This window comes from Anaerotignum faecicola (assembly GCA_024460105.1).
Lineage (GTDB): Bacteria > Bacillota > Clostridia > Lachnospirales > Anaerotignaceae > JANFXS01.
The window spans coordinates 230,686-288,356 of the sequence record JANFXS010000003.1; the positions used below are offsets into that span (position 1 = coordinate 230,686).

53 protein-coding genes and 1 pseudogene (2 of these 54 only partly in view) are annotated in these 57,671 nt (G+C 38.6%); 16 read left to right on the forward strand and 38 right to left on the reverse strand.

The features are described 5' to 3' along the window. The 3 genes in view from pgsA to NE664_06030 are tightly spaced (at most 19 nt apart) and all read right to left on the reverse strand, a layout consistent with a single transcriptional unit that may run on beyond the window. Positions 1-369, reverse strand: the 5' portion of a protein-coding gene (gene pgsA, locus NE664_06020) for a CDP-diacylglycerol--glycerol-3-phosphate 3-phosphatidyltransferase (GenBank protein ID MCQ4726219.1). Its footprint begins 165 nt before the window's first position; 369 of the gene's 534 nt are visible here — the first part of the coding sequence; its start codon is at positions 367-369; its stop codon lies beyond the left edge, outside the window. A gap of 5 nt (positions 370-374) precedes the next feature. Further along, a complete protein-coding gene (rimO, locus tag NE664_06025) occupies positions 375-1,709 on the reverse strand; it encodes a 30S ribosomal protein S12 methylthiotransferase RimO (protein ID MCQ4726220.1) in 1,335 nt (444 codons plus the stop codon). A 19-nt stretch (positions 1,710-1,728) separates the two neighbouring features. Next, positions 1,729-4,590, reverse strand: coding sequence for an FtsK/SpoIIIE domain-containing protein (locus NE664_06030; protein ID MCQ4726221.1), 2,862 nt, complete (start codon positions 4,588-4,590; stop codon positions 1,729-1,731). A 142-nt stretch (positions 4,591-4,732) separates the two neighbouring features. Here NE664_06030 and NE664_06035 point away from each other — a divergent pair, with 142 nt between their 5' ends. Further along, positions 4,733-5,767: an acyltransferase gene (locus tag NE664_06035; GenBank protein ID MCQ4726222.1), complete on the forward strand. Its 1,035-nt coding sequence runs from the start codon at positions 4,733-4,735 to the stop codon at positions 5,765-5,767. Positions 5,768-5,782: 15 nt separating this feature from the next. Continuing rightward, positions 5,783-6,946 (forward strand): 5-(carboxyamino)imidazole ribonucleotide synthase, encoded by a 1,164-nt coding sequence (locus NE664_06040; protein MCQ4726223.1) that lies wholly within the window; start codon positions 5,783-5,785, stop codon positions 6,944-6,946. Positions 6,947-7,432: 486 nt separating this feature from the next. On the opposite strand, the gene NE664_06045 is transcribed toward NE664_06040, so the two are convergent. From NE664_06045 to NE664_06100, 12 genes are all read right to left on the reverse strand, one after another. Next, positions 7,433-8,482 carry a cysteine protease StiP family protein gene (locus tag NE664_06045; protein MCQ4726224.1) on the reverse strand — a complete coding sequence of 350 codons (1,050 nt, stop codon included), beginning with the start codon at positions 8,480-8,482 and terminating at the stop codon, positions 7,433-7,435. Continuing rightward, positions 8,483-9,613 carry a phosphoribosyltransferase family protein gene (locus NE664_06050; protein ID MCQ4726225.1) on the reverse strand — a complete coding sequence of 377 codons (1,131 nt, stop codon included), beginning with the start codon at positions 9,611-9,613 and terminating at the stop codon, positions 8,483-8,485. Continuing rightward, positions 9,600-10,628: an HpcH/HpaI aldolase/citrate lyase family protein gene (locus NE664_06055; GenBank protein ID MCQ4726226.1), complete on the reverse strand. Its 1,029-nt coding sequence runs from the start codon at positions 10,626-10,628 to the stop codon at positions 9,600-9,602. The genes NE664_06050 and NE664_06055 overlap by 14 nt, the downstream gene beginning before the upstream one ends. Positions 10,629-10,648: 20 nt before the next feature. Then, entirely contained in the window at positions 10,649-11,410 is a 762-nt protein-coding gene (locus NE664_06060) for an HAD hydrolase family protein (GenBank protein MCQ4726227.1), read from the reverse strand. 72 nt (positions 11,411-11,482) lie between these two features. Next, positions 11,483-14,134: a calcium-translocating P-type ATPase, PMCA-type gene (locus NE664_06065; protein MCQ4726228.1), complete on the reverse strand. Its 2,652-nt coding sequence runs from the start codon at positions 14,132-14,134 to the stop codon at positions 11,483-11,485. A gap of 233 nt (positions 14,135-14,367) precedes the next feature. After that, positions 14,368-14,973 (reverse strand): TerD family protein, encoded by a 606-nt coding sequence (locus NE664_06070; protein ID MCQ4726229.1) that lies wholly within the window; start codon positions 14,971-14,973, stop codon positions 14,368-14,370. Between the two features lie 20 nt (positions 14,974-14,993). After that, positions 14,994-15,575, reverse strand: a complete 582-nt coding sequence (locus NE664_06075; protein MCQ4726230.1) for a TerD family protein — start codon at positions 15,573-15,575, stop codon at positions 14,994-14,996. A 15-nt stretch (positions 15,576-15,590) separates the two neighbouring features. Next, positions 15,591-16,172: a TerD family protein gene (locus NE664_06080; protein ID MCQ4726231.1), complete on the reverse strand. Its 582-nt coding sequence runs from the start codon at positions 16,170-16,172 to the stop codon at positions 15,591-15,593. A 23-nt stretch (positions 16,173-16,195) separates the two neighbouring features. Further along, positions 16,196-17,329 (reverse strand): toxic anion resistance protein, encoded by a 1,134-nt coding sequence (locus NE664_06085; GenBank protein ID MCQ4726232.1) that lies wholly within the window; start codon positions 17,327-17,329, stop codon positions 16,196-16,198. Positions 17,330-17,333: 4 nt separating this feature from the next. Further along, on the reverse strand, positions 17,334-19,670 hold the full coding sequence (locus NE664_06090) for a YceG family protein (protein ID MCQ4726233.1): 2,337 nt from the start codon (positions 19,668-19,670) through the stop codon (positions 17,334-17,336). 28 nt (positions 19,671-19,698) lie between these two features. After that, positions 19,699-20,277 (reverse strand): rhomboid family intramembrane serine protease, encoded by a 579-nt coding sequence (locus tag NE664_06095; protein MCQ4726234.1) that lies wholly within the window; start codon positions 20,275-20,277, stop codon positions 19,699-19,701. A 212-nt stretch (positions 20,278-20,489) separates the two neighbouring features. Continuing rightward, positions 20,490-21,035 carry a carbonic anhydrase gene (locus tag NE664_06100; protein MCQ4726235.1) on the reverse strand — a complete coding sequence of 182 codons (546 nt, stop codon included), beginning with the start codon at positions 21,033-21,035 and terminating at the stop codon, positions 20,490-20,492. A gap of 486 nt (positions 21,036-21,521) precedes the next feature. On the opposite strand from NE664_06100, the gene NE664_06105 reads away from it, so the two are divergent. Together NE664_06105 and NE664_06110 are read left to right on the forward strand one after the other, a co-directional pair. Beyond that, the gene (locus NE664_06105; GenBank protein ID MCQ4726236.1) at positions 21,522-21,815 is read left to right on the forward strand and encodes a hypothetical protein; all 294 of its coding nucleotides are present in this window, start codon (positions 21,522-21,524) and stop codon (positions 21,813-21,815) included. 375 nt (positions 21,816-22,190) lie between these two features. Further along, a complete protein-coding gene (locus NE664_06110; protein ID MCQ4726237.1) occupies positions 22,191-23,411 on the forward strand; it encodes an MFS transporter in 1,221 nt (406 codons plus the stop codon). 80 nt (positions 23,412-23,491) lie between these two features. On the opposite strand, the gene NE664_06115 is transcribed toward NE664_06110, so the two are convergent. Both NE664_06115 and NE664_06120 read right to left on the reverse strand, forming a co-directional pair. Next, on the reverse strand, positions 23,492-24,292 hold the full coding sequence (locus tag NE664_06115; GenBank protein ID MCQ4726238.1) for a helix-turn-helix domain-containing protein: 801 nt from the start codon (positions 24,290-24,292) through the stop codon (positions 23,492-23,494). Positions 24,293-24,370: 78 nt separating this feature from the next. Next, entirely contained in the window at positions 24,371-24,634 is a 264-nt protein-coding gene (locus NE664_06120; protein ID MCQ4726239.1) for a hypothetical protein, read from the reverse strand. Positions 24,635-24,862: 228 nt separating this feature from the next. Here NE664_06120 and NE664_06125 point away from each other — a divergent pair, with 228 nt between their 5' ends. From NE664_06125 to NE664_06145, 5 genes are all read left to right on the forward strand, one after another. After that, positions 24,863-25,276 (forward strand): cysteine-rich VLP domain-containing protein, encoded by a 414-nt coding sequence (locus NE664_06125; GenBank protein MCQ4726240.1) that lies wholly within the window; start codon positions 24,863-24,865, stop codon positions 25,274-25,276. 111 nt (positions 25,277-25,387) lie between these two features. After that, on the forward strand, positions 25,388-25,783 hold the full coding sequence (locus NE664_06130; GenBank protein ID MCQ4726241.1) for a replication initiator protein A: 396 nt from the start codon (positions 25,388-25,390) through the stop codon (positions 25,781-25,783). 173 nt (positions 25,784-25,956) lie between these two features. Beyond that, a complete protein-coding gene (locus NE664_06135; protein ID MCQ4726242.1) occupies positions 25,957-26,901 on the forward strand; it encodes a plasmid recombination protein in 945 nt (314 codons plus the stop codon). Continuing rightward, positions 26,885-27,097 carry a hypothetical protein gene (locus NE664_06140; protein ID MCQ4726243.1) on the forward strand — a complete coding sequence of 71 codons (213 nt, stop codon included), beginning with the start codon at positions 26,885-26,887 and terminating at the stop codon, positions 27,095-27,097. Before NE664_06135 ends, NE664_06140 begins: the two co-directional genes overlap by 17 nt. 94 nt (positions 27,098-27,191) lie before the next feature. Beyond that, complete coding sequence (locus NE664_06145) at positions 27,192-28,703, forward strand: recombinase family protein (GenBank protein ID MCQ4726244.1); 1,512 nt, start codon at positions 27,192-27,194, stop codon at positions 28,701-28,703. A 423-nt stretch (positions 28,704-29,126) separates the two neighbouring features. Here the strand turns inward: NE664_06145 and NE664_06150 are convergent, their stop codons facing one another. The 5 genes from NE664_06150 to NE664_06170 form a co-directional block, all read right to left on the reverse strand. Further along, the gene (locus tag NE664_06150; GenBank protein ID MCQ4726245.1) at positions 29,127-30,527 is read right to left on the reverse strand and encodes a glutamate synthase-related protein; all 1,401 of its coding nucleotides are present in this window, start codon (positions 30,525-30,527) and stop codon (positions 29,127-29,129) included. A gap of 459 nt (positions 30,528-30,986) precedes the next feature. Continuing rightward, complete coding sequence (locus tag NE664_06155; protein MCQ4726246.1) at positions 30,987-31,892, reverse strand: hypothetical protein; 906 nt, start codon at positions 31,890-31,892, stop codon at positions 30,987-30,989. Positions 31,893-31,903: 11 nt separating this feature from the next. After that, positions 31,904-34,186: a penicillin-binding transpeptidase domain-containing protein gene (locus NE664_06160; protein MCQ4726247.1), complete on the reverse strand. Its 2,283-nt coding sequence runs from the start codon at positions 34,184-34,186 to the stop codon at positions 31,904-31,906. Between the two features lie 119 nt (positions 34,187-34,305). Beyond that, entirely contained in the window at positions 34,306-36,081 is a 1,776-nt protein-coding gene (locus NE664_06165) for a BlaR1 family beta-lactam sensor/signal transducer (protein ID MCQ4726248.1), read from the reverse strand. 1 nt (position 36,082) lies between these two features. Continuing rightward, positions 36,083-36,466 (reverse strand): BlaI/MecI/CopY family transcriptional regulator, encoded by a 384-nt coding sequence (locus NE664_06170; protein MCQ4726249.1) that lies wholly within the window; start codon positions 36,464-36,466, stop codon positions 36,083-36,085. A 144-nt stretch (positions 36,467-36,610) separates the two neighbouring features. On the opposite strand from NE664_06170, the gene NE664_06175 reads away from it, so the two are divergent. Continuing rightward, positions 36,611-38,554, forward strand: coding sequence for a penicillin-binding transpeptidase domain-containing protein (locus NE664_06175; protein MCQ4726250.1), 1,944 nt, complete (start codon positions 36,611-36,613; stop codon positions 38,552-38,554). A 150-nt stretch (positions 38,555-38,704) separates the two neighbouring features. Here the strand turns inward: NE664_06175 and NE664_06180 are convergent, their stop codons facing one another. The 5 genes from NE664_06180 to NE664_06200 all read right to left on the reverse strand — a co-directional run bounded on the left by NE664_06180 (position 38,705) and on the right by NE664_06200 (position 42,652). Next, positions 38,705-39,580 (reverse strand): TIGR02452 family protein, encoded by an 876-nt coding sequence (locus tag NE664_06180; protein ID MCQ4726251.1) that lies wholly within the window; start codon positions 39,578-39,580, stop codon positions 38,705-38,707. Positions 39,581-39,658: 78 nt separating this feature from the next. Then, a complete protein-coding gene (locus tag NE664_06185; GenBank protein MCQ4726252.1) occupies positions 39,659-40,084 on the reverse strand; it encodes a hypothetical protein in 426 nt (141 codons plus the stop codon). Positions 40,085-40,227: 143 nt separating this feature from the next. Beyond that, positions 40,228-40,950 (reverse strand): DUF4367 domain-containing protein, encoded by a 723-nt coding sequence (locus NE664_06190; GenBank protein ID MCQ4726253.1) that lies wholly within the window; start codon positions 40,948-40,950, stop codon positions 40,228-40,230. Positions 40,951-40,960: 10 nt separating this feature from the next. Next, positions 40,961-41,482, reverse strand: a complete 522-nt coding sequence (locus NE664_06195) for a sigma-70 family RNA polymerase sigma factor (protein MCQ4726254.1) — start codon at positions 41,480-41,482, stop codon at positions 40,961-40,963. Positions 41,483-41,815: 333 nt separating this feature from the next. Beyond that, on the reverse strand, positions 41,816-42,652 hold the full coding sequence (locus NE664_06200) for an AIM24 family protein (protein MCQ4726255.1): 837 nt from the start codon (positions 42,650-42,652) through the stop codon (positions 41,816-41,818). A 264-nt stretch (positions 42,653-42,916) separates the two neighbouring features. Here NE664_06200 and dinB point away from each other — a divergent pair, with 264 nt between their 5' ends. The 3 genes from dinB to NE664_06215 all read left to right on the forward strand — a co-directional run bounded on the left by dinB (position 42,917) and on the right by NE664_06215 (position 45,377). After that, positions 42,917-44,155, forward strand: a complete 1,239-nt coding sequence (gene dinB, locus NE664_06205; GenBank protein MCQ4726256.1) for a DNA polymerase IV — start codon at positions 42,917-42,919, stop codon at positions 44,153-44,155. 17 nt (positions 44,156-44,172) lie between these two features. Beyond that, a complete protein-coding gene (locus NE664_06210) occupies positions 44,173-44,430 on the forward strand; it encodes a hypothetical protein (protein MCQ4726257.1) in 258 nt (85 codons plus the stop codon). A 443-nt stretch (positions 44,431-44,873) separates the two neighbouring features. Further along, positions 44,874-45,377 (forward strand): hypothetical protein, encoded by a 504-nt coding sequence (locus tag NE664_06215; GenBank protein MCQ4726258.1) that lies wholly within the window; start codon positions 44,874-44,876, stop codon positions 45,375-45,377. A 655-nt stretch (positions 45,378-46,032) separates the two neighbouring features. Here the strand turns inward: NE664_06215 and NE664_06220 are convergent. Then, positions 46,033-46,887 (reverse strand): nitroreductase, encoded by an 855-nt coding sequence (locus NE664_06220; GenBank protein MCQ4726259.1) that lies wholly within the window; start codon positions 46,885-46,887, stop codon positions 46,033-46,035. A 217-nt stretch (positions 46,888-47,104) separates the two neighbouring features. On the opposite strand from NE664_06220, the gene NE664_06225 reads away from it, so the two are divergent. Beyond that, positions 47,105-47,617 carry a ferritin gene (locus NE664_06225; GenBank protein MCQ4726260.1) on the forward strand — a complete coding sequence of 171 codons (513 nt, stop codon included), beginning with the start codon at positions 47,105-47,107 and terminating at the stop codon, positions 47,615-47,617. Positions 47,618-47,926: 309 nt separating this feature from the next. Here the strand turns inward: NE664_06225 and NE664_06230 are convergent. After that, positions 47,927-48,115, reverse strand: a pseudogene (locus NE664_06230) (hydroxylamine reductase). A gap of 309 nt (positions 48,116-48,424) precedes the next feature. After that, on the reverse strand, positions 48,425-49,783 hold the full coding sequence (rlmD, locus tag NE664_06235; protein ID MCQ4726261.1) for a 23S rRNA (uracil(1939)-C(5))-methyltransferase RlmD: 1,359 nt from the start codon (positions 49,781-49,783) through the stop codon (positions 48,425-48,427). A 94-nt stretch (positions 49,784-49,877) separates the two neighbouring features. Between rlmD and NE664_06240 the strand changes: the two genes are divergently transcribed. After that, positions 49,878-50,315 carry a S1 RNA-binding domain-containing protein gene (locus NE664_06240; GenBank protein ID MCQ4726262.1) on the forward strand — a complete coding sequence of 146 codons (438 nt, stop codon included), beginning with the start codon at positions 49,878-49,880 and terminating at the stop codon, positions 50,313-50,315. Positions 50,316-50,658: 343 nt separating this feature from the next. Here the strand turns inward: NE664_06240 and rsfS are convergent, their stop codons facing one another. From rsfS to NE664_06260, 4 genes are read right to left on the reverse strand one after another with little or no spacing between them, the layout of a single operon-like run. Beyond that, positions 50,659-50,997: a ribosome silencing factor gene (gene rsfS / locus NE664_06245; protein ID MCQ4726263.1), complete on the reverse strand. Its 339-nt coding sequence runs from the start codon at positions 50,995-50,997 to the stop codon at positions 50,659-50,661. Position 50,998: 1 nt separating this feature from the next. Continuing rightward, positions 50,999-51,571, reverse strand: a complete 573-nt coding sequence (gene yqeK / locus NE664_06250) for a bis(5'-nucleosyl)-tetraphosphatase (symmetrical) YqeK (GenBank protein ID MCQ4726264.1) — start codon at positions 51,569-51,571, stop codon at positions 50,999-51,001. 32 nt (positions 51,572-51,603) lie between these two features. Further along, positions 51,604-52,236 carry a nicotinate-nucleotide adenylyltransferase gene (gene nadD / locus NE664_06255; GenBank protein ID MCQ4726265.1) on the reverse strand — a complete coding sequence of 211 codons (633 nt, stop codon included), beginning with the start codon at positions 52,234-52,236 and terminating at the stop codon, positions 51,604-51,606. A 37-nt stretch (positions 52,237-52,273) separates the two neighbouring features. Then, the gene (locus tag NE664_06260; protein ID MCQ4726266.1) at positions 52,274-52,570 is read right to left on the reverse strand and encodes a YhbY family RNA-binding protein; all 297 of its coding nucleotides are present in this window, start codon (positions 52,568-52,570) and stop codon (positions 52,274-52,276) included. 437 nt (positions 52,571-53,007) lie between these two features. Here NE664_06260 and NE664_06265 point away from each other — a divergent pair, with 437 nt between their 5' ends. Next, on the forward strand, positions 53,008-53,430 hold the full coding sequence (locus NE664_06265; GenBank protein MCQ4726267.1) for an EamA family transporter: 423 nt from the start codon (positions 53,008-53,010) through the stop codon (positions 53,428-53,430). 305 nt (positions 53,431-53,735) lie between these two features. Here the strand turns inward: NE664_06265 and NE664_06270 are convergent, their stop codons facing one another. The 4 genes from NE664_06270 to NE664_06285 form a co-directional block, all read right to left on the reverse strand. Continuing rightward, complete coding sequence (locus NE664_06270; GenBank protein MCQ4726268.1) at positions 53,736-55,046, reverse strand: DUF362 domain-containing protein; 1,311 nt, start codon at positions 55,044-55,046, stop codon at positions 53,736-53,738. Between the two features lie 201 nt (positions 55,047-55,247). Then, positions 55,248-56,270, reverse strand: a complete 1,023-nt coding sequence (locus NE664_06275; protein ID MCQ4726269.1) for a flippase-like domain-containing protein — start codon at positions 56,268-56,270, stop codon at positions 55,248-55,250. An 83-nt stretch (positions 56,271-56,353) separates the two neighbouring features. After that, positions 56,354-57,211 carry a pyridoxamine kinase gene (locus tag NE664_06280; GenBank protein ID MCQ4726270.1) on the reverse strand — a complete coding sequence of 286 codons (858 nt, stop codon included), beginning with the start codon at positions 57,209-57,211 and terminating at the stop codon, positions 56,354-56,356. Positions 57,212-57,236: 25 nt separating this feature from the next. Next, positions 57,237-57,671 carry the end of a DUF1887 family CARF protein gene (locus tag NE664_06285; protein MCQ4726271.1) on the reverse strand. 759 nt of this gene lie beyond the right edge of the window, so only the last 435 of its 1,194 coding nucleotides appear in the window; its start codon lies beyond the right edge, outside the window; it ends in the stop codon at positions 57,237-57,239.

Below are 57,671 nucleotides of genomic sequence, written 5' to 3' on the forward strand. Positions count from 1 at the left end.
CCACATGCTTGCCGCAATAACGACTCCCGTTTCCACAGCTATAAGCCTGAAGCCCGTTATTATAAATTCACGGCTGATTATAACAATAACTATCCACGCCGCAATATCCTCAAGTTCAACCATAGAAATAAGCGCCGCGGCAACAAGAAGCTTATCGGCAAGCGGATCCATAAATTTTCCGAAATTTGTAACAAGATTGTATTTTCTTGCTAAATGTCCGTCAAGGTAGTCAGTAAACGACGCTATGATAAATATAACAACCGCAATATACCTGTTCAACGGTTCAGCGGCAATCCCGCTTAAAAGCACGACGAGGAAAACGGGAATCATTATAACTCTCGCCAGTGTCAGTTTATTTGGCAAATTCATATCCATTAAATAACCGCCTCCCCATATACGTCATAATCGCCCGCTTTATTTATTAAAACGTCCGTAAAGTCGCCTGTTAAAAGCTCTTCGTCGCTTTTTACAAATACAAGCCCGTCAATATCCGGCGCATCCTTGTAGCTTCTGCCGCAGTATACGTTTTCATGCGGCAATTTGCCTTCAATTATAACCCTGATTCTTTCGCCTACAAGTTTTTCACATTTTTGCGCCGATATGCTTTTTTGAATATCCAATATTGTTTCTTTGCGTTCAAGCTTAACTTCTTCGTCAATCTGGCCTTTAAGTTTCGCCGCCGGCGTTCCTTCCTCTTGAGAATATGTAAATACTCCGAGGCGGTCAAAGCGAAGCTCCTTTATAAAATTAACCGTTTCGTCAAATTCCTGTTCGCTTTCATCCGGAAATCCGGTAATAACAGTAGTCCTAAGAGTTATATCAGGCATAGCCTGTCTCAGTTTGGACACCTTTTCGGAAATTATGCCGGCCGTATTTCGGCGTCCCATCCTTTTAAGTACGGTATCACAGCCTGACTGTATCGGCATATCAAGGTAATGGCATATCTTCTTTTCCCTTGCCATAATCTCTATAGTTTCATCGGTAATATGTTCTGGATAGCAATACAATATCCTGATCCATTCTATGCCTTCAACTTTGCAAAGCTTTTCAAGCAAAGTATGAAGACACTTTTCCCCATATATATCTTTTCCGTAAAGCGCCGTATCCTGCGCAACAAGTATAAGTTCTTTAATGCCTTTTTCGGCAAGCATTTCGGCTTCTTTTACAAGGCTTTCCAAAGAACGGCTCCTGTATTTTCCCCTAAGCGAAGGTATAACACAGTATGTGCATCGGTTGTCGCATCCTTCCGCTATTTTAAGGTATGCATAGTGTCCTGCCGTCGATACTAGCCTTAAAAGAGAATTATTTTCATTTTCCATAGGCAGATTAATATCCGTAAGCTCCGTAACTTTTTCTCCGTTATATACCCTTTTTGCCACGTCGATTATTTTTTCATATGCCGTTGTGCCTATAATTGCGTCAACTTCGGGCAGTTCTTTAAATATTTCGCTTTGATACCTTTGCCCCAGGCATCCTGCAACTATAATTCCCCGGCACGACCCCCCCCTTTTATACTCGCCCATTTCAATTATAGTTTCAATGCTTTCTTCAAGAGCGTCCTGTATGAAACAGCATGTATTTATAACAATTATATCGGCCGCGCCTTCGTCGCTTACAACAGTAAATCCCTCTTCTGCACATATTCCGAGCATAACTTCGCTGTCTACAAGGTTTTTATCACATCCGAGCGAAACAAAAGCTATTTTAATTTTCATCTGCAAATTCTCCTTATTCTTCTTCGTTGGTTGGATATCTCATTTCATTAAGCTGAATTTTTGTTATAAGAACTTTACGCGGCTTGCTTCCTTCTTCCGGGCCGACAATACCGCGTTCTTCAAGTTCGTCCATAAGTCTTGCCGCCCTGTTATAGCCTATCCTAAACTGGCGCTGAAGCATCGATACGGACGCTTTCTGCTTTTCCACTACAAGATCGCATGCCTCGTCATAATGTTCGTCGGACGGCTCCCCTTTTTCTCCTGACTGTCCGGCGGCCGTAATAGTGTCTATCATTGATTGGTCATATTTTGTGTTCTTTCCTTTTTTTACAAACTCAACGATATTCTCAACTTCCTTATCAGTTACAAACGCCCCCTGTATCCTAACCGGCTTGCTCATTCCAACGGGATAAAAAAGCATGTCCCCTTTTCCGAGCAGCTTTTCGGCGCCTACGCTGTCAAGTATCGTTCTTGAATCTATACCGCTTGAAACGGCAAACGCAAGTCTTGACGGTATGTTTGCCTTTATAACCCCAGTTATAACGTCAACCGACGGTCTTTGCGTTGCAATTATAAGATGCATGCCAGCCGCCCTTGCCATCTGAGCAAGTCGGCATATGGCGTCCTCAACGTCGCCCGGAGCAGCCATCATAAGATCTGCAAGTTCATCTATAACTATTACAATCTGCGGCATAAGATCCGTTTCGTCCTTATCGTTTTTCATACGGTTATAACCTTTAATGTCACGCACATTATGTTCGGCAAAACATTGATAGCGGTTAAGCATTTCCCTTACGGCCCAATTTAAAGCTCCCGCCGCTTTTTTAGGATCCGTAACAACAGGTATAAGCAAATGAGGTATTCCGTTATATACGCTTAATTCAACAACCTTCGGATCAATAAGCAGAAGTTTTACCTCTTGAGGAGTTGATTTATAAAGAAGACTTGTAATCAAAGTATTTATGCATACGCTTTTGCCGCTTCCGGTTGCCCCCGCAATCAGAAGGTGGGGCATTTTTGCAATATCCGTAACAATCGCGCTTCCCGCAATGTCTTCTCCAAGCGCAAAAGCAAGTTTTGATGGGAAATTCTTAAATTCTTCGCTCTCAATCACGCTTCTCAGATAAACGGACTGAGGTTCCCTGTTCGGCACTTCAATTCCAACGGCGGCTTTTCCCGGAATAGGCGCTTCAATCCTGATGCCTGTCGCCGCAAGGTTAAGCGCAATGTCATCTGCTAGGTTTACAATTTTGCTTACTTTAACTCCTTGTTTAGGAGTAAGTTCATATCTTGTTACAGTAGGCCCTTTATTTATTTGTATAACTTTAGCTTCAACGCCGAAACTTCCGAGGGTTTCTTCAAGCTTTTTAGCGTTCGCTATCATATCGGTTTTCGTATCGCCGCCGGACTGCGGAGGTTTCCTGCCCAAAAGGTCTATAGGCGGAAATTCATATTCTTCTTCGATTTCTTCATCTTCGTCAAGCATATCTTCAAAATCATCGTTATTTTTAATATTTTCGTTTTCTTTAACTTCTCTTTTTTCATTTTCGCCTGTAATTATTTCATTCATTTCCGGCGTTTCTTCCGCAGAACCGCTGTTTTCTTCTCCTGACTGCTCCTTCTCATTTTCAGGATATGAAAATTCCTCGGAAGTTTCCGCAAATTCTTCTTGATTATCAACTTCCGTTAAATCCTCTTCATCTGCCGTGCGGGATTCCTCAATCTCCTCCTCCGGTTCTTCATTTATTATATTATCAATATTTTGGCCCGCTATATTAATTATAGGTTCTTCAAAATCATCTTCTTCGGCAACAGGCTCGGCGCTGTTTTCATCATACATTTTAAGAACCGCGACAGGCTCCTCATCTACATCTTCCGCAAAACCGAGTACTTCAATAAGTTTTTGCGTTTTTTCTTTTATACCAAGGCTGATTGGCTTATAAGCAGGCTTGTCCTCAACATAATCGGCTTTGGCAATCTCCTTTTCTTTTTGTTTATCTTCATATTCAATTTCTTTAATCTGCCCTGAATCCGCCTCGTCAATGGGGAAATTAAAGTTTCTGTTTTTAGTGTTCTTTTCATGCGCCGATCTGTAGTCGCCATATACGTCATAGTCCTCGTAATCATCATAATCTTCATAGTCGGCATATTTAGAACGCCTTTTTTCTTCTCTTTCACGGATATTTTCCGCTTTGGCTTTAATTTTGGCTTCTCTGACTTTCATATGCCCGCTGACTGCGTCCGCAATACTTTCAATCCCCGTAAACAACGACTTTCCGGTGCTCAGCATAAGTCCTATTATTATAATCGCCGTTAATACAATATAACTTCCCCATCCTATTGAGCTTTTAAGCCCCAAAGCAATAAGGCCGCCGAAAAGGCCGCCGTTAAGGCCGGAACCTTCTTTATAAAATAAGGAAACCGTTTCCATGAAACCGTAATTTGACAAATTAAGGTTTTCGCTGTCAAATATCATTTGGAACATAGCCGCAATGCCCAGAATAAACATAGCAAGCCCGATGATTTTCACCCATGCAAAATCATGTTCCCTTTTTAGTATAATCCAAATACAAAAGCCAATTGAAGCTATGGGAAGAAGAAATGCGCCCGTACCCAACAAGCCTTTGAAAAGGCCGCCTACGGCTCCTCCGATAACTCCGAATTTGCTTGTACACAGACTTAAAAATACGAGAAATGAAACAATCATAATTATAAGAAGTATTATTTCATCATAAATTGTATCTCCAAATCTCTTTTTCTGCTGCTTAACACTTCTTTTTGATGTATTTTTTTTTGCAGTGGCCGCTTTCTTTCCGCCCGCCGTTTTTTTTCGCGTTGAAGTTGTTTTTCTTGTCCTACCGGAATTCTCTGCCATTAACATATACCCCTAACATTTTACATAATTTCCTAACAGCTAATTATACCACTAAAAAAAGCAATTTGCATTTAAATTAAAAAAATATTTTCTAAAATTATATATCTATGGTATAATTAACTTCAAATGAGGTGTTATATTTATGGATACGGCAAAAAAAGAAATCATAACGGCAAACGCCTTGTTATGCTTAATGGTAATATTCATACATGTATCTTCCATACCGATTACAACCCTTCCTAAAGACGGTTTGTCTTATTTAATTATATTTATTCCATGGCGGCTTTCAGCTTTTGTTGTACAGGGATTTATATTTCTGTCAGGGCTTAAAATGTTTTTGAAAGACAATAAAAATATCAGTTATAAAAAATATTATATTTCAAGATTTAAAAAAATAGTTGTTCCGTATATAATATGGGTTGTTGTCTATTACTTATATTTCTGCTTCATTGCGCAGTATTACCCGTTTGATGTTAAACATCTCCTAACGCATATGTTCCGCGGAACGCTTGTAAGCCCTTTTTATTTTATAATTGTAATAATACAATTTTACGCGCTCGCCCCTTTATGGCAGAAACTTTACAGGAATATACGGCCTTCGATTACATTTATATTATCGCTTGCAGTAACAATCATATTAGGCATGTATCTACCGGCCATTATAGAATATATAACAAACGGATACATATTTAATTACAACGACAGGGTTTTTACAAAATATCTCGTTTACTGGTCAATGGGCGCCATAGCCGGCCTTAACTATGATAGATTTATAGAGATGATAAAAAATAAAGCTGTAATCATATCGGTCTTATTTATATCTTTGTCCGCGGCGGATCTATATTTCAGCTATAAATCATTCGCACTTTCATACAGCGTGGCTTTTCTGGAAAACATGCATGTTTTTTATTGCATTTCAGCAATACTCTTTATAATGCTTTTAAGTACAAAAATAAGGCCAAACAAAGCAATTTCATCTGTAAGCAGCGTAAGTTACAGTATTTTCTTAAGCCACTGTTTAGTTATCTACATAATAAACAGGTGCTTTGAAATATACGGAACCCATGGTATACTTATTGACTTTATAATAAGATTTATATTTACATATGCCATAACTTTATCGTTCTGCCTTTTGTATAAGCATATAATATATTATTTAAAAAGAATACATAATTAATACGGAGGAAATATAATGGAAAATATACATAAAAAAATAGGGATAATAGGCGGCGGCCAATTAGGCCAAATGATGATTTTGGAAGCAAAAAAGATGGGATTTTATATAACCGTTTTAGATCCTACCCTTCACTGCCCTGCCAACACATTAGTTGACGAACATATAGTTGCGGATTTTGAAGATGAAAAAGCAATACGTCGGCTTGCAGAAAAAAGCGACGTTATTACATATGAATTTGAACATATAAATTCAAAGGTTCTTAAAGAGTTGGAAAAAGAAGGTAAAAAAGTTTATCCTACTGCTTCCAGTCTTGAAATAATACAAAATAAATATTCACAGAAATGCCTTTTAAAAGAAAACGGAATTCCCGTACCAGACTTTATTGAAATCAGGAATGTTGAAGATATACTTACGTCCGGAAAAAAATTCGGTTATCCTATGTTATTAAAAGCGGCTACAGGCGGATATGACGGCAAAGGAAACTATGTTGTTAAAAATGCCGACGACGCCGAAAACGGATACAAATTCCTCGGCAACGGCTCACTGCCGTTAATGGCAGAAAAATTCTTTCCATTTACTATGGAAATTTCAGTTCTTGCCTGTCGTTCGATAGACGGCGACATTAAAGTATACCCAGTGGCCGAAAACATACATTTCGACAATATACTGGATAAAACAAAAGTTCCTGCCGGAATAGATGACGCAACAACAAAGAAGGCTATGGAGCTTGCAAAACGTGTTATGGAAGTTTTTAACGGTGTCGGAATGTTCTGCACGGAAATGTTTGTTGACAGTTCAGGAAACGTAGCCGTAAATGAGGTTGCGCCACGCCCTCACAACAGCGGCCATTATACAATAGAAGCATGCGTTACAAGCCAATTTGAACAGCATATAAGGGCCGTAAGCGGTCTGCCCCTAGGCGACGCATCTCTTATACGCCCGGCAGTTATGCGCAACATCCTCGGGGAAAACGGATTTAAAGGAAAAGCCGTTGTAAAAGGCGCCGACAACTGCCTCAAAGTTCCCGGAGTAACCCTTCACATTTACGGAAAAGAAGAAAGCAAAGGAAAACGCAAAATGGGACATCTGACTGCAACTGCCAACAGACTGGAAGATGCGGAAAAAAATGCCGACAATGCTTTTAAAAGCATTATTATTACAGGGAGTGAGAAAATATAATCATTCTCATAATCACTACGATATATTATCCCATAAGTAAAGTACAATACAATCATATGATTTGAAACCAAACTCATGAAATAAAAATTAGTTTTTTAATTAAATGTAAAGCTTTGAATTATAAATCTGTCCGCTTAATTTAAAAAAACTTATAAAATAAAAAACATCCTGAAGAAATTGAAACTCTTTTCAAGATGTTTTTTTATTGTTCAGACTCATAAACTATTACATATAAATACAATATTTATTTTTATTATTTATGATTCGCAAATTGAATTAGAAAACTATAAATTAAAACGCTTAACTAAAAATCAACTTATTCTTATTATATTTTTAAACCATAATTATCAGAAAAATATTATTAAAAACAAAAATTTCCATACTGATATTTTCTTTTGATTTCAAGCGGAAAATATCATAGTAAAACAAGACTGCCTATTTAATACTATATTTGATTCATAAGCGTTTTATGTAACTCCTTTTAAATTAAATATCGCCGTACTCCTTGATTATGCCGCATGCCCTGTAATTTTCCAAAGGATATAATACAACTTCAACATTTTTCTCTTCTGCAAGCTGAAATATATGTTTTAAAGAAATATCATCGGCATATTTTTCGTTTATGAGTATTTTCCATGGAACACGCCTTAAAAGCACTCTCGTAGTTTCCCCTATTCCGGGTTTAATCAAATTTACATCGTTTATTTTAAAGTTTGCGGCAATCTCCTCAACTTCACTGTATCCGCTGCGGCATTTTTTTGTATCATTAAATTCAATATTATCTTTAAAATTTTTTTCAACACATTCTATAAAATCATAAGTTAAATCCTCTTTCAAAAGCTCCCCATAATAAACGGCGCCGTGAAAATCACTGCCTTTTATTATATCGTTTCTTAAAAAAGTCCTGCTTATAAGCCCTGAAACAGTGCAGTTCAAACATGAACTCGGAATTAAAATATCCTCATGCGTACCGCACAACTCCGTCATATTGGCAGGATCTGCAAGCACAGCCAATTCAGGTGAAACGCCTCCGTATGGAGCAACCGCCTCTTTCAGCACATTCAAAATAGCCCCTTTTCCAATCCAACCGTCAACAAACTGTATAAGTTCGGCCGGGTATCTTTTAAGCAGATAGTCGATTGCATTTTTGTCAATTCCCCGTCCGCGTATAATCGAAATTGTATAATGCGGTATTTCAATATTCCATATATCTTTAAAATATCTTTTTATAAGCACGCCTATTGAGGTTCCTGCCCTCGCAAGCGAAACAAGGACAACTTTTTCCCCTTTTTTATTTAATATTTTTTGGGACACAACGGCAACTGCATTTGCCGTATCCTCAGAAAATATATTTAATGCATTCCTGTAAACTTCCATATATTTTTCCGTAGGTTTATATTCAACAGGAAGCATTTCACTGTAATGGGTTCCGCTTTGAATCAGCTTTTCCCTCTCTTCGGTAGCTATCGGATTAACAATTCCCGTTATATCTTTCAAGAGTATCGTAACGTCTTCATTTTTATATGTGCTCCGCAATTATTCTCCCCACCTTACTGCATAAATATTTTTACAGCCGCAGCCTTCCAACGCGCCGCACATGGATTCTATCCCTTCATCGTTTCCTATACAATCATAAATCCAAATAACAGCGTCATAGCTTTCAAGGTTATAAATAAATGTTTTCCGCTCATTTTCGTATACGCTTTTAAGGCCATGCCTTGTTTTAATAGGGTATCCGTCGCTGCTGCTCGGAAGTATGGGGCTTCTCGTGCTTGCATGAAACTTTATGTCCGCACCAAGTTTATTAGCTAATTCATACGCAAATAAAAGCGGCGGAAACATAAATTCCTCCGTACCTAAAACAAGTATTTTCTTCCATATTTGATTTTTATTATCAATAAAATTAACCAGCTCTTTCGATAACTTTTCACATGATTTTAAATACCTTTGCACACATACCCCCATCCTGGGATCTTCCATTCCTGAAATATATAATCTCTGTAAATTCGGTTTCGCAAAGGATACTTCTTTTTTAAGCCTTTCATCAAATTTATATTTCTTCAGCCCGTTTATAATCTTACTGTTATCAATCCTTTCGATGAACATACATGAAATACCGTTTTTTTCAAAATCACTAATCGCTTTATCACTCATGCTGTTTAATATTGATAAAATTCCAAAATTAAGCTTTTTTAAACTGCCGTACCTGCTTTGTAATGCAGAAATTAAATTCAGTATAGTATTTCCTGTTGTAACCTCGTCTTCAACAAAAATAATACGATCTGTATTCTTTATAAAATATTCAAGGTTGTTTAAAACAAGTTTTTGTTCCGATGCATGGCTGTGTACCTCAGAAAAATTTAAATATCCATGCGCCCCATTGACATTTTCCCTTGTAGTATGGATATAGTACAATACGTTTTCACATGAAACAGATACAGATGCGCCTATAGCGGTTGCAGTTTCGGCAAATCCTATAAGAAAAAGTTTTTCTTCCCTATATCTGTCACAAAGAAGTTTTGCAAGCATATTAAACATGTTTAAAGCAGTTTCGGGGGCAACCGGCATATGTTTTCCTTGAAGAGGATTTACCAAAAGATACGGCCTAAGCTTATTATTATCCCTCATTGCAAATCTAACGAGGCTGTCTTTATCAAAATTCATCATCTTTGGACACCCCATAAAATTCTGCAAGGCATAAAATTTTTTCAGCCCATGCCAAATGCGTCTTAAGTTCATTCATCCTTTCACCGTTTCCGCTTTTAGAAACTCCAAGAGATCCGCAATTCCATCCCGAAATATCGCACGCATCATTGTAATCAGCCCTGCTTACCGCAAGACAACTGTTTACAGGCGCAATTTGCAACGGATGAATAACAGTTTTGCCAACAAACCCATTTAATATATCAAGGCGCGTTTCTCTTTTTAATCCTTCTTCCCACGCCATGCCTTTTCCTGCGAAATATTCCCATACAGGCCCTGAAACAACGTATTCACGTGAAAAAACAGTTAAAATATCCGCCAAGGCTGAACTGACTGTTTTTATATCATAAATAGTTTCTTCTAAATTTCTTCTAATTCCAAATTCCTTACAAAAATCGTTGCCCCCAACGCGAATATTTAAAACAAAATCCTTAACACAGTCAAGTTTTTCCTTAATTAAATAAAGTATATTATGTCTTGTCCTCAAGTCAATAATATCGCCGCTTTCTAATATCGGCATCATATAAATCCTTTCTTTTGAAACGCCGTTTATTTCTTTGATAGTTTCTATATAATCATCTGCACATCCTAAAGAAAATTTCGGAAACACATATCCGGCAATAATACGATAATACTCTTTAAGAAATCCGTTAATCTTTTTAAGCTGTGCGGCATTTCTCACCCTAACAAATATCAAAGGTATATCGATGTCTGAGATTCCTCCGCTTTTCCATTCGCCGTATATCTTCTTTACTGTATTTTCCAATTCCGCTTCAGCCTTTTCAACAGAATTATCACTTATAGAATCTTCAAGACACAGCGTTAGTGAATACGGCATACTCAAAGATTTGTTTATAACGCTGTCAGCTATAGAAGTATTTAAGGCCGGCGTATACAGCATGGCCCCTACAGCGTATTGAAGTTTATCCCTGTTCCAGTTTCTTTTTATGCCGCTTTTAATTTTATCAAACTGTTCCATTTTATCTCCATTCTCTTCGTTCAAACCATATCAAGTACAAATTTTAAAACCGCATCTGATAAAAATTCATTATCGCTTACCACATGTGCATTTTTAAAACTTGCCGCACACCAGCGCCTAAGCTTCTGAGGAAAAACAGCTATATCCGCTTCGTACAGCATCGGCAGATCCAAAACGCTGTCTCCGCCGGCAATAATACAATCCGCCCCCATAGCCTTTCCAAAACGTCTCACAGCCTCGCCTTTATTAACCGTCTTGGGTATAATATAAATTTTTTCATTGTTCGATTCTATAACAACCTTATTTAAGTCAAGTAAATCCGACAGCGAATTAATACAACTTTTTACATCATGGCATTTAGTATATATAAATACGTTGTCAACAAGGCGCACTTCTTCAAAGCTCACGCCTTCCTCCTCCAAAAACTTACGGCCCTTTTGAAGTTCATCTAAAACCTCATTAACAAGATCTGCTGTTAACTTTTCCCACAAAGGTTCCTTATTCCCGTTATGGAGCAATACGCCTCCGTTGCTGACAATAGCAAATTCAGGAACAAAACCATGCGGAAACTCAATCCTTTTATATTGCTCCTCCGAACGTGTGGTAACCGGAACAAACATAATATTTTCCTGCAAAAATAAATGTTTTAACGCCGTATATGTATACTCTGTTATGTATGATAATTCCTTGTCGCCCTTTTTTTCCACAAGGTATCTTTTTCCTATATCATGTTTATATGAGTATATCAGCGTATTATCTAAATCAGAAAAAAATAAAATCACATTAACGCCCTTTCCAAATCTTTTTAAAGTTAAGTTCATGCCGAAAAATACGGCATGAACCCAAAGGAAATACTAGCTGTTTTTAAATTTTAAAACCAATTTTCTTATTAAATCGACAGGAATAATTGTAAATGCCAGCACAGTAACTGCCGCCCACTCTGTCAAAGTAAGACCGTAACATCTTAAAATATCCCCTCCGAAGTCAGCCATGATTATCTGGATAACAACAATTAGAAGTATTACTTTCCAAAAACCATGATTAAGGTTTATATTGTCAAACAAATTTATCTTTTCCGTTCTTGCGTTAAATGCATTGAAAACAGCCGTAAAAATATAAAATGTGAAATAGCCTGTCATTAAATATTTGGAGTTTGCATCGCCCCTAAAAAACGAATCAAATACAGGAGTCAGCAAAAACAACATGCTCATTGCAAATGTCCATAAACTTCCTGTTAAAATTTCCGACTTCATATAGCCGCTTATAATATTTTCGTCCCTGCGTTTCGGTTTTTCTTTCATAAAACGCCTTAAAGCCGGCTCTCCGCCAAACGCAAGGGCTGCCAATGTATCCATTACAAGGTTAATCCACAATATCTGCACGATTGAAAGCGGATTTTCCATACCCAAAAGCGGAGATATGAAAGAAATCATAACAGCGCTGACATTTATTGTAAGCTGGAAAATAATAAACTTCCTTATACTGTTAAAAATTGTACGCCCGTATAATATAGCGTTTTCAATCGAGCTGAAATTATCATCCAAAATAACAATATCGCTTGCTTCTTTTGCAACTTCGGTTCCTCCGCCCATTGCAAAACCAACGTCAGCCTTTTTAAGGGCCGGCGAATCGTTAACGCCGTCGCCTGTCATCCCTACAACAAGATCCAAATCCTGGGCTATTGTTACAAGCCTGCTCTTATCGCTTGGAAGGGCTCTTGCAACAACTCTTATATTTTTAATTATTCCTTTTATTTCGTCATCAGTCATATTGGCAAGCTCGTCGGAAGTCATTACGAGATCCGTTTCGTCGCGCAAAATTCCGGCTTCTTTCGCAATAGCGACAGCCGTATCTTTTCTGTCGCCCGTAATCATAACAACCTGTATACCGGCATTTTGAACTTCTTTAATAGCAGTAACCGATTCAGGACGTACTTCGTCCCTTATCCCAATTATGCCGACAAGCGCCCAATCGTCGGCAGGAAGTGTGTCACCGCTAATTTTACCTGTTGACGTTGCAAAAGCCAAAACCCTGATTGCACGTCCTGCAAGCTGGTTAATCTTTTCGTCAAGCTCTTTGCTTTTCTCAAAAGGAACAATCTCTCCTGATTTATTGTAACAGCTTTTACACTTTTCAATAATTTTTTCAGGCGCGCCTTTAAGTAATGTTATATTACATTCGCCTTCAATAGAAGACGCCGAATATTTGTTTGTACTGTTAAAAGGTATTGCGCCTACCTTCGACGCGTTTACATTGCTTTTTGAATTTGCAGCATACGCCAAAACAGCGCGTTCAGTGGCGTTACCGCCTATGACTTTTATATCTTTTCCTTCTCCCGAAATTATTGCGTCGGTATTATGGAAAATACTCAAAGAAAGTATATTCCCTATATCTCCCGTAACGTCATTGAAACTTCCGTATTCATTTAAAAATCCGTCTACAAACGTTACAACTTCAAGCTGGCCTTTTGTTATCGTTCCCGTTTTATCGCTGAATAAAATATTAAGGCTTCCTGCCGTTTCAATGCCGACAATTTTACGCACTAATACATTATCTTTAAGCATCTTGCCCATGTTAAGAGCCGAAACAAGAGCAATCATAAGCGGCAGACCTTCCGGAACAGCCATAACGATTATTATCACGGCCAGCATTACCGCTTCAACTAAATCGTTTATAACAACCATCCAGTTTGAAAAATATCCCATCATTAACTGTACGTCGAATTGATTATGTATAACAATCTTTTGGAACATAAATGCAACCGCTATTGCAATACCGCCTATATATCCGAATTTGCTTATTGAATCCGCAAGTTTTCCGAGTTTTACTTTAAGCGGAGATTCACGTTCGTCATTGTACTGAAGTTCGCTTGCAATCTGTCCATAAACAGATTTGTCGCCTACAGTCGTAATTTCCATAACGGCATTTCCAGAACAAACAACCGATCCCCTGAAAACTTTATACTTATTCAAAAAGTCCATGGATGTTTCTTCATCTATATATCCTTCTGGCATCACCTCTTTTGAAGCCTCTTTGCTTTCGCCGTTTAAAACAGACTGGTCGACTTTCAAATTTCCTGATATAAGTTTTCCGTCTGCCGGTATTTTATCTCCGCTTTGCAAAAGCACACAGTCGCCTACAACCAAATCGTTTATAGGAAGTTCTATAATATCGCCGTTCCTGTAGACTTTACAGTATATCCTAGACGCTTCTTCCTGCAATTTCTGAAACGCATTTTCATTATTATACTCTGAAAATGTCGAAACAAATGTTGCAAGTATTACGGCTATGGCAATGCCGACCGATTCATACCATTCTGTCTGCCCTAAAAAGGCAAATACAATATTTATTATTAACGCAACACATAAAATTTTAATCATTGGATCGCCAAAGTTGCCTTTAAGCTTGCTCCAAAAACTCTCCCCTTCGACTTCAGTCATGCTGTTGTCGCCGTATTGTTCTTTTGAAATCCTTACTTGCTCGTCTGTTAATCCGGTAATTTTCATAGTTCCCTCTCATTCTGCCATATACGGCAAAAATAAAACATGATATAATAAATAACGATAATTCCTTTGGCAAAATGGCAATTATATATTTTCTTAAATTATTGCCGGAAATATAAAATTATTTCGGCTTATATTTTTATTCAAAAATTGCATAAGATCCTATAATTAAAGCATGCGCTAAATTTTGCCAACATTGCAGAAGGGACGGCATGCGCCCCTTCTTACAGTTAATCTTATATGTATCTTTTTATTAATTCGCCTAGTCCCGGATCATCCGTTCCCTGTCCCATAGCATTAAATTTCCATTCGCCGTTATTTCTGTAGACTTCGCCGAAAATCATAGCCGTCATGCCGTCATAGTTTTCCGATAAATTATACCTGCACATTTCATTATTTGATTTTGCATCGATTATTCGTATATAAGCATTTTCTATCATTCCGAAATCTTGTTTTCTCTGTACTGCCTGATAAATATTTACGACAACAACAATCCTGTCATATTCCTGAGGCACATCGGACAACTCGACTATTATCTGTTCATCGTCGCCATCCCCGGCCCCGGTAAGGTTATCCCCCATATGCTGTACCGATCCCGTACAATGTTTTAAATTGCCGAAATATACAATATCTTCTTTTCCTGCCAATTTTCCGCTCTTTAAAAGCAGCGCCGACGCATCGCAATCAATATCGGCAGGCTTTGATGCAAATATAGAACCAAGAAGCCCTCCGCTTTTTGCTTTCTTAACCTGATCCCATCCTAAACCGATTATAACTTTATTAAGCGAACTGTTGTCCTTAGTTAAACTAACTTTCTGTCCCTTTTGCAAACTGATTGACATATTAAACCAACTCCTCTTTGTTATTCGGCGTCCACACCATATGTTGCACACAACGCTGAAAGTCCTCCGTTAAACCCGCTTCCGATAGCGTTGAACTTCCATTCGTTGTTATTTTTATAAAGCTCCCCAAAAACAACGCTTGTTTCTATAGAAAAATCCTCTCCCAAATCATATCTTAAAATTTCTTCATTATTCGCCATATTAACAATCCTTATAAAAGCATTGTTAACTTGTCCAAAATTCTGGTTTCTTGCTTCAGCTTCATATATTGTCGCCGTGAAAACAATCCTCGATATATTCGGCGGAACCGACTGCAAATTAATTAAAACCTGCTCGTCGTCGCCGTCGCCTTCTCCAGTTCTGTTATCTCCCATATGCTGCACGCTTCCGCTTGGATGTTTTAAATTCCCATAGAATATAAAATCCGCGTCGCTTCCAACTTTTCCGCTGTCGCCAAGCATAAATGCCGCGCTGTCGAGGTCGAAAGAACCTCCCGTATCGAACTTATTTATATCCCATCCTAAACCGACCATCAACTGGCTCAGTCCCGGATTGTCCTTTGTAAGACTAACTTTTTGTCCCTTCTTTAAATTTACTGGCATATATATTCCTCCCTTTTATGCAACTTCTATACCGTAATTAGCGCACAGCGCCGCAAGGCCTCCGTTAAATCCGCTACCGATAGCATTAAATTTCCACTCGCCGTTATATCTGTAGATTTCACCTACGACAACGGCAGTTTCAATAGAAAAGTCCTCTCCCAAATCATAATGCAAAAATTCCGTGTTTTTGTCTTCATCAACAATTCTGATAAACGCGTTTGAAACTTGTCCAAAATTTTGCCTGCGCACATCCGAATCATAAATCGTAACAGTGAAAACCACTTTCATCACATCATCCGGTATTAAGGACAAATCAACCTGAATCTGCTCGTCATCGCCGTCGCCCTCTCCGGTAAGATTATCTCCCATGTGTTTAACAGCGCCGCTTTCATGCTGAAGGTTGCCGTAAAAAACAAAGTCTTCCTGCTTGCGCACTTTGCCGTTGGCGCCTATCAAAAACGCGGAGGCGTCAAGATCAAAATCCATCCCGCCGTCGTACTTGTTAACATCCCATCCAAGGCCGACCATCAAATGTTTCAAAGCCGGGTTTCCCTTTGTTAAATCAATTTTTTGTCCCTTTCTTAGATTGATAGGCATGTAATCCTCTCCTTTTGTAAAAATTACTGTATCTTATTGCCCTTAGAATACATTTTTTCAAATTCTTCCTTAATTGCATTCAAGCGCACACAGTCCTCCTCGCGTTTCTTTTTTGCATTTTCCTGTATTTGTTTCGTTTCTTCAATTCCGTTTACAATCGTTCGCCAAGTAGTTTCAAGAGTTTCGATTTTTACAGAACTTCCGGACGCAAGCTGAGCTGTCATTTTAGACTGTAAAACTGTATTCTGCGCATTTTTAATAAGCATTTCATTAGTTTTTTCATCAAGGGCGCTCATTGCTTCCGCCTGGATTCTTTGTCGCTTCAAAAGTATAGCCTGTGAAAGGGCCTGCTTAAAAACAGGAAGAGTTATGATAAAAGCGGAATTTATTTTTCTTACAAGATTCATATTGCTGAATTGCATTGTTTTTATCATCGGTATTGATTGAAGCGCCACATTTTCTGCAATGCGTAAATCCTGCACTCTCTGTTCAAGCATAAGTTTAGCCTGCTCCAGGCTTGTAAGTTCAAATTGAATCGAATTGTCGTCGCTTTGTTCATATTCACCCGTTCTTTGAGCTATATATGCCTCAAGTTCGCGCACGCCTTGTTCACCGGCCATAATGTAGCGTACAAGGCTATGGTAATAATTCACATTTGTCTGAAACATATTTTCAAGATTTCGGTTTGAAGATTTTATTTCGCTTTCATATTGTTTAAGCTTTACATATATTTTGTCTACTTCTTCGCCCATAGTATGATATTTGGCCAATATTTGATCCAACTGTTTTTTCATATTATTGAAAAGCCGTCCGAAAAGTCCTGGCTTCTCCTCAATTTCTTTAATATCGAATTTATCCATAATTTCGCCTAAAAGCTTGAGCATTTCTCCGCTGTCGTTTATCTGCTGCATATTCATGCTGTTTAAAACAACGTCAGAACTTTTTGCTATTTCTTCCGCCACTTCACTGCCAAAAGACACTATTGTTTCGGGATCGTCAACAACTATGGTGCTTACCAGATCGTCAACTTCTTTAGAATTCAAAAGTTCAGTCCTCATTTTTTCTCTGTCCGCCTGAATGTTGTAATCTTCAACAACCAATTCGTTTTGGCTTTGAACCGCGTCGGAAGTTTTTTTAGTTCCAAAATCAATTCCCATAGTCTTATCTCCTTTTAAATATTTTATTTATAAATCCCAGCTTATTCATGCTGTCGGACGTTTTTTCAAGATCAGGCACTTCCATGTCATAAATATATTCTCCGGCCTGATGTTCAACAAAAAACGGTTTATTGTAAAATCTTTCCACGCCCTGATAACCTGTCGGAGCAAACATAAGTATATCAAACCCAAGCATCGACAAATACGCTGCTAATATACTGTCCTCAAGACTGAAAAGCGCTTCTGTTGTATTAATAATTAAAAGCTTCGGTATTTCTTTTGTAAAATCAAATTTCTGTACCGCCCTCAATATGTTCATATCAAGATTAAGCGCAACCGAAACAATCGTATATTCCGTCCCGTTTTCAAACGTACCTTTAATCAGCTTGGAATCTAAAAGTTTTGTCAGCTTGTCAAACATGTAATCCTGCATATCTTCCCTTATAAATCCATATTTATATACAGGGTGAAGCTTAATTTTTTCAATCTGAAGAACTCCATTTTTTAAAAATGAAGCCGAATGCATTTTAATCGGGTTCGGGGAATTATGCTTAATAAAAGGAGCTTTTTTTATTACTGTTGTTTCGTCGTCAATAAGACCGGCTATATACGTCCAATATTTATCTCTGTCGCCGTTAGGCACACCTGAAACCTTTGAACATATAACGGGCACGATAACCTTATCGTCAAGCGTTTCAAAATCCGGCCTGTACTTAGCTTCCTGAGGCCACAAAATGCCTATTTCTTCATATGTAGTTTGTATTTTTACGGGTATCGCCCTTTTAAACTGCCGGTTCCTATACAAGCCGGTTCCGTTATACATCAGCGTATCCAAATCTCTTTCGGCATTGTAAGCCGCGGTTTTGAAAGATATTTCATCCACGCTTTTAGGGAACTCTCCAAGAGGCGCTGATTCATCGTAAACTTTATCAAATAAAAATTTATCCTCAAGGACGCATTGCATATTCAAGTCTGGGCATATCACGAAAATATCAACAGGAGTTTTTGAAAGCATTTTTAAAAACAAAGCCTCGTTTTCACTCGTACACCCTCCATACAAAACAAATACGGGATATTCATATATTTTCCAGCTTACAAACAGCTTAGGCACATACCTTTTAATCCAGCAAAGAAGGCAAACCGCTTTATTTGTGAGTATATTAAGCGGCTCGTTAATATTTAAAAACAACTCAAGAAATGATTTACGCAAAAGTTTCTCAAGCTCGCCGCACTTTGGAAAATTTATATTTTCAACCATAAACGCAAGCATCTGCCTTGGCGAAGAATACGTTCCTCTTTTTATAGAATTAACTTCGGATACTTCCGGCATCGGCATCTTTTTTTCAACAATAACTACATTTCGGCTTAATCCTTCGAGTTTCATCTTCCATTTAAGCAGATTTTTCATATACTGTTCTTTGTCTTCAACGCCGCGTATTCTTACAAACATATTGTATATATAAGTTTTTTCCGTTCCCCTATCGGACTGGATTTTATATGAATTCTCCCATATATCTCCAGAAAGCCATATATTTGTTGCCATAACATAGTTTGTTTCTATCATAATTTTATGGTCTTCAATACTGCCGATCTGCTGTTTCGCCTCCGGCTGTATATTTGGAGAATACGTTTTCTGCGGCCTTTGTGTCTGAATTTTTACTGTATTTTTCCGATTATTTATTTGTTTGGCCAAAGAATACTCCGCCGGGAAAAATTTCCCACCCGAAATACTCACAAGCTGAACGTCCGAAGAATACGGTTTATAATTGCTTTTATTTGCAGAAATCGGTATTTCCACAATCATTATATCGCATCCGCTTTTTGAAAGTATATCGAGCGCTTTTATTTCATAATCCGAGATACTTCCTTCATATAAAATTTTAGGCGGCTCGTTCTTTCCGAGATTTGAAATCGTTTGTTCAAATTTATAGTAAAACCAGCACATGTATTTCATATATGCATTTTTAAGCATATTTAAGTTTTTCCCGTTTTTCATCATGCCGTCCAAAACGGCAAATAAAGCTTCAGAAATGTCTTTATTTTGAATTGCGCTTATACGCGGAAGCCACTTTTTAATGGAATTGCTTATAAACGCTTTATCCATAACAAAATCTGTCCCTACAATCTCCTCAAAAAACGCAAGCTGACGTTCATCAGGGTTATTTATTTTTCCGGATATATATCCGTTGCACTTCCTCGCCTCTTCAAAATAATGCATAAGGAACTCTTCAACTTCGGGATTGTATGAAACAATACGGCAAAAATAAACGCCTTTGCCGCTCCTTTGCTGATAGCTGCTGAAATAATCGTTTAGACTGTTTAATTTCTCCCTAACAAACATTTATAAACACCCCTGATTGCTCTTACTTTTAAAAACGCCTCTTTCCCGGTTTAACGGCGTAACCGATTAAGCAGCCTGTAATTCCGCCTATAATATGCGTTAAGTTCGATATATTATCATCGGCAAATACGCCGTTATAAATCTCGCTTCCAAAATAGAATATCGCCACAAAAATAAATGTAAGCGGAATACCGTCGCCTTTAATACATGTAAAAGACGAAAGCATTATTAATGCAAAAACTATACCGCTGGCCCCAAGCAATGCAGTTGAAGGAAAAAATATAATATTAATAACGCCTGTAACTACAGCGGTAATAATAATTATGAAGAAAACGTCAACGCTACCGTATTTTTCTTCTACCAACGGGCCGATAAGCAGCATCATTATAATATTTCCGCAAAAATGTTCCCAATCGGCATGCCCGAAAACATGGCCTACAAGACGTACAAAAAACAAAGGATCGGCAAGCGATGAACAGTAAACGGAAAAAACAAATCTGTTTGCCGCTCCCGAAGTTAATATATTCAGCAAAAAAGCCGCAAAAGATATAAATGTAAAAGTTAATATAACCGGAGAATTATATCTTATTTTTTTTACTTTTCGCACTTTTTTATCCCCTAAAAATTAAATATAAATTTAACAACAGTATAGCATTTTATGGGCTGATTAACAATATTTTATCAAATAAAAAATAAATTTAAAAAAATTTTAAGAAACATAAATTATATTTTCGAAACAGTTTAAAATATAAAAAACAATAAAAAAGCGCCTATAACAATAGACGCTTTCAGTACAAATCAAAACCTTATTCAAAATTGTCAAACAAGTTCCGTAAGTTCTCCCGTTACGGAATTAATTATAAATCCGTATACCTTAATATTTTTCGGAAGAAGCGGATGGTTAATAAGCATTTCAGAAGTTTCTTTCACAGACTGGTTAACGTCGTCAAACCCATGTAGCATGCTTTTAATATCAACGCCGCAGTAATTAATCATCTCAATCTGCTCTTTTTCAACCCCGCGTTCAACCATCATATCAAGAAGTTTTTGACTGTCCATGTTCTGTACGCCGCAGTCTGTATGCCCTATTACAAGTATTTCTTCAACCCCAAGTTCATAAACGGCTATAATAAGACTTCTTATAACGCTTCCAAACGGATGTGAAATAAGCCCGCCGGCATTTTTAATTATAACGGCGTCTCCATTTTTAATGCCTAACGCCGCCGGAAGGAGCTGTGTCAGCCTTGTGTCCATACATGAAAGTATAGCCATTTTATAATTAGGATATTTGCTCGTACTGTATTTTTTATACTCGCCGTTTTTTACAAAGTCCCTGTTGTGTTCTATAATATCTTTAATCTGCATGAAATTCCCCCTGTTAAATTAATTTATGATATTATACTTTATCCGGTTAGAATTTTCAATAACCGTTGTAAAAGGAGAACGGCATTAGTTTATATTTAGCTTTAGGTCAGTTTACAAGGAACTACACGCAGACCGTGAAACGGGCTGCTGACAACAAACGGCGCTATGCTCCCGGCTGGGTGCATAGCACCTGTTTGTTGCGGGGGTTTCCAAAGGGGGCAGCGCCCCATTTGGCACACGACTTTGCGGAGCAAAGTGTAGTGTGTTATACGCTCTGTCGGCGTTGCCCTGAAAATACCGTTGCCGCCGGGGAGGGCAAGGGCATTTGACGCGGCAGGAAAGCAGGGCTTTGTTTGGGGCTGGTAAGCCGGAAACAAAGGGCTGATTTCAGCAGCAGACAGGGCGTATTATGAAAGCCCCCGTCCCTCGTCCTCCGCCCCCGGCCTATGGGACAAAAAGTCCCAAAGCTCTGGACACCGTGACCAGATGTGTGGCCACACTCCGGGAAAAGTAGCAGGACGGCAGGAAACCGTCAAGGCTGAAATGAATGGGCTGACGCCCGGCCTTGACCGTTCCCCGCCGCCCCGCTGGATGGGTGGACAAGGTGGCCAATCCCTAAAAGTGTTTGGCCGCACTCGTTCATTTTGGGGCCTTTCTTCTCCCAAAATTGAAATGGGCGGGAAAGCCCTAAAATGGCTTTCCCGCCTTGATTACCCATTAGCAAAGACGGGCGAGACTGTCAACGGCGGCGCTGAAAGCGCCGTTCATCTTGACCGTTGACTGGCTCGCCTGGCTTTGCTACTGCCCGTAAGAGATGGAAAAACAAGATGGAAAACAAGGTTAAAAATGGTTGACAAGTCTATCGGATGTGTGTTATACTGTGCGACAGTTTGAGATTGGAAGGAGGCTTACGTGTGTTAATTTGTGTACGCTAATAAGCAATAAAAAGTAGAAGTACCTTTCCACATGATGGTGGGCTTTTTTTGCGTGCGTATGCAAAGGAACACGTAGGTTTGACACGAGCAGTCTTTGAACTGTATCGTGGTGTTTTTTCGTGCTTTGTTGTTATGCAGGCGTCTGCCCTCTCTGTGGGACAACGCCTGCTTTTTATTGCAGAAACAAAGGAACAATGCAATAAAAAAGGAGGTTCGCATTATGACCCAAAACAACAATTCATGGAGAAAAACTTATTTTACACTTCTTGCCGGACAAGCAATATCCTTTATTAGCAGCGGTATTTTGCAAATGGCCATTATCTTTTATTTGGTTGCGAAAACTAATTCTGCAATCATATTGACGGCGGCAACACTGATTGGATTTTTGCCGCAAGCCTGTTTAGGCCCGTTTGCAGGTGCTTTTGTTGACCGGCACAGCCGTAAAAGCGTAATGATTGGTGCGGATTTGATAATTGCCGCCGCTGGCGGTATTCTGGCGCTGGTGGCGTTTTACATGGAATTGCCCGTATGGTCTATTATGGTTGTCCTGTTAATCCGAAGTGCGGGAACTGCTTTTCATTCTCCAGCATTCAGCGCAGCAACACCTATGATTGTGCCAAAAGAGGAACTTACAAAATGCGCTGGTTACACGCAGACCATGCAAGCAGTAAGTGCGATTATCAGTCCAGCTGCCGCAGCGTTTTTATATGCTGTTTGGCCTCTTAATGCAATTATATTGTTAGATATTGTGGGTGCAATCCTTGCCTGTGTGACTGTTGCGATTTCGTCCATACCAACGCCTGAACTATGTCCAGAAACGAAAAGACAACAGTTTTTACAGGATATGAAAGAGGGGTATGTGGTATTAAAGCAAAACAGGGGCCTCTTTGCTCTGCTCTGGATTGGTGTAATTTATATGTTCTTTTATATGCCAATCAGTACGCTTTTTCCTCTCATCTGTATGTCATACTTCAAAGGAACACCGGCCCATGCCTCTGCCGCTGAAATTGCTTTTGCGGTTGGTATGCTGCTTGGCGGAGTCATTCTGAGCATTTGGGGCGGTTTTAAGAAACGGCGGTACACCATCGGTCTTTCCGTTCTCCTGATGGGCGTTAGCAATATGCTCTCCGGGCTTTTGCCGCCAGACGCATTTCTTGTCTTTGTTGTGTGCTGTACTGTTATGGGAATTTCCGCTCCATTTTACGGTGTGCAAAATGCGATTTTTCAAGAAACGGTCAAACCAGAATATCTGGGGAGAGTTTTTTCTCTACTGACAAGCGCCGCTTCCCTCGCCATGCCGTTTGGCCTTGTCATTTCCGGGCCTCTGGCGGAGCGGCTGGGAGTTGAGAAATGGTTTGTCATTTGCGGAATTGGCATTATCATCGTTGCGCTTGCCGTATTTTTACTACCCGGTTTGAGAGAGATTGACAATACGCAATAATCAACTGCACCTTTTTCTATTACTAAACAAAATGCCTGGATGGTGGTTCTGAAAAACCAGAACCGCCGTTCAGGCATTTTTTATCTTCGTCCTCTCTGCGGTTTTGGATTCTTCAGCAAGTCGGATTTTTCCGCAATCTTTTTCAGCCACTTCCGTTCTTCTACTGACAGCTTCCTAAAATTCAGCTTGAGCCGTTTGCAGATAAACGCCAAGTACGCTTGTTCCGTGTCGCTGTCCTGGCTGACGATTTCACCAGCAGTTTCCAGCATTTCTTTTAGCGGGTTATCCTCTGGGACGCTGAAAAAATCGTCCTTGTGTGTTTCCCGCAGAGCAAGGGCAATCCCGTTTATGTCCCGTTGTATCACATAGCGGCAAAACTCGTCCTCATCAATATGGGCGGTGATAAGCTGTCTTAACTGCGTATCACTCATGCCAGGATTATGCTTTTTTATAACAGTTGCGCTCATCGTGTCCACTATGGCGTTTGCACCCTGCGCCTGTTTCAGTGCCGTTCCGTTCACATAGATTTCAAGGTCAGCCATCAGCCGGGGGAAATCCGGGTGCGCCGCCAGCTCACACAGCAGGGTATTGTCTATCCTCCCGCTTTTCAGCAGGTCAATCATTTCATCACTCAAACGCAGGTCTGCAAGATCGGCGTTTGGGTGATTTTTCATTTCAGACAGCCCCAGCAGATAATCAGCGGTCACACCGTAAAACTTCGCCAGCCGGATAAGGGCATAGTGGCTGATGTCCTTGAAGTCTTCCGTTTCGTAACTGCCCAGCGCAGACTTGGAAAGCCCGGTCTGCTCCGCAAGCTGCCCCAGCGTCAAGCCACGCTCCACACGTAGGTCTTTTAATCGCTCTTGTATGGATAAAGACATATTCACCCTCCTTGCTAGCTCAACGAAAGAGAAGCCGTTATGCTATGTACTATGCTCATAGCATAACGGCATAGGCATTTACAGTTTTATTTTACCATTTGCTACATCTTCACGAAATTTATCAACAAGCTTCGCTGTCAGCTTGGATTTACCGTAGTGTTCAAGTACAAAAGTACGATAACTTTTTCCATCTACAAGCACATCACTTTTTCTGGTCAACAACCAATTTCCGTTACCTCCTCCCTGTTCTCTAATATTCCAGTCTTTCCCATATCTTTTATAGATTTCATCTTTTTTACCTTGAACAGACATTGATTCGCTTGGAATATAAACAATTTGCATAATAGCTCCTCCTTTATTTTGTGCAAGAAGACCAGAAACCTGAATTTGTCTTTTATCTTTTTTTGATTATATCACAAATCCGAGAGCGTGGAAATAGGGAGTTTTTCAGGCTGATTTCCTACCTCTTGGATATACGGCACAGGCGGTCAAAAAGGTGTAGACTTGGGATAGTTCATCGATGGACAAGCACCTTGGAAACAGAACACGCCAAAGAAAACGGAGGGACGCATGAGCAAAAGACCCTATCAACACCTGCCGCCGCTGGAACACAGGCCGGACGGCTCCCCCTACCGCATAACCCCGCCCCAGAAGAGACGAGCCAGCGGCCTGATACGCCGGGAGTGCTGCAACTGCGAGGACGGAAACTGCCTTGCGCTGGACGATGGCGACACCTGCGCCTGTCCGCAGATGATTTCGTTCTCCGTCTGCTGCAAGTGGTTCCGCTGGGCGGTCTTGCCGCTGGACAGGACGCTGGAAGCGGAGATTTACCGGGACAGGGACTTGAAACGCTGTGCGGAGTGCGGCGGTGTGTTCGTCCCGAAGTCCAACCGGGGCAAATACTGCCCGGACTGCGCCGCCAGAGTTCACAGGCGGCAGAAAACAGAAAGTGAACGGAAAAGGAGGTCTGCTGTGGACAGTTAAGAGCGGGAAAAGCCTTGATTTGCAAGGCTCCGCAAGCCCTCAACCGGGGCGGCTGGTATCATTTATCATTCGCCCCGGAAAACGGGCCTCTAACCGTCCACAAAACACGCTATGACAAACACGATTTATATTCACCAGCCGGAAAAGGCGTTCAGTTTCACCCGGCTCCCCAATTTCCTTTTTGAAGCACCCACATTCCAGCCCTTGAGCAACGAAGCGAAGGTGCTGTATGCCTTTGTCCTGCGCCGGGCGGAGTTGTCCCGGAAGAACGGCTGGGCGGACGAGTACGGGCGGGTCTACCTGTACTACCCCATCTGCGAGGTGGTCGCTTTGCTCCGCTGCGGGCGGCAGAAAGCGGTCAACACCCTGCGGGAGTTGCAGTATGCGGGGCTGGTGGAAATCCAGAAACAGGGCTGTGGAAAACCCAACCGCATTTACCCGAAATCCTATGAAGCGGTTCCAAACACCGACTTCAAGAAATCCGGTTATGGTACGCCGGAGGGCTGAAAACCGTACTTGGCGAGTACGAAAATCAATCCTCTTGAAGTACGGAAATCTGACGGTATATAGAAATACAGAGATTAAAACCATCTATTTACATTCATTCCATTCCAATCCTATCAGAGATATTTTCGGCGGGAAAACCCGCCGGAAAGGAATGGAATGGGGAAAGGAGTTCAATGGCACAACACGCAATTTTGCGATTTGAGAAGCACAAGGGCCACCCGGCGGGGCCGCTGGAAGCCCACCATGAACGGAAAAAGGAGCAGTACGCCAGCAACCCGGACATTGACACCAGCCGGAGCAAGTACAATTTCCACATCGTCAAGCCGGATGGCCGCTACTACCATTTCATTCAGAGCCGCATCGAGCAGGCCAGATGCCGCACCCGCAAGGACAGCACTCGGTTTGTGGACACGCTGATTACCGCCAGCCCGGAGTTTTTCAAGGGCAAGTCCCCAAAGGAGATAGCGGCCTACTTCCAGAGGGCGGCGGACTTCCTCATTGACCGGGTGGGCCGGGAGAACATCGTTTCGGCTATGGTACACATGGATGAAAAAACGCCCCATCTGCACTTGGTCTTTGTGCCGCTGACAAAGGACAACCGCCTGTGCGCCAAAGAAATTATCGGCAACCGGGCCAATCTGACGAAGTGGCAGGACGATTTTCACGCCTGTATGGTGGAGCAGTACCCCGACCTGGAGCGTGGGGAAAGCGCCAGCAAGACGGGCCGGAAGCATATCCCCACCCGGCTGTTCAAACAGGCGGTCAACCTCTCCAAACAGGCGAGGGCCATTGAAGCGGTTCTCTCCGGCATTACCCCGCTGAACGCCGGAAAGAAGAAAGAGGAAGCCCTCTCCATGCTGAAAAAGTGGTTTCCGCAGATGGAGAACTTCTCCGGGCAACTGAAAAAATACAAGGTCACAATCAATGACTTGTTAGCGGAAAATGAAAAGCTGGAAGTCAGGGCAAAGGCCAGCGAAAAAGGCAAGATGAATGACACGATGGAACGGGCGAAGTTAAAAAGCGAACTGGACGATATGCGGCGGCTGGTTGACCGTATCCCGCCGGAGATTTTAGCGGAACTGAAACGGCAACAGCGGCAGCATGGAAAGGAAAGGTGATCTTATAAGTAATATCAGATACAAAAAGGAAATCGAAATCGTGACTTTTCAGGGAAAGGAAATCACACTGGAAAATCTCTCCCCGGTGTTCACGCCGGAACAGGAAGCAGCCAAACGCCGGGAACTGGAACAGCAGCTTTATGAGGTGTTCCGCAAGTACGCCGACAAGCGGGAGAGTGAGGAAGCCGGGACATAAGGTTTTCCAAACCCATCATTGATTTGCGGGGCTGCTGGCGGTATAATAGAACTGTCAGCAGCTCCGTTTCTTTTTTAAGAAAAGGAGCGACAATATGAACAATCGGATAGACGCAATCTATGCAAGACAATCGGTAGACAAAAAGGACAGCATTTCCATTGAAAGCCAGATTGAATTTTGCAAATACGAGTTGAAAGGCGGTAACTGCAAGGAATACACAGACAAAGGGTACAGCGGCAAGAACACAGACCGTCCGAAGTTTCAAGAACTGGTGCGGGACATCAAGCGGGGCTTGATTGCAAAGGTCGTGGTTTACAAGCTCGACCGTATCAGCCGTTCCATTCTGGACTTTGCCAACATGATGGAGCTGTTCCAGCAGTACAATGTGGAGTTTGTGTCCTCTACGGAAAAGTTTGATACCTCCACGCCGATGGGACGGGCCATGCTGAATATCTGTATCGTGTTCGCCCAGCTTGAACGGGAAACGATACAGAAGCGGGTAACGGACGCTTACTACTCCCGCAGTCAGCGGGGCTTTAAGATGGGCGGGAAAGCCCCTTACGGCTTCCATACGGAGCCTATCAAGATGGACGGTATCAACACAAAGAAGCTGGTGGTAAACCCGGAGGAAGCGGCCAATATCCGGCTGATGTTTGAGATGTACGCCCAGCCCACAACTTCCTACGGGGACATTACCCGGTACTTTGCCGAACAGGGGATTTTGTTCCATGGCAAAGAGCTGATACGCCCCACGCTGGCGCAGATGTTACGCAATCCTGTCTATGTGCAGGCAGACCTTGATGTGTACGAATTTTTCAAAAGTCAAGGTACAGTCATCGTCAATGACGTTGCCGATTTTACGGGCATGAACGGCTGCTATCTGTATCAAGGGCGAGATGTAAAGGCCAGCAAGAAAAACGACTTAAAAGACCAAATGCTGGTACTGGCTCCCCATGAGGGTATCGTCCCCTCCGACACCTGGCTGACCTGCCGCAAGAAGCTGATGAACAACATGAAAATCCAGTCTGCCCGGAAAGCCACCCACACATGGCTGGCAGGAAAAATCAAGTGCGGGAATTGCGGGTATGCTCTTATGAGTATCTACAATCCCTCCGGCAAACAGTATCTCCGCTGCACGAAACGGCTGGACAATAAAAGCTGTCCTGGCTGTGGGAAAATCATCACTTCGGAACTGGAAGCGGTTGTTTATCAGCAGATGGTAAAGAAGCTGGCAAGCTACAAGACGCTGACAGGAAAAAAGAAAGCGGCAAAGGCAAACCCGAAAATCACCGCCCTGCAAGTGGAACTTGCCCATGTAGACAGCGAGATTGAAAAGCTGGTGGACAGTCTGACGGGGGCAAACAATGTCCTGTTCTCCTATGTGAATGTGAAGATAGCGGAACTGGACGGGCGCAAGCAGGAACTTCTGGCAAGGATAGCGGAGTTGACTGTGGAGGCCATCAGCCCGGAACAGGTCAGCCAGATTTCCGGCTACCTCGATACCTGGGAGAATGTATCTTTTGATGACAAGCGGCGTGTGGTGGATTTGATGATCACCACCATAGCCGCCACAAGCGACAGCTTGAACATCACATGGAAAATCTGACTGGCGGCACCCCTCCCGTCAGATACCTACCCTGTGTAGTCCCTTGTAAACTGTACTTTTATATTGCAAAAATCCCATACGTGGAAATTTTGTAATATAAAATATCCAAAAACCCCCTTATATCAGCCCTTCAAATTCAACCATAACAATACGGATATAAACCGCGGCTTTAATAAAGATCTGCACAATAAACTTATAAAAATATTGCTCTTATAAAGCCGCCGATTAATTTATCCACAGCTTATAAAATTATTTCGGAAACGTACTTTGCCCTGACAACCGGAAATATTCCGCAATTAAATAAATCAAGTCAAACAAACTTTTGTACATATCCGATAAAAATATTATTAACGTCCTTTTCATTATAAACAATACATTAATACTGAAAAACCGTTCGTATGATACGGACATCATCGGCCTAATCTATGCATGCTTTATATTCGTAAATTCGGAAATTTCCCTGCTGACAGTACATAAATCCTCGACGCTCAAATCATGGAGATTGCTGTGGCCTGTTATTCTGGCAAATGTCTTTAATTCTTCAAGAGAAACATTCAGATAATTTGCAACGCGCACAGCGGCGGCGTCTTCTTTAAACCTTTTTCTGAGTTCTTCGTCTTGAGTTGCCACCCCTACAGGACACATGCCGCTTCCGCATATCCTGTACTGCTGGCAGGCTGCGGCAATAAGCGCCCCCGAGGCAATGGCAACAGCGTCGGCTCCCATTGCTATAGCCTTTGCAAAATCAGATGAAACTCTGAGCCCTCCCGTTATAACAAGAGAAATATCTGATTTAACAGAATCAAGATATTTTCTCGCCCTATATAAAGCATATATCGTAGGAACGCTTGAAGAGTCCCTTATTATTTTAGGGCTTGCCCCTGTAGCTCCACCCCTTCCGTCAATAGTTATAAAATCAGGCTCGGCAAATACGCAGTATTCTAAATCCTTTTCAATACGGCCCGCTGCAATTTTTATTCCAATCGGCCTGCCGTCAGTCCTCTTCCTAAGTTCCGAAACAAGAGCTTTCAAATCCTCCTTTGTATTTATCCCCGGAAATTTTGAAGGGCTTATTACATCTTTTCCGACAGGCTTGTTTCTTATCTCGGCTATCTGAGGCGTAACTTTACTTCCAGGCAAATGACCGCCCATTCCCGGTTTTGTGCCCTGGCCTATTTTTATTTCGACAGCGTCTGCATTTCTCAAGTTTTCATCAGTGACGCTGTAAAGATTTGGCACATATTCAAATATGTATTTATATGCGCTTTCCATTTCCTCGGGAAGTATTCCTCCTTCTCCGCTGCACATTGCCGTTTTTGCCATAGCGCTTCCCCTTGCAAGCGCAACTTTCGTTTCCTTTGACAACGCTCCGAAAGACATATGTGAAATGTACACCGGGCTGTCTATAATCATAGGCCTTTTTGCATTTTTTCCAATAACTGTAGTTGTCATTACAGGGGCATGTTCATCAAGAGGCGGCGGATTAAGCTGCGCGCCTAAAATAAGTATATCATCCCAGTCCGGCATAGGCATTTTTGTTCCCATGGCGTCTATAATGGAACTTCCGGAGCGGGCCATTTGATGTATTTCTTCCATATAACGGCACGTTTCATCATGCCTTTCATATTCTTTCGGATAATTAAGCCCGCTTATCTCATTTTCATTTAAAACAACGGGTATTTCCGATTCAGGCTCTGTTTCAACTTTAATAAATTTTTCAGGCAGGGCATTACAGATAGGACATTTCTCCAACATGCTAAACGGTTTGCCTTCTTTTTCTTCATCATATATATATCCGCAAATACTGCATTTATAAATTGCCAATATAAAAACCTCCTCATTCTTAAATAATAATAATTATTATTTAATTATATTCCAAAAATTCACAAATGTAAACAAAATACTGTTTTTGTTTTTCGTAATTATGCCTTAATTAATATACGCTGCATAAATATAAAAATGGCGCGCCGTGCAAAATCACGAGGCGCGCCTTTAAATACAGAATACGGAATCTTAATTATAATATTTGGCCGAAAACCATTTTATAACGTGTACAAAAACAACTTCAACCGCTGTAATCCGAAAAAATAAATCATCCCTGCATATGTAATCCCCAAAAATCAAACCTACAGAGCAGTCTTTAATTATATGATTTAAATCCCGACATTCAGCCGCTTTCAAAAAATATCCGGATAATGTACTCAAATTCCATTATATATATAGACTCTTTCTGCAATCATAATTTATTATTCCGGATATGTATTTTTTATTGCTCCTACACTTCTATACAATAACGTAAGCTCCATTTTCATAATTATATATAATATCTAATTCGTATATAGAGCCGTCAATTTCGGTATATGAAAATTTTATGTTATTCCCTTCAAATCGACACACAGGCGAATTAAAGGAGAATTCCACATCTTCCATATCAACGCACACGCTTAATAGATCTCCTCTCCATTTAATATCCCATATACCGAATGTTTCTGGCTGCAAGCTTTCATCTCTTTGAGCAAATGCATCTCCCTTCTGAATTTTACCGTCCTCAAATTTTAAAGACCAAATATTTTTCGACCGAGGTATTTCACCTGTTGTTTCAGTGCAGACGAGGGCATTGAGTTTTCCGTTATGTTCATAAAGCTTAATATCATCCAGATAATAATAATCCCCATCCGATAAAACATAGCAGTTAAAGTCTTTATCCGTCCAATATTGTATAAAAATCCACTTTGATTTTATCGGTTTGTCAGTTACTGCCTGTACGAATATATCTGCGTTATAGCATATGGCCCTCACATTTATTTTTTTGCCGTTAATATATGTTTCCCTGTCTATATGGAATAAATCATTCTGGGATAAAATACGTCCTAAATCGTCAGGTTCAATCGAAAGGCTTTCTTTTAAACTAAAAAATTCTTTAAGTTTATTAATAAATCCCGAATTTATAAAATCCTCCGACGGATCCTTGTTTTGCGAAATATTTTCATTAAAATCACACCATAAATAATACATCTGCCTGACATCTTCTTTTATTGAAGAGTCAAGCTTTGGGTAATTTTGCAGTTTTTCCTCTATCCCGTTATATTCCATGTTTTCGTGCGTTTCAACATTTTCAGCTTCATCCGCCGAACACCCGAACAAAAATATTGTAAATATAAACAAAAAAAATATTTTAAAATTTCTCACTATAAACGCTCCTATTCCGCCAATTTATTTATAAACATGCCGCTTGTATCCGGTTCTCTGTTAATCCCAAAATATTCCTCGATAACCTGCTTTGCAGTATTTATAGACGGAGAATACTCAGATTCTCCGAAAGGTATCATAACCACAACCGCAATCTGAGGATTGTCATATGGCGCAAACCCTGCAAACCACGAATGTGAAGGACGGCTGTTCGCTTCTTCGGCGGTTCCTGTTTTTGCCGCAACTTCTATAGGAAAACTTTTAAAATGATTCCTTAGAGAACCCAAGCTTCCATGTGTTACCAAGTACATTCCTTCCTTTACGGCATTCGTATTTTTTTCATTAAGGCCCAGTTCTTCCTCTATGACCGCACTGTTATACATAATACTTTCTCCTATGGGAGCGGCCGCTTTTAATATAGTTGTTTTGTATCTTGTTCCGCCGTTTGCCAGCGTCGCAATATATTTTGCGATATTTACCGCTGAAAAACTGTTATATGACTGTCCAATCGCACATCTTATCGAATCTCCGTCCATCCATTCTTTCTGCGATTGTGCAGCATCCGGATAATTCAGTTCAACTGCATTTTTCTTTGCTTCCGGAGTTGCCATTTTAGGTTTGGATTCCTCAATTTCGATACCGGAATAATCATTTAAACCGAATTTTTCCATATATTCATCAAAAATTTCTATTGAGTCCAAGGTTGTACCTTCTTTTGAATTTCCCAGACGATAAGCCAACTCATAAAAAAAATAGTTGCATGAAACTTCTATGGCTTTCCTAACGTCGGTAGCTCCGTGCGTTGCTCCATACCTTGAGTATATTAAGCACTTTGCATATGGTTTTCCCGCATCTTTATAAATGCCTTTGTCGTATATTACCGTATTTTCATTTATTACGCCTGTTTCAAGCCCGGCGATCGCACTCGTCATTTTAAGTACGGAACCGGGAGCCTTCCTTTCCATAAGCGGCCTGTTTATCAGCGGCGTCGTGCTGTCTTTTAAAAGCTTTTGATAATATTCATTATTAAATTCATTTACAAGCTGATTATTGTCATACGAAGGAAATGACACAAGAGCCAAAACTTCGCCCGTATTCACATCCATAACAACAACCGAACCTGTACACGGATCAACATTAAGTTCATTTATTTTCAGTTCATCGGAAGATATTTTTTCAATAAGTTCGTTCATAGACAATTTTTTTATGCTTTCAATTTCTTCAGCGGAAAACATGCCGCCCTTCTCCATTGATTCATATAGTTCGCGCAGCGTTATTTTACCGCTTTTTATGCTTTTAATAACAGTGTCTTTCAAATTTTCTTTCAGTATATTAAATACTTTATTTTGTAAGACGCTGTCGATTGTAAGGTACACGTCGCCTCCGTTTTGCGGTTCGCTTGTTTTTATTTCATTTATCCTGTTTCCGGATGCGTCAACTTCCACGGCCTTTTTGCCGTCAATCCCCCTTAAAATCAGTTCAAATGCCTTTTCAATCCCAATTTTTCCTATTTTATCATTGATTGTATAACCATGAGCTTCCATTTCTTTAAGTTCTTCATCATTAATCGAACCGACATATCCAAGTATATGCGAAAACGCTTCGCCTTGCGGGTAGTTTCTCTCCACCTCCGCTTCAATAAAAATTCCCGGGAACAAGTTTTTTTGCTCCTCTATTTTCATAATTGTTTTATAGCCGACTTTTCCCGAAAGCGTTACCATATTATACTTCCTGTAACGCTGTATATATATCTGTTCCCTTCCCGATAACAGCTTTTTTTCAATATCCGGCTCCAGCCCTTTCGGTATTTCAAATTTATCCCTGAAATATTCAAGGGTTTCCGCCGCATTTAAATTTAATTCGTCGCCTGTCATACCCATATCCGTTTTCCAGCGTTTTTCGGCTGTTTCGCTTGAAAATAAAAATTCATACGGATAAATGTTGCTTATCGGGAACGTATCTACAAATTCTTCCCCGTTTTCATCAAGTATCCTTATTATGTTAAGAAGCATATCATTTAATCCGCTGACGTCTACGCTTAAATCTATTTTTAATTTGTATGCCGACAAATTATCTGCCAAAGGTATACCGTTTCTGTCATATATTTTCCCGCGTGGCGCAGATTCTGAAACAGTCCGCATTATACTTGCTCTTACGTCTTTTAAATGCTCCTGCCCTGTCAGTATCTGCAAATAAAACAGCCTGGCGGCAACAGCAGAAAACATAAAAAACACCGCTGCCAGCATAATGAATAAACGCTTTTCTTTAATCAAGCATGAATTTATTTTGTTCATATAAAGCCCCCTTATAAATATTACTTTTGTAATAATTTATATATTACATTTGTAATATTTGTTTGTCAAGAAAAACCTCTTATACTTCTTCTCAAGCATAAGAGGTTTAAAAAGTTCCGCTATTCAGTATAAATTCCTTTATCAGCCAATATTTCTAAAGCGATTTTAGCCGCTTCGGCTCCGTCGGCATTTTCTTTGTTCCTTATGTTAACCGCAAAAATATATTTACTTCCGCTGTTTTCAACGCATCCAACAAACCATCCGTTAACATCGTTTCCGTTTATGTTTCCCGTTCCTGTCTTTCCATACAATATGTTTTCGCCGTTTTCAGATATTTTGATAGAATTAATAACGTCGCCGATATTCCTTTCATCAAAATCCATATCGTAATCAAAAAGCTTTTTAAGCAGATCAACTTGTTCAAACGGCGATATTTTCAAAGAAGATTCAGCCCAAAATTCATCTTCTCCTCCGGAAAAATCGCAGTTTCCGTATCCGATTTTTCCAAAATACCTTTTAACATTTTCAAAACCAAGCCTTTTGTTAAGCTCTTCAAAATACCAATTTACAGAATTTTTCATTGCCGAATTCAAATCCTGATCCTTATTCCATTCTTCAAAATAATTAAGTTTCCCATCCCATTTAATATCCGAATTTTTGCCTTCTATTACGCCGCTTTCAAGGGCAAAAAGCGCACTATATATTTTATAGGTTGAATTGGGCGAAACTCTTTTTCTTGCCGTTTCTTCATTATACACAGTGTAAGTTTCATCATCGGCGCTGTACATCACAAAAGCGCCTTCATCAAACCCGGTAAAATATGCGCTTAAATCGTCATTCACAATATTTCCCGATTTGCTTTCAGAAACGCTGTCCATGGCCATGACAGATATGCTTGAGGCCTGTGATATTATTAAGACAAACATAGCAATAAAAGCCGCCGCATTTTTAATCCTGCATGAAAAAGTGGTTTTTGTAAAATACGCTATGGCTTCAATCCTTTTATATATTTCCGGCCTGTTTCCGCCCATATCGGCGGCGAAATTAAAAGAAATTTTTCCGGGTATACGTTCGATAAAATTAATAATAGTCATTCCATAATCGGCATAATTATCTTCCGAAATTATGTTCAAAACGGCCCTGTCGCAAACAATTTCCCTTTCAGTTTTCATTTTCTTAAACGCAATCCAAACGGCAGGATTAAACCAATATATAATCTCAAACATACAAATTATATAATTGATTAGGACGTCCCTGTTTTTATAATGGCTTAATTCATGGTATAGAACAAACTTTAATTCATCATTTGACAATTTATTTTTCATTTTTAAAGGCAGCGATATAAAAGGCGAAATAATGCCGAATATCATCGGTGAACCTACCATTGACCAGCCTATTTTTATTTCACGGCTAATATTAAAAGTATTTTTACATTCATTTAAAACATTATATACTGTTTCATCAGCTTCTTCTGAATTTTTTCTTATATTGTCAAGTTTTTTAAGCGAAACGGCCATAACATAGCAAACAGCCGCCGCACCTATTGCCCATAAGGCTATAAAAAACGGCGCAAAATCCAATGTATCAGCCCTATTAACGGGAACCGAAAAATCTTTTAAAACGCTTTCAATTCCGACAGCCGCCGCGCTTACGCCGGTTTGCGAATACTGCATATTATTTATCCCGAAATCAAATATGTCGGGCGTTTCAAATCCAAACATTCCGTAAGGCAAAAACGGCAGTAAAAGTATAATAAAAAGAAGATATCCCATTATATACTGCCCTTCAGCCGATATATGATTTTTAAGGATCTTTTTAGCAGCCAAAAGGCCGAATATCATAAGAGTGACAATAAAAATGCTCTCAATATATCTCGTTTCAAAAAAACATACCATATTATTTTGCACCTTTCTTCCTGCTCTCAAGTATCTTTTTCAATTCATTAATATCATTATCGCTTAATTTGTCTTGTTCTATGAAGTTAAGCACCATGGAATTTAATGCTCCGTTATAAAATTTTTTCAGAAACGAACTGCTTTCATGAGTCAAATACTCATTTTCTTCAACAAGCGGAACATAAACAAAAACACGGCTATGCTTTTCATATCCCAAAGCCCCTTTTTTAACAAGCCTCGAAAGCAATGTCTGTATTGTTTTAGGGCTCCAGTCGGATTGTCCCTCGAACTTTTTTACAACATCGTTTGTGCTTATCGGGGCACACTCCCAAATTACTTTCATAATTTCATATTCGGCTTCTGATATTTTAGGCATTTCCTTCAAAACATTCATCTCCTACATATGTAATAATATAATTATATCATTAAAAAATTATATGTCAATTTCTTTTAAAGTATTGACATTATATCTTACAAGTGTAATACTTAATTAGTCTTACAAATGTAATAATTAGATTGAGGTGATATAATGAAACTTAAACTTAATATAACGGCAGCCATATTTATAATTATATTTGCAGCCCTTTTAAGCCGTGTTGCATACTTTAAAATCTGCTACAGAAATGAGTATGAAACACGGTCGAAGCTCCAAAGCCTTGGAGGGTTTGACAAAACAATCCCGGCGCGGCGCGGGGAAATACTTGATAGGAACTCAGTTAAGCTTGCCGTCAGTGTACCGGTCTATAGCGTAATACTTGAGCCTGTTACAATTTCACAATTAAACGACAAAGAACAAATCAAAATATTTAATTTACTTGAGAAAACATTGCCACTAGAAAACGGCAGTCTTGAAAATATACTGTCAAAAGACAGCGAAGGAAATTTAATTAATAACACATATTATTATCCCGTTGCAAAAAATGTGTCCTACGATAAAGCTACGGAAATTGAAAACCAAAATCTTACAGGAGTTTGGCTTGAAGAAAAGCAGAAACGCAAGTACCCTTTCGGTTCTCTTGCCGCGCATGTTATAGGCTTCGTAAAGGGAGAAAATATCTCCGGCCTTGAGAAAATATACAACTCAGCCCTTGAAGGATATGACGGAAGGCAGTTCAGAATAATTGAAGGCTCTAAAACAATACCCCAGAACTACAGCCCAAAAAACGGTTTTTCCATTGTAACTACAATAGATCAAAACATACAAAAAATTGCCGAAAACGGTGTAAGAAACGCTATGGAAGAGTTTCCTTGCGAAACCGCCTCCGTAATTATAATGAATCCAAACACCGGAGAGATTTTGGCAATGGCAGACTCAAACCAGTTTGATTTGAATAACCCATCAAAACCAAACAATGTATCCGAAGAAAATTTTTATAATATGCCTTATGAAAAACAGTCGGAATACTTAAACAACATGTGGAAAAATTTCAATGTCACAAACACTTTTGAACCAGGATCGATATTTAAGCCAATGGTAATTGCCGCCGCGCTTGATGAAGGGATAATAACGCCGGAATCGACGTTTTATTGTAACGGCTATAAACAGGTTGAGGACAGAAAAATACATTGCATAAGACGCAGCGGTCATGGCTCCGAAACTCTCGAAGAGGTAATATCAAATTCCTGTAATTCGGCAATGATGGACATTGTCGAAATCATGGGCAATAGTATATTTTACAAGTATCAAACTGATTTCGGCTTCGGTGAAAAAACGGGAATAGACCTTCCTCATGAGGAAAGCTGCATAAACTTGTTATATAAATGTGAAGAATTGGGTCCCGTTGAACTTGCGACAAGCTCTTTCGGCCAGTCGTTCAACTGCACGCCCATTCAGGCTATAACCGCATTTTCCGTACTTGCAAGCGGAGGCAGTCTTATGAAACCGTATGTTGTTTCAAAAGTAGTTGACGAATATGGAAACGCCGTACTCGAAAATAAACCTCAGACCGTCAGAAAAGTTATTTCAAAGGAATCCTGCGCAATCGTAAATAAATATCTTCAATCGGTAATAGATAGCGGCACCGGAAAAAAAGCAAAGATAGACGGGTATTATATAGCCGGAAAATCAGGAACCGGCGAACAGGGAAAGCGCGGCGATGATTTGTACACAATAACGTTTGCGGGATTTTTGCCTGCCGAAAATCCTAAAGTTGCCGCCCTGGTTGTAATCGACAAACCGTTTGAATATTCCGACGGCGTTACAACGGCCGCTCCCGCATTCAGGGAAGTAATGCTCGGCCTGATTGATTATATGGAAATACCCCCGTCTGTAAAAATGCCGGAATCAGAAAACTCCGCCGGTATATCCCTTAAAGATTTCACAGGCTTACCTCTGGACGAAGCTTTGGAATATATCAATAAAAACGGACTTAAACATAAAATTGTAGGCAACGGAAACACCGTTGCAAACCAATTCCCGAAAGAAGGTACGTTGGTCAACAATAATACGGAAATATTAATATACGTATCTTAATTAAATCAAAATTTTTACAGCCGTCTAATCTCACACAAATTACCGACGTACAAAAATAGCCCTCCGAAAATATTTACGGAGGGCTATTATTAATCCTGAATTTTGCTTTTACAAAATTATCTCCGGTTATCTTTTAACCCCTTAAAAGATTTAGAAATTGTTTTTAAAACACTTATAATTATATTGATCTTCCGTATTATCAAGTACGGCAAACACAACTTTTTTAAAAAAAGAGCCGTTTCCTTCCAAACTGCTGTCCACATATTCAAACGCCTTTTTGAAAAGGCGTGAGATAACATCGGCATCATTTGCAAATGCCCCGCATCCCCATGCTCCTAAAACAAGATATTCGTATTTTTTAGAAACTGCAATTCGAAGCATTCCCAAAATACGGTTAAAAATAAGTTTTTCAAGTTCTTCCTCTTCAATATTTTGCAACCCTTCTATCGCTATCGGAGCTGTAGCGGTCAAAACGGATACAATCTTCGTATCGTCGAGCAGTTCCATATTTTCCCCTCGGATAATTTCTACATTCGGAGAAACGGCCATATAGTCCGAAGCAGTAAAAGACATGTTGTTTCTGTTGTACTCATACATGCTTCTTGCGCCCTTACCCAAAAGCGAAATTAAAAGCGTACTTCTCCTGCACAGATCCTCTTCCTGCCCTTTTTCGCCAAACAGCACTCCTCCGCCCGGATATATGGGGCTTGCAAAATTTAAGACAAGAACATTATTTGCATTTTTATCAGACTTAAACAAATCACTGTCTATAACATCCAAAGCAACTTCAAATGAATCTTTATTCTCAACAGAAAATTGGCATCTTTCCGATGAAATAGGGTTTTGATAAACTGGATAGTTAATCAGCCTATTAACTTTCTCGTTTGAATAAACTGTACTTTCAGTTATTTGGTCTTTTTTTAATTTCAATTTCACTGTTTTCCCATTAATTTCATATGAACCATTTAAAATTATCGCCAACGTTTCATTAATAAGCTTAATATTGCCCGAAATAAATTCTTTCATATAGACATACCATCCCAGTTTAAATTAAATTTTTAATTATAATATGCAGTATCGGTATATTTCCGATTAAATGCTTTTTTAGTTTGCATAGTGATATTCCGTTACAGTTTCAACGCTTCCGCTTCCGTATGAAACAGTAATCGTATATTTCATTCTGTAGTCTCCGTCAGGATCTACAACTGTATATCCATTATACGACATATCCCTTACTTTTTCAGAACGGGTATCAGAATAAATGCTTACCCATTCTCCGTTTCGCCATTCTTCAATCTCTCCTCTTACACGGATTTTATATCCAGAAGTTGTAAATATCTGCGCGCCGTATTCAGCCCTTCCGCTCGGAAGCACTTCAAAGCTTGTTATAATCATCTGTATGTCTTTATACCTCGGATCGACATGCTTTATAACAGTTGAAGTATTTTGATTTGCCGCAGCATAAACCGGGGCTATGCTGCCCATGCACATCGTCAAAGCCAATAAAATCAAACCGAATTTCTTTTTCACAATAACTCTCTCCTCATTAATAAAAATTGTATTTTTGAACGCGTTCTATATTTAAACTCCAAAAAGTCGTATTTTTTTACAAAAAATATAAAAAAATATAAAAAATCCGGTTTCTGCTATTATTAATAACAGAAACCGGTCTTTTATTTGCTGTCCATACGTTTTAAGCTTTCAGCCGCTTTAACAAGCTCATCCCTGTCCAAGCCGCCCAATAAACTATATAAATACCTTTCGTCATCCCAAACAAGTATATTTCTTTCACCGTTTTCAACTATGTATGCTTCTTTGCCGTTTACGCTCACAGTTTTAATTTTTGAATTTTCATTATCAATGTTAACGCCGCTTTCTATATTTCTGCTTTGCATAAATATAACTGTATCGGCGCCGTTTTTATAGTATATGTATATAACATTATCATCAATACTGTATTTGTCAACTTTGTAACCGGGCGGCATATACTGCGGCAAACTTATGTAATCCCATCCTACGGGTATTTCCTCAAAGTTATAGTTCAAAGTGTTTTCTCCGAATGAAATTTTTGTACTGTCGTTATCTTCAATAAAATATTTCGTTATAAACCTGAATTTATCAGCGTCTATACTGCTTATAAACTGTATATTGAAAATCAATATAAGCGAAATAACAGCTGCAAATTTCACCGTACGATTTTTGTACCATACGCCCTTTGAAATCGAATTTTCCTTTATTATCTTTTTTATTTTCTTTTCAAAACCTTTTGAATACTCGGGCTGCGGAATTGCGTTAAGTTCGTTTTCGTATTTCTCGCCGCACTTTTCAACATATTCTCCCAACGCCTTTGCAAGCATTTCCTCAAACATATCGTCGTCTTTATTTATTTCAGACATTAGAACCACCTCACTCCGCCAAAGACTTCTTTAGTTTATTCTTAGCCCTGAAAATCCTGACGCCAACATTTGCCTCGGATATTTTAAGCTCTTTGGATATTTCTTTAATCGAATACCCATAAACAAATTTTAATATAAGCGGAAGCCTTAACTCTTCATCAAGCGCTTCTATTTTATCAAGAAGCCTGCTGTATTCAAAATGCCTGTAAGCGTCTCCAAAGCCGTCGCTTATAACATTTTCAAAAACTTCGTCATAGCTTAAATTGCTGCCTTTGTTTTTGCGTTCGTTATAAATGCTTATAGCAGTATTAACAGATATCGTTATCAAATAATTAACACATTTCCTATCGTTGGAATTCATAATTTTTCCCATGTTCTTAGACAATTTAAAATAAGTCATCTGAAGAACGTCTTCAGTATCAGCTTTATTCTTTAAAATGTCATATACATATTTGTATAAAAGCTTATTATATTTATAATATAAATACAAAAACTTATTTTCCTCTTCTTGATTTTCAAACACAAAAAACATTTATTTCACCAACACAATCCAATAAACCCACAATCCCATAACAACATTAATAATTATATCACAGGCACGACGCAATTTAAACTTTTTTGTCACACTACAGCATACGTCTATATTTTCCGATAATAAATTTAAAAAGCGCCATATATAGCTAAATTTTAAATCCAGCAAATTACAGCGCTAAAATAATTATTTTTTCTGCAAAAATTAATCTTTGAATCTCTAATTAAATCATGCTAATTCATTTTTATATTGTATGCAGCTATTGTTTTTATAAAGTACAGATATTCCGGTCTTGATTAAATCGCTGCCTTAACCATAATAATATAAAGGCTGTTACTTGCTTGTGTTTGTATTAACTGACTTTACATTTCCGCCTAAATATGAAGCTTGATTTACAGCGTCATACACCTTTAAAGTAGGCGCAAGCCAAACGCTTCCGGTGCCTCTGTAAACATTAACGAGGCCCTCCCCGCTCACAGCGGAACCAACAAGCGTTTTTGCAGAACGCTCCACCGTAAAATCGATATTTCCCGAACGAAGTATTGAAAAATTGCCGTCAACTTTCAGCGTATCGTTTTCCATTTCTATAACGTCAATTTCACTGCTGGGAACCGCACATTCCAGAACTGCAATCCCGCTGCCCTTAAGAGAAATCTGAAATATACCTTCCCCTCCTAAAAGGCCGGAAGAAACATTCTTCATCATAACAGGGCTTACTTCAATGCTTCCTTGGGCGCAATAAAACATTCCCTTATCGACAATTATATGCTCCTGTTCCATTTGAAGCACAATAAAATGTTTAAAAGAAGGCTCCAAAACGATCATGCCGCTGCCTTTATATTCAGGCTGCGCAACTCTTTCTCCCGTTACCGCCCCGGAAACCATGCGTCCCAATACATTCCTTGCGGTAACGCCTGAAACCATTTCCAAATTTCCCTGAAAATAACTCATGGCTCCGGGTTCTATCTTAACCGAATCTTTATTCAGATATACTGCAATCTGCCTGGCACGAATATTTTGCTTTGCCATATAGTACATATCAACAGCGGAATTTATATTAGTCGTTCCCAAAAGTTTTTGATATTCCAAAACTTCAACAGTCATGCCGCCAAATTCCGCTTTATCGATAACAATTATATTTTCCCTTGTTCCAACAGCGTTAGCCCTCATATTTTACCTCCTTGGCACGTTGCAAATAATAATAAAATAACATTAAATTTTTTATTTAATTATTTTATCACATTATTATACAAAAATCTATTATATTCATCAAAAATATGTACCCCGCCCGAATCCTTACTATTAATTTTATATAAAATGATTCTTTATCATAAAAATACATTTAATGGAAACATTTACCTATTGAATAGAATATATTTTCGATATACAATATTAAACAGAACATATTTTCTTTTTTTAGGGAGTGAGTTTTATATGGAACGGACAATACTTCATTCTGATCTTAATAACTTTTACGCTTCTGTAGAATGTCTTTACAACCCTTGTATAAGGGACAGGCCCGTAGCCGTCGCGGGAAACGCCGAAAAACGACGCGGCATAATATTAGCCAAAAACAACATTGCAAAGAAATTCGGCGTTAAAACGGCCGATACCCTCTGGGAGGCCCAACGTAAATGTCCTGATATTATCTTTGTGTCTCCTTCATATGATAAATATCTGAGATATTCAAAAATGGCAAAAGAAATATATTGCGAATATACTGATAAAATCGAAAGTTTCGGCTTAGATGAATGTTGGCTTGATGTTACAGGCAGCGTCAGCCTTTTCGGAAACGGCAAAGAAATTGCAGATAAAATACGCAAACGTATAAAATATGAACTTGGCGTAACGGTTTCAATAGGCGTAAGTTTTAATAAAGTATTCGCCAAACTAGGATCCGATATGAAAAAACCCGACGCAACAACAGTTATAACAAAAGAGAATTACCGCGATAAAGTCTGGCCGCTCCCCGTAGGCGATCTTCTCGGCGTCGGATCATCAACAAAAAATAAACTGAAAAAATACGGTATAGATACTATATGTTCCCTTGCAAAAGCTCCTCCGGAACTTTTAAAACGCGAACTTGGTATTAACGGAATAATGCTTTGGCAGTTTGCCAACGGTCTTGAAAACTCGCCCGTAGCATTTGCAGATTCTCATCCCGATGTAAAAAGTATAGGAAACAGCACAACCCTTCCCTACGACGTATCGGATCCTGAAGATGTGAAAATAACAATGTATGTATTAAGCGAAAGCGTAGCGTCACGTTTAAGGGAAAGTAACCTTCAGTGCAAAACAGTGCAGATTGGCCTGCGGGATAAAAATTTATGCTCATTTGAACGCCAGGGGAAATTAGGATTTCCGACAAACAGCTCTGAAGAAATATTTAAAAAAGCATTTTTGCTTTATAGCGTCAATAAACCGGCTGTCCCATTGAGAAGTATAAGTATACGTTCATGCGGCCTTATCGGCGCAAACGAACGCCAGCTCTCATGCCTTAATGAATTTATAGCCATGGAAAAAAATGAAAAGCTTGAAAAGTCTATTGACATTATACGAAATCGCTTTGGGCATTCAAGCATACAAAGGGCTGTAATGCTTACAAATCCAAGAATATCAAATATCAATCCAAAAACCGATCATATAATACACCCTGTCGGTTTTATAAAATAAAAAATGAAGGTGATATATTGATTAATCCATATAGGAAAGTATATGTAGAAGTTGAAGCTGTTTTTGATAAAAACGGAGAAATTACGCCCAAATCAATTAAATGGGAAGACGGCAGAGTATACCCCATAGATAAAGTTCTTAAAAAGCGCCGCGCCGCCAGCCTAAAAGCCGGCGGGCAGGGAATTCGCTATGAATGTCTTATAAGGGGAAACAAAAAATTTATTTTTCATGAAGAAACAAAATGGTTCATTGAAATAAAAAATATTTTCAGATAAAAAACTTAAAGATTAACTTCATATTTTAAAAATAATTCAAAAAATTAAACCGTATATTTTAAAAATTCAAGTATCTATTTCGCCTATAAAAATGTAATCATGCACTTAAAGAAGAAACTTAAAATCCTGCCGCAAAATGTTGACATTCAGATAAACCACCCTTTACACTGGACTACACAGGCAACGGTTTTGGCAGTCTTTCATCTGTCATTATAATTATATCTTTTTCACACAAGTACAGCAAAGGAAACTTTAACAATTGGAAGCGTATTTTTAAGGGCAGACGTATTCTGCTGTGTTCTGTGTTCTACGCCTAACCCCCTTGAAGTATAAGGCTTTTTCCGAACATAATCATTAACGGCCATATAACATTTCCGTGGACTTTATAACACCGCTATGATACAATGAACGCAAAGGCAAATCAGAATTGGAGAAAACAAGATATGTGGAAATGGGAAGTAAATAGTATTCTCTACTCTAACTTTCTGTATAACTCGCCCAAGGATATTTTTCAGGCTGTCTGTAATGAACTTGGGCGGTACTATCAAAGTGAGAAACTTCAATATATAAAATCCAAAAGAGAGTTACGGTGGAAAGGAAGCAATCTTCGGTGTAAGTTGGGTTTTTGGTCGTCTCATCACAATAAAAAAGGCGAATGGGTAAATTTAGAAATCGTTACGAGTATTTTTGCAATAAATTCATCTGATATGGAAAGAAACGGGATTTTAAGTTTTGGTTTTAGGCCTCAAAGTTTTAATGTTTATGGTATTGATTATGGATTATTTAATGAGATTACTTCTTACATAGACAGCACAATCAAGAGAGTAGCAGAACTTGACACAAAAATAGGATTAGAAAAATTTTTATTGACAAATCAAAAATCAGTTTTTGTTGGGAAGAACCCCAATAATTATCAATATTTGAAGCAGCTTGGATTTGATGATTAAAATAAGTTCCTATTTGTTGATCAGATGACAAAGCCAGTCGATCCGGTCAACATCAAAATAAACGGCGCATATAAAATGCGCCGCCGTTGACAGCCCTGCCCGCATTTGCCGACAGGCAATCAAGACGGGAGCGTTTCAAAACGGCTTCCCTCAATTTCAATTTTGAGAAAAAAATCCATCTGATTTTTCAATGTTATAACCACATTTCGGAACACTATATCCACAAGCACAAGTGCGGGACAATGGATGTAAGCTTCATATACGTCTTATCTATTGGTGAAACCCGTTCTGATCTTGCGGCTCAACATCACACAATCAAAGTTATATTTTTCTGCTGATTCAATTATCTTGCCCGCCACAAATACAATTGCACTCTCCCTACAGGCCGCAGAGCGTATAACACACTAGCTTTGCTTTGCAAAGTATTGCGCCAAATGACAGTCACCAACGCAAGGAGGAATTATGTCGATCGCCCAAACAATAACGGCGCCTTGATCTCAAAAGCCCATTTATAGTATTATGCATGCAGTTCATCATAAACCGACATAGTCCGTCTTATAAACTAATAATATATGAATACCGTTAAAAACTCTTTTATGGCAAAAATCATTATAAGCCGTTAAAAATGCCGTTATATATCCAACATCCGAGAGCCTTAAACTCTGCAATGTGCAATTATAAAACTGTCGTCGGGAATATTGTATTTAAAATCTGCCGCCCCCATTTCCCATTTGACATCAAATATGCGTTCGCTTATAACAACTGCAAAATTAAGCATTGCAGCGCCGGCAGCAATTTGAGCCTCATATATATTAGTATACTCATCCTTTTTAATAACAAGCGCCACCGTTCCCCCGTCAAGTATAAATCTCCATGGCTGTCTGTTCAAAGCCGAGGGTGCGCGTCTTGCCGCATAAAACCCCTCCGAGAGCCCTGTTGCCGTAAGTTCGTCATAGCTTGCGGTTTTTCCGTAATCCCCCATAAAAACCATATCTAATATATCCATTCGTATTTCATTATCTGTACCGGGTTTAGGGGCTTCAAGATCCCCGTTTCCGTATTTGCTTATGAACATGTTTTTCAGCTTGCTTATTTTCTTTATCCTTTCGCCGTAACCAAGCGCAATAAGGCCGGTTATACGCATTTTGTCTCCTTCCTCTACAACTTTTTCTTCTTTCAACGTCATCCAGCAACTGTCAATATCCATATCTGTAAGCTTTAAAAGTATGTCCTCGCCAATATATCCTACATTTTCAATAAAATAAGGTTTCTTTTCGGAAAAAATCAAAATATAATACGGAGCCTCAATTAAAAATCCGTTATATCCGCCTATTTCCTTAATGTCCTTAGGAAGTCCCGATTTTTTAATAATCATAATTTCAGTTTTAATGCTTTTATCTATCCTGCGGCACTTTTTAAAATAATCTGTAATCTCCTGAAGTTTATTCTCATCAATAGGTTTATCCGTAAAGTTCCTTACAGATTTTCTCAAATCTGTTAGCGTAAGCATATCCATGTCCCCACTCCTTCTGCAATAAATCCGTATTTGCAAATATTTATGTTCTTTACTATTCCCAGTTATAAAACTTTTATATATTTTCTTATAATTAATAAAAATATTTTAATGATATAAACGGGTTAACTTGTTGTATTTTTAGCTGTATTATTGTATACTTAAAAAGTATAAATAGCATTTCTTTAAATTTTTTTACAAAGGAGAGATTTATATGCTAAATGAAAAAGTCGCGCAGTTATTAAACGAACAGGTAAATGCAGAATTATATTCGGCATATCTTTACCTTCATTTTGCAAATTTTTATGTTGAACAGGGTCTTGACGGGTTCGCGAACTGGTACCAGATTCAGGCGCAGGAGGAACGAGACCATGCTATGCTTTTTATAAAATACATGCAGAATAATGATGCAAAAGTAACGTATGAAGAAATCAAAAAACCAAATGTTCCTCTTAATGCCAACGCCGACGCATTAGTTGCCGGTCTTGCTCATGAAAGGCATGTAACGGCATTAATAAACAATATATATGAAGCCGCACATTCGGAGAAAGATTTCCGCACAATGCAGTTTTTAGATTGGTTTATTAAAGAGCAGGGTGAAGAGGAAACTAACGCAAGCGATCTTATTAAAAAACTTGAACTTTTTGGTTCTGATCCAAAAAGTTTATATATGCTTAATCAGGAATTAGCTTCACGAACATATTCCGCCCCCAGTTTAACATTATAATAAAACAAATAAAATTTCTATAATGGAATATTGTTTTAAAATTCAGTATTTATAATTGTAAGATTGAAATCACTCCAGTTATTAATTGTATAAAATATAAAAATGAAATCCGGCCGGATAAGAACACTTACAGGCCGGATTACTTTTATATGTTTTTGCAGGTTTCAAATATTTAAGATTGAATTCCTACACATATTTTTTGCAGTCCAATATAACAATTTAACCGCTCTTGAATGCCCATATATTAATGATGACGAATATAAGGCCGTTTTAATTGTCCAAGTATCTTTTTCAAATCTTAATCAGGTATACAACCGAAGTTGTGAACACTCTGTCCGCATAGCTTTGTTTTACCGGCAAGAAACAGTTTATTGTAAAAAGTATAGGAGCAGGTATATTATGAAATTTGATCTGCCGTCTTTACGAGGCAGATCCAAAATTACCTTTCAAATGCGGATACTCATTCAGTTTAGGATATCCGTGTAACGGAAGCATTTCAATGCGCATACAGAATATTTATATACTAAAAATATTTTTTACAATTTATATTTCCTCATCGCACATCAAACCTATTTAATGTTTCCAAAGATGTGCGTCAGAAATATCATGATATTAAAGCCGGTTTACTATCAGTCTTTACGCCGGTTTTCTTAAAATATTCCATTTATGCCCCTTCGCCGTATTTTCAATAACTATGCCTCATAACCGATTGATTTATATATATTTAACGGGTTAATCAACTCTTTCATAAGATACAGAAAAATAAATATAATTTATAAGACAACGCAACAACTTACAACATATAAATTATTTTTTTACCAGCAGTGCAACCGATTCGGTATGAGCGCTTCTTGGATACTGATTTAACAGTTTAATTTTAACAACTTCATATCCACTTTCCTGAAAAATTGCCAAATCTCTTGCTAATGACGAAGGTTTACATGATACATATACTATTTCAGGCGCATTGAAATCTATTATTTTATTAATTGCTTTCGGATGTATTCCATCCCTCGGAGGATCTACAATAATTATATCAGGCTTATCGGTAAGTTCCTCAACTTTTTTTAATACGTCGCCTGCAATAAATTTACAATTATCAATACCGTTTAATGCGGCGTTTTCTTTTGCCGCTTCAATAGCCTCCTCGACAATCTCTATTCCCACAACTTTTTTACTGTTCGCCGCCATAATCTGGCTTATAGTTCCCGTGCCGCAGTAAAGGTCAAAAACTGTTTTATCCTTAGAATCGCCCGCATATTCCTTTACAATTTCATATAATTTTTCAGCGCCCTTTGTATTTGTCTGGAAAAAAGAAAATGCCGTGACCTTAAAATTTAAATCGAAAAGTTTATCCGTAAAATAACCGTTTCCATATATAACTTTTGTATTATCGCTTTTTACAACATCGGCAACACCGTCGTTTTCGGTATGAAGTATGCCGCATACATTTCCATCAAGCTTTATTGATAGCAGTTCTTTTGCATAATCTTCAATATCAAAAGACACGCCGCTTGTTGTAACAAGATTTACCAATATTTCTCCTGTGTACGCCCCTTTGCGGACAACAAGATGCCTTAAAACCCCATCATGCCTTGATTTATGATAAAAAGGTATTGCCTTCTTCCTGAAGAAATCAAGAGTTGATTTTATAATACTTAAATAATCGCCGTCTATAATATTGCAGTCCGTGAGCGTTACAACTTCATAAAAACTGTTTCTTTTCCTCATTCCAAGCGCAAGGTCGCCGCCTTTTTCTTCATCGCCGAACGAAAACTCGCATTTATTGCGGTATCCTTCTATAACCGGAGATACGTCTATGCCTTCATATATATATCCCTTTATGCCTGCATCATCAAGAAGCTTTAATACCTGTTTTTCTTTTATTTCATTTTCTTTTTCCACAGTTATATTCTGATATGAACAGCCGCCGCAGTACTTAAAATGGCCGCATCCCGGTTTAATTTCGTACTCCGCATTTTTCTCAATGTCCAAAAGAGATGCCTCAAGTTTTCCATCCCTCTTTTTCGTAATCCTTGCATTGACAACCTGCCCGGGCAGCGTATTTTTAACTGTAACCTTATAATTTTCGAATATTCCTACGCCTTTATTAGGAAAGAGTAAATCATCTATTTTTATATTAATTATTTCATTCTTTTTTGCCATTTTTTCCTCCCAAAACTAATTGTAATTTATTTACATATATGTTATAATCGCATTATTCAAATTTTTTAAAAAATAATTAGGAGTGTAATTTTTAATGTCAGAACATGTTGTAGGAAGTATTGTAGAAGGTAAAGTAATTAAAATAACCCCTTTCGGCGCAATTATTGCACTTGAAGGCGGCGGTCAAGGGCTTGTTCATATCTCACAGATTGCAAACAGCTTTGTACAGGATATAAACGATCATCTGAAAGTCAATGATAATGTTAAAGTAAAAATAATGTCTGTTGATCCGGAAACAAACCGTATTTCCCTGTCAATACGCGCCGCACTTCCAAAACCCGAAAGGACAGACAAAGCTCCCCGCAACCCAAACTACAAACCGCGTGAACAACGAGGGAACTTCGATAAAAACAGCGATTCTCACCCTTCTTCACAAACCCCGCTTAATGACTTTGAAGAAAAAATGAAAGAATTCCTCAAGCAGTCAAATGATAAAATGGCAAGTTTAAATAAACGCGCCAATAAAAGGTAAATATGCATATTTTAAGGCGTATATATATACGCCTTTTCTGTTATTCAAAATTAAATTATATATTATGAGGTTTATGGGACGAACCGTATACAAATCAAACTTTTCGCCATGTTAAGAGTCTTTTATTTGCATTTTCAGAAAATATTGTTTAAATGCTCTGCCAAAATTAAATTGCTTATATACATGAAACACTGCAAAACATAAATACTGCATAAAATATTAACATTCACCCGTATTCTAATGCTTCAATGAAAATCTCCGCATATTCAACTTCCGGAATTATAAAAAACTCATTTATTTTTAACTATAAATATTATCTTTAATAATATTTTCAGTATTTCTCCTATATCTCTTTTGCGTCGCTCCAAACCCTGTCAAGGCTGTAAAAGTCTCTTTCTTCCTTATTAAACAAATGTATAATTATATTTCCAAAATCAAGCAGTATCCACGCCCCGCCCTGGTATCCTTCCGAATGGTGCAGTTTGAAACCGGCCTTAAATAATTTTTCTTCAACATTGTCAGCCATTGCTCTAAGCTGATTAATATTATTCCCGCTCGCTATAACAAAATAATCTGTAATATTTGAAAGGCCGTTTAAATCAAGCACTTTTATGTCTTCGGCTTTTTTGTCTTCAAGGGCTTCCTGAGCTATTTTGGAAGCTTCATAAAAGTTTTGTTCCATGTTATTCCTCCTTATTTTCATAATAACTCAACGCTTCTAATGACAAAGGATGAAGAGGCCTTTTCCTTTCCTTTACATATTCAACCGTCTGCCTAAGAACAAGGGCCATAGCTTTATCTATATCTTTAAAGCAAATCTCCCTTGCTTCTTCCAATCCTTCAAAATTCTTTCTGTTGGGTTCAATATAATCGGCCAAAAAAACAATCTTTTCAATAATCCCCATATTTTTTCTGCCTGTTGTATGATACCTTATGGCGTCAAGCGCTTCTTCATCTTCAACGCCGTACTCCCTTTTGGCAACCTCCGCGCCTAAAAACGGATGTGTCAAATCAATACAACTTAACATTATATCGTCGACCGGAACATGAAATTCTTTACAGAAACGTCTTTTCATTTCTGCTGGGAAATCCTTTGCACAGTCATGCAAAAGCGCCGCCGTATGCACTTTATCCACATCGGCATTATAAATGCCCGCCATCCTTAAAGCTGTTTTAACAACGCCCATTGTGTGTATATACCTTTCAATAGACAAAGAGGATTGCAGCTTTCTCTCCATTGTAATAAAGTCAAGCAAACTACCAAGTCCCTTCCGTAAATAAATTAAATTCATTTATACAGCTTTTTATTTATGATATATTCTTCAACTTTTTTTGGAACAAGGCCGTTTATTGGCATACCTTCCGCCACTCTTTGCCTAATTTGTGAAGATGATATATCAACAGGGCGTATTTCAATAAATTCAACCCTGCTTTTAAAATTTTGTTCCATAAACGATATTTCTTCCAAAAGAATTTTCTTATTGAATCCCGGCCTTGTTACCGCAATAAAATCACATATTTCCAAAAGTTTCTTATAGTTTTTCCATGTGGTTATATAATGTATGGCATCCGCGCCTGTTATAAATTTGAAATTCACATTATCTCCAAGCATACGTTTAAGCTCAATTATAGTATCGACAGTGTATGTTGTGCCTTCTCTGTCTATTTCAATAGAACTTATTTCCATATTTTTTCTGCCCTCTATCGCAAGAGCCGTCATTTTAAGCCTGTCCAAAGGCGTGGTGACGTCTGCGTAACTTTTATGAGGAGGATTTCCGGCAGGTATAAAAATAATTTTTTCCACATCTGTTTTCTCCAAAACCTCTTCGGCAACAGATATATGGCCAAAATGTATCGGATCAAACGTTCCTCCAAGGACAGCAAATTTTTTTATATTTTTAAGGCTTTCAAAATCCGTCAATATAAACACCCCATGTTCCAACCACAACTTTACAAAACTATTTTGATTTCGGCAGTTCAATAACAGGCTTTTTAGCTCTTCTGTACAAAACAAATTTGTTTCCGATAACCTGAACAACCTCCGCATGGGTTCTTTCGGCAATCGTCTGGGCTGCTTCTCGGGAACCAATCATGTTGTTGTCTAAAACATTTGCTTTTACAAGTTCCCTTGCTTCGAGGGCCTGGTTAAAGCTTTCGGTAATTTCAGGCGTAACGCCGCTTTTGCCAACGTGAAAAATAGTGTCAAGGCCGTTTGCAAGGCCCCTTAAATAAGCTCTTTGCTTGCTTGTAAGCATTATTTATCTCCTTTATAAAATAATTATTATTAACCGCTGCAAATATATGAAACCCGCATAGGCAATATTTATTAATAATATCACTTTTTATACTATTTTTCAATATGCCTTAGAAAATCTGTGCAGTATTGCAATATACGTACCGCAGCTTAAAAGCAGAACATGAGTGAATTTTATATATCATAATCTAAACATCCAAAGCCCATACATAGTAAAAAGAAACCTTTTGCACACAAAAACACAACGTACAGCATAATATCTTTACAAAAAATACGATGTTTTAAAAGAAGCCGCTTAATTCAATCTGAAATATACAAACCACATATTTTGTGTTTGACACTGTATATTCCAATGTAGTATATTAAATCCAGTCATAAAAATATTAATACAGCAATGCTTCAAACGCATGTCTGTTATTTAATTCAGGAGGCAGCACTATGTCATATATTTGGCCAATCGCGCTTATAGTTATATCAAATGTCGTTTATCAAATCTGTGCAAAATCAGTTCCAAAAAATATGGATACAATGGCGTCCATGGTTGTAACTTATCTTGTGGGCGCCGCTTGTTCGGCCGTTATGTTCTTTGCTATGAACAAAAACGTCAGCCTGCTGAACGAATACAGCAAAATGAACGCAGCGCCTATACTTCTTGGAATTTCGGTTGTCGGCCTTGAAATCGGTTTTATCTATGCATATAAGGTGGGATGGCCGGTCAGCACGGCTTCTGTTGTTCAGAGCGCCTTTCTTGCGCTGGCATTAATCTTTGTCGGAGGATTGTTTTATCACGAAGCAATCACTTCCAATAAAATAATCGGCATTATTATTTGTTTAATCGGACTTTATTTTATAAATAAATAAACTTAAATGTTCTAATAGCGGCCAACATTATTTTAAATACGAATCTTTTTTAATTTTAATCATCTTTCCGAAAAATACCCAGCAATGCAGTATTGCATTTATATACATACCTATAAAAAAGCTACTTCCAGCAATTCGTACATATAAATATAGTTGCTTTTTACAAATTTATCAATATCATTACTGCCTTCACAAAACGCCGTTTATCAGTTCTCATATTTATAATACAATTTATTTTATATTTCACATAATTAAATAAATACTGCCGGAACAAAATCTTCCGGCAGTAATTATTAGCATATAACTTATTTCTTTTCCTCGTACCAATCAATCATAAAACCATCAGCATCAAAAGGCATTTCATATGGCTCGCTTATAATTTCCACATCATCCCTATCCTTAATATCCGGTATAAGATCAACTGAAATTTCTATCTCATCAAGATGAAGCGTATCAGGTATACGCGCTATTCTCGCTTTGTTATAATCAATTTTCCTGCATGTACGTATAGCAAGAAGAAGAGCTTCCCTGTCATTATTAAGATACATTGGTATCTTCCCGCCGTCAATCATAGTGTTTGTACCGAGATTTACCCAACTGCTTTCCCAGTCAACATCATTCAGGCAACGCCTTGTCGTAATATCGGCCCCGCCAAGACCGCAAGAGTTATGGTGGGATTCAGGCGTAAGCCCCCTTATAAACAGCTTCTGCGTATGGAAATCATCTTCAAATCCCGGCATAAAGCTTCTTCCGGTAACATTAGGATCATGCCCTTCGCCGCTTATATTTTTGCCTATTTTATCAACAATAAGCACATCTATGTTGTCAAATTTAAGTTTCGCAATCCTTTCCTTTGCAACCATAAGCATTGCGTGATCCCTTTCGACAATTTTATCTTTTTCCATGACTTCAATAAGGCATATTTCATCATAAGCGTTCTGTACAAGGCCGACGCCGAAAACAACGTTCATTTTCTTTAAAAACTCTTTTGCAACAATTGGAATTCTTTCAGCAAACGTATCGAATCCCTGCATATGGAACCATGATGCGCCTTTATGTTTGGCAAGGCCGATAGCAATCATTTTAAGAAGTCCGCTTTCATGCTCTCCTTTAAAATCCGTATGAGGTTTTACTTTATTTAAAAGAACAATGCCGTCTGCATTATACGCATATTTATCGCAATAAATAGGCGTGCCGTCAGGCATTTGACCAACCAGTTCAACTTCCATGCTTGCAAGTATAGGAACGCCCATAGCCTCCTCTGTTATGCCGTATCCGTTTATAACTTCAAGCTGTCCTTCAACAGTACCGCCGCCATGGCTTCCCATTGCCGGAACGATAAAAGGTTCTGCTCCCCATTCTTTAAGTTTATCGCAAATAGTCCTTGTTATAAGGTCGATGTGCGGAATACCGCGGCTTCCTGCCGTGATTGCAATTCTTTTGCCTTTAAGCTCGCCCTTATTCCCAAGTTTTTCCATTTCAGCAAGCAAAGTCCCTTTGATATCTTCAACCTTGCTGTCGTCATATTTTTGCCTTATCTTAACCATTGTAGGTATTTTTATACCTTCCATACCCTCAACCTTGAAACTCATTTCAGGGAATTCAATAAACTTCATGTTCATTCTCTCCTTCTTTGTCATTAAAAGTTACACGGCGCAACACTGTAAGTATTTTTATACAATTAACTGCTTCACATCTGTAATATAATTTTATTTCACTTTATGGCCTTTGTCTATCCATATTATACACAAAAATAAATACGTAAATAAATTACTATACCGACACTTTTATAGTTTTTAAAATTCTATATTTGATTTTTATGCATGTCCGTGTCTTTTAAACGGATTTACAAGCCGTGTTGCAGCAAAATATATAATAACCGCCACGAAAAACGCCCCATAATATGTTGAAAATCTATATATAATCATAGCGGCGGCCGCCTGCGTCTCACTTACTAAAACAGAGAACATAATTGTAAATATTATTTCAACGCTTGCCACATTTCCCGGCGTAGGTATAACTCCCACAAGAGCAACCACCAATGATATTATGCCAAGCGAATATATAACCGTAACGTCTTCCGGGCACCCCATTCCTTTAAGTGAAATATAAGGTATTAAATACCAACATGTAAGTTTTAAAAATTCCGCCGCTATCATTTTAAGAGCATTTTTTCGATCTCTAAGAATACTTCCCGTTTCGTTTCTTAAAGAATTAAGTTTTTTTTCAATCAGCTGCAATTTGCCGCTGAATTTTGTATTCTTTAAAATCCTTCCGGATGTTTTTAAGATAATATTATGAAATTTTGAACTTAGACATATGCCAAGCAATACGGCCACGATAATGACAGTTAAAATATATCCGGCAATTATATATCCAAAATACTCCCCATAGTTTTCCCTGAAAAATCCGAAGTTAATTAAAAGCCCAACCGTCACATAAAGCGCAACCGTTATTTTATGGAAACTGTAACTGACCGTAACAATGCCGTACCCAACTTCCGGACTTATATTTTTCTTGTTCAAATAATAAATTAAAGCGGCGGCGCTTCCTGTGCCGAAAGTCAACGCCCGAAATACAGCCGTATAATATCCGCTGAGTATGCCGCTTTTAAATTCAAGCCCTGCAGCAGTGTTTTTAGCCGTAAGCCAAACAATAATTCCCTCCATAAAATTGTAGGCTCCGACACAAATCAATATAAGCGCGATATATTTGAATTCGATTGTTTTTAAAAGCTCCAATACGTCATATATTCCATCGCCTAGCATTTTTTTTATAACAAAAAACATTAGGATAACAAGTCCAAAGTAAAATAGCAAGTTCCTGATTTTTTTATTCATTTAAACCACTATCCTTATACATGGAAAAACTGTCTGAGATTTTTGGAAATATGTGATTTTACAGTCGATATTTAAAATAAAATTTACTTGCCGTTAAGCATCCAAAGATATTTCTCAAAATTAACGCCGGCTCTTCTGTCCGTGTTTTCATTATAGCTGTCTTTTATGGATGCTCCTATAAATTTAACTGCGACTTCAACCGCATATTTCAAATCGTATCCCTTTACAGACATTGCGCATATAATAGAAGACAATATGTCCCCTGTTCCCGAATAACTGCCGCCTGTAATTTCACTTTTAATAAAATAAGTTTTCCCTTCCGATATAACTATATTATAAAACATATCTTCGCTGTCGCCGCGTCCACGATGCCTTATTCCGGTAATAACAGCGCGCTTAACATTTCCGCGGATCAATTTTTTTCCACATTCAGCGGTAATATCCAAAAAATTATCTTGATCCGATTTGCTTATAAGTTCTTTGTAATTTGTTCCTGTAAGTATACAGAATTCAGTCAGGTTGGGCGTTATTATATCCGCTTGGAAAGCCAATTTTGTAATTTTCTCTCTAAGCTCGCTATTAAAATTAGGATACACAGCCCCGTCGTCCCCCATTATAGGGTCGATAATGAGAAGGGTATCTTTTTTTTTAAAAATTTTTATAAATTCTTCTATTTTGTCAACTTGTCTGCAGCTTGCTATAAACCCAGTATATATGCCGTCGAATTCAAGCTCCATCTTTTTCCATTGATATGTAAAATTATCCATTTTATCAGTAAAATCATAAATATAAAAACTGTCGTACCCGGTTTGATTGCTAAGTATTGCCGTCGGCATCGGAAAAACATGTACCCCAAAAGTTGAAAGTATAGGCAAAGCAACAGTAAGCGAACATCGTCCCGCTCCTGACAGGTCGTTTATAGCCGCAACCTTTTTTGTCATTAAAATCACCCTTAAATATTTGTATTCAAACTTTTTTCCATTTCAGGCTGATCAAATTATGTCCTCTAACCGTTTTTATAAGCCTGTCCTGAAAATTGTCGCTTAATATATCCTCTTTTCCAAGCATTTCAATACCAAGTTCCCTGCTTCTTCTGTATGTACCCGTTTTTAATTCCTTATCGTTTCCGAACGTAACAATAATTGCTTTGGAAAACCATCCGCCAAGACGCTTTTTAGCAATAAGCAGTTCATTTAAGGCAGGAGTATCCGCATCTTTCAATTTGCAGGAAATAAAAACCGGCATACTTTTATCCATTAAAATTATATCTATTTCATTTCCCGCAACAGTATATCCGTCATATGCGTCCCAGTCGATCATTGCCCCAAGCTTTACATCCTGAAAAACGCCGCTTTTAACAGCATTTATGTATACGAATAATTCCAGCCATACGCCGTAATT

Coding starts and splice junctions, on each gene's coding strand:
- NE664_06110 (MCQ4726237.1), top strand. CDS start 22,191: ATGACCCAAAACAACAATTCATGGAGAAAAACTTATTTTACACTTCTT.
- NE664_06145 (MCQ4726244.1), top strand. CDS start 27,192: ATGAACAATCGGATAGACGCAATCTATGCAAGACAATCGGTAGACAAA.
- NE664_06220 (MCQ4726259.1), bottom strand. CDS start 46,887: ATGCTTACGCTAACAGATTTGAGAAAATCTGTAAGGAACTTTACGGAT.
- NE664_06075 (MCQ4726230.1), bottom strand. CDS start 15,575: ATGCCAGTAAATTTAAAGAAGGGACAAAAAGTTAGTCTTACAAAGGAC.
- NE664_06115 (MCQ4726238.1), bottom strand. CDS start 24,292: ATGTCTTTATCCATACAAGAGCGATTAAAAGACCTACGTGTGGAGCGT.
- NE664_06270 (MCQ4726268.1), bottom strand. CDS start 55,046: ATGAAGTTTATTGAATTCCCTGAAATGAGTTTCAAGGTTGAGGGTATG.
- dinB (MCQ4726256.1), top strand. CDS start 42,917: ATGGAACGGACAATACTTCATTCTGATCTTAATAACTTTTACGCTTCT.
- NE664_06135 (MCQ4726242.1), top strand. CDS start 25,957: ATGGCACAACACGCAATTTTGCGATTTGAGAAGCACAAGGGCCACCCG.
- rlmD (MCQ4726261.1), bottom strand. CDS start 49,783: ATGGCAAAAAAGAATGAAATAATTAATATAAAAATAGATGATTTACTC.
- NE664_06120 (MCQ4726239.1), bottom strand. CDS start 24,634: ATGCAAATTGTTTATATTCCAAGCGAATCAATGTCTGTTCAAGGTAAA.
- NE664_06080 (MCQ4726231.1), bottom strand. CDS start 16,172: ATGCCTATCAATCTAAGAAAGGGACAAAAAATTGATTTAACAAAGGGA.
- NE664_06215 (MCQ4726258.1), top strand. CDS start 44,874: ATGTGGAAATGGGAAGTAAATAGTATTCTCTACTCTAACTTTCTGTAT.
- rsfS (MCQ4726263.1), bottom strand. CDS start 50,997: ATGGAACAAAACTTTTATGAAGCTTCCAAAATAGCTCAGGAAGCCCTT.
- NE664_06260 (MCQ4726266.1), bottom strand. CDS start 52,570: ATGCTTACAAGCAAGCAAAGAGCTTATTTAAGGGGCCTTGCAAACGGC.
- NE664_06275 (MCQ4726269.1), bottom strand. CDS start 56,270: ATGAATAAAAAAATCAGGAACTTGCTATTTTACTTTGGACTTGTTATC.
- NE664_06035 (MCQ4726222.1), top strand. CDS start 4,733: ATGGATACGGCAAAAAAAGAAATCATAACGGCAAACGCCTTGTTATGC.
- NE664_06100 (MCQ4726235.1), bottom strand. CDS start 21,035: ATGCAGATTAAAGATATTATAGAACACAACAGGGACTTTGTAAAAAAC.
- NE664_06125 (MCQ4726240.1), top strand. CDS start 24,863: ATGAGCAAAAGACCCTATCAACACCTGCCGCCGCTGGAACACAGGCCG.
- NE664_06090 (MCQ4726233.1), bottom strand. CDS start 19,670: ATGTTTGTTAGGGAGAAATTAAACAGTCTAAACGATTATTTCAGCAGC.
- NE664_06200 (MCQ4726255.1), bottom strand. CDS start 42,652: ATGAGGGCTAACGCTGTTGGAACAAGGGAAAATATAATTGTTATCGAT.
- NE664_06160 (MCQ4726247.1), bottom strand. CDS start 34,186: ATGAACAAAATAAATTCATGCTTGATTAAAGAAAAGCGTTTATTCATT.
- NE664_06180 (MCQ4726251.1), bottom strand. CDS start 39,580: ATGAAAGAATTTATTTCGGGCAATATTAAGCTTATTAATGAAACGTTG.
- NE664_06225 (MCQ4726260.1), top strand. CDS start 47,105: ATGCTAAATGAAAAAGTCGCGCAGTTATTAAACGAACAGGTAAATGCA.
- NE664_06195 (MCQ4726254.1), bottom strand. CDS start 41,482: ATGTTTTTTGTGTTTGAAAATCAAGAAGAGGAAAATAAGTTTTTGTAT.
- NE664_06040 (MCQ4726223.1), top strand. CDS start 5,783: ATGGAAAATATACATAAAAAAATAGGGATAATAGGCGGCGGCCAATTA.
- NE664_06070 (MCQ4726229.1), bottom strand. CDS start 14,973: ATGTCAATCAGTTTGCAAAAGGGACAGAAAGTTAGTTTAACTAAGGAC.
- NE664_06165 (MCQ4726248.1), bottom strand. CDS start 36,081: ATGGTATGTTTTTTTGAAACGAGATATATTGAGAGCATTTTTATTGTC.
- NE664_06065 (MCQ4726228.1), bottom strand. CDS start 14,134: ATGAAAATTACCGGATTAACAGACGAGCAAGTAAGGATTTCAAAAGAA.
- NE664_06240 (MCQ4726262.1), top strand. CDS start 49,878: ATGTCAGAACATGTTGTAGGAAGTATTGTAGAAGGTAAAGTAATTAAA.
- NE664_06175 (MCQ4726250.1), top strand. CDS start 36,611: ATGAAACTTAAACTTAATATAACGGCAGCCATATTTATAATTATATTT.
- NE664_06265 (MCQ4726267.1), top strand. CDS start 53,008: ATGTCATATATTTGGCCAATCGCGCTTATAGTTATATCAAATGTCGTT.
- NE664_06140 (MCQ4726243.1), top strand. CDS start 26,885: ATGGAAAGGAAAGGTGATCTTATAAGTAATATCAGATACAAAAAGGAA.
- NE664_06105 (MCQ4726236.1), top strand. CDS start 21,522: ATGTGTGGCCACACTCCGGGAAAAGTAGCAGGACGGCAGGAAACCGTC.
- NE664_06280 (MCQ4726270.1), bottom strand. CDS start 57,211: ATGACAAAAAAGGTTGCGGCTATAAACGACCTGTCAGGAGCGGGACGA.
- NE664_06050 (MCQ4726225.1), bottom strand. CDS start 9,613: ATGATGAATTTTGATAAAGACAGCCTCGTTAGATTTGCAATGAGGGAT.
- NE664_06085 (MCQ4726232.1), bottom strand. CDS start 17,329: ATGGGAATTGATTTTGGAACTAAAAAAACTTCCGACGCGGTTCAAAGC.
- NE664_06190 (MCQ4726253.1), bottom strand. CDS start 40,950: ATGTCTGAAATAAATAAAGACGACGATATGTTTGAGGAAATGCTTGCA.
- NE664_06030 (MCQ4726221.1), bottom strand. CDS start 4,590: ATGGCAGAGAATTCCGGTAGGACAAGAAAAACAACTTCAACGCGAAAA.
- NE664_06055 (MCQ4726226.1), bottom strand. CDS start 10,628: ATGGAACAGTTTGATAAAATTAAAAGCGGCATAAAAAGAAACTGGAAC.
- NE664_06130 (MCQ4726241.1), top strand. CDS start 25,388: ATGACAAACACGATTTATATTCACCAGCCGGAAAAGGCGTTCAGTTTC.